We start from the raw sequence: 54,128 nt of genomic DNA, 5'->3' as shown, positions 1-54,128 counted from the left end.
ATGCTGGCCTATATCCGGGGCGTGTCGCGGTGGCTGGCCGGGATCGCACCCGCGGTCGCCGACACCACGCTCGCCGCCGTCGAGCCGGGCGACCTGATCGTGGCCGGCCTGCTGTCGTTCGATGACGCGGCCGCCCTCGCCGAGGCACGCGGCTGCCGAGTGCTGAACGCGCTGTTCGCGCCGCTGCTGCCCACGGCTCACGGGCCGAGCACCCTGGCCGCCGTCCGTCCGCGGTCCACCACCCGCCTCAACACCTGGGCCGGCTCCCTTGCGCTGACCGTCACCGCCGGCATGGCCACCACCACCGGGCGGCACCTGCGCGACCGGCTCGGCCTGCGCCACACCTCGGCGCGCGGCTTCGTCGACCTCGTCCGGCGCACCCCGGCCCTGGCGGCGATGAGTCCGCTGGTCGTACCGCCGGCGCCGGACTGGCCTGAAACGGCGCTGTCGACCGGGTTCTGGGTGGAGACCGGGCCGGCCGGCGAGCCCGACCCGCGGCTGCGCGACTTCGTCGCCGCCGGTCCAGCGCCGATGTGCGTCGGCTTCGGCAGTGTCGGCGACACCGACGTCGACCTGGTCACGGCCGCCGCCCGGCGTGCCGGACAGCGGGTCGTCGTCGTCGCCCCGGAGGCTTCTGCCTCCGCGACGGCCGAGCCAGGGCTTGACCCGGCGGGCGCACTGGTGGTGCGCGCGGCGCCATTCAGGTGGCTGTTCCCGCGCTCGGCGGCGGTCATCCATCACGGCGGCGCCGGCACCACGGCCGAGAGCCTGCTTGCCGGCCGGCCCACCGGCGTCGTGGCGACCGGCGCCGACCAGCCCTACTTCGGCCGCCGGGTGGCGGAGCTGGGTGCCGGTCCGCCACCGCTGCGCCGCCGTGACCTGACCGTCGACCGGCTGGCCAAGCTCATGTCGGCGCTGACGGGTCCCAACCGCTCGTTCCGTTCGTACGCCGGTGAGATCGCCGCCGAGCGGGGAGCAGCGATCGCCGCCGACCACGTCGTCGCCCACCTTCGCCGAACTACTGCGTTGGAGTAGGAAGTTGGTGCTTCGATGGTGCTCGGCCATCCCGTCCGGACGGTGCTGACCAGTACTTCTACATCCTGCGTGTCGCCGACGGCTTGACCGTCTCGGACAGTGGAGCGACTGTTCGAGCACCCAGCCGCCAGGCGGCCGGCACCGTGGCGAAGGGCCCGCTAGCCGTGCCTCTTGCTGTGGCAGCGTTGCCGGACCTCCCGCTGGCCGGGAGGCCCGGCGCGTGGCGCTTCTAGGCTGCCGTTCGATATGACGGATCTTGAAGGATGCTCGCGAACTCCGCGCTCGCCTTGTCCAAGTCGAGCCGCCGGTCGGCGAGCCGGGTGAGGAACGGTTCTATCCGGAAGCGCAGCAGGCGCTGGTATCGGATGGCGTAGGCCGCGACGTCGAGAATCCGCCACGGCAGTCGTTGACTTCCAGGTACCGCGCACCCTGATCACGGGTTACATACCAGACATCCCGGGTACTCAGGCGCCAGCCGACGCCGCACCGATGCCGGGCCAGCGGCCAATTGCCTCAGGCAGCCCACTCGGTGGGGCACCGCACCAAGGACACACAACGACAGAAGCGAGGCAGAAATGACATCGATGGTGCAGCAGATTAAGGCGTTCCTGGCGAGCCCTCGAGGACAGCGTCTGGTCACGCGGGGACGGCAGGAAATGGCCAAACCGCAGAACCAGCGTAAGCTCCGCGAACTAGTCAACAGGTTCAACCGGAAACGGTGATCAAAGCATAAGATCACCGTCATTCCCGAAAGACCCAGCATGACCACCATCTCCCGGGTGGTCTTCCCTTGATCGTGCGGGTCCGGGTGATCCGCACCGCTTGCGGCGGGCGGGGGAAACTCAGCCCGCCGGGGGCGGCGACGGTGACGGCTTTGGCGGTGCGGGTCTCTTTATGGCCGTGGCCGGTCTCGCGGGTCTGGTCCCCGATCGGGATCTGCGCCTATGGCAGGGCTTTGAGCTAGGCGAGAAGGGTCGGCTGGTTGCCCTTGACCGCGACCATCAGATGCCCGCCGGTGGCGGCGAGTAGTTCGGCGTGCCCGTTCTGGGCTTGGAGGGCGTCCGCGAAGATCAGGACGCCTTTAGCGATCCCAGTTCGGCGGCGACCAGGCGCAGCGGTGGGTGAACGCGGGGATTCGTTGGACTTCGCCGCGACCCGTACCTGGGCGAGCACGATGCCGGTGCTGGTGTCGTACGCCGACAACAGGTGGACCTGCCGGCCGTCAGCGGGCCTGGCTCCGCGTTCGACCTGCCGTCAACGGCGATGACGAGGCGCCACCGGCGTCCGGTCACCATGACCGGTGCTGCCGGGCCCGCAGCAACCGGGCGAGTATCTGAGACAGCACCTCGGCGTCGATACGGATCAACAGCTGGAACCGCTACCGCCGCGGCGATAAGCCACGCGCCGGGACGCCCCAGCGACCCTGCCGCAGGAGGCGCACCCCGCGGTACCGGTGCACGAACAGTTGCGTGACCCCTAGCGAAGGTCAAGTCGACCACCGAAAGGCATTTCGGCTGGTCAGGAGGCATCGCAAGCGCTCCAGATGTGCTCGGTGACCGGATAGCACCCGAGATCAGCCCTGGACACCCGTGGTCACCGCCGGGCAGCCCGGCCGCGTATGCACGAAAAACGCTCCGCATGTCCTCCGACCAGGGGCGGAACCGCCGTCGCAACACCCGACGGCAACCCCTTGGCACCCCATGGGACGCCCGGGCACTCGTGGGTATCCCCAGGTAGGTACGATATGGGCCGTAGGCCCTCGTAGCTCAGGGGATAGAGCATCGGTTTCCTAAACCGTGTGTCGCAGGTTCGATTCCTGCCGGGGGCACCATCCCAGAATCATGACTTGACTTCTGGCCGCGTATTCCAGGCTGCTGCTCCGTGCCATCAAAGCTAACGGCAAGGCGAGGCCGCGCAACTGCTGGCGGCGGATGGGCGTGCCTACCAGTTGGCAGACGGATCGGTTTGAGCGGATTCCTCGCGCGCCAAGTCAGCGATTGTCGCTGGTGTAGCGGAGTTCGCCACGCCGCGTTCTTCTCCGGTTGCCACCCATTGACGAGCCAACGAGTCGGGTATCGGTGGTCATTCGGTTCCGGGGAACATGGCCGTCCTCGCCCGGCTCATCGGACTCGAGCCGGCCTGACCGAGCCGCTTTCCATCAAAGAGACTCCGCCCGTCCTGTCTGGAGGCTTGCGGTTGGAATCGGCTGGCCGTGTGCGGCATCGCCGGGATCACGACGGCGGAATGCCACCACGGCGAGCGGGCCGGTGGGCCAGGTCGTCTTCGCTGTCGGTCTCGTACAGCCGCTCGTCGTGGACGCTGCCGCCCGGCTCGGGCTGCTCGTCGCTCGGGACGATGTCCTGGTAGTAGCCGAGCCGGTTGCCCAGGGGTCCTCGAAGTTGATGAATTTGACGACCGACGGCAGCGTGGTGACCGCCGAGGCGGGCACACCGAGCGCCGTCTCGACATGCCGCGCGGCTACCCGAACGTCATCGACGAGGAGCCGGACCCGGGTGGCAAGCGGTTGGAAGGCCTCGGTCATTCCGACGACCTGCCACCACAGCTCCACGCCGGCCAGCACCCGCCACTCCAGGAAATCGTGGTGCGGCGCGAAGTCCGGGCCTCTGCCGAACAACGCCGTGTAGAACCGCCTGCCCGCCTCGATGTCACCCACCGGGATCTGCAGCGTCAGGCCGCGGGGGAGTACCTCTCCACTCATGCGAGCAGTCCATCAAAACCGGCCACTGTGGCGCTACGTACGCTGACGGTTGTGTCCTTTGACCGTCAGGCCTGGCTTACCGGTGCCCTCGTCCGGCTCCGGCCCCTGACCGCCGGCGACCTGCCCGGCCTGCGGTCGGCCGCTTCCGACCCGCTCATCTGGGCGCAGCACCCCGACCGGCGGCGCCACACACCGCAGGCGTTCCGGCGCTTCTTCGACGAGGCCCTCGGTTCCGGCGGCGCGCTGACCGTCGAGGACGTGGCGACCGGCGAGGTCGTCGGCACGTCCCGGTTTCACGGGTACGACCCGGCGGCCGGCGAGATCGAGATCGGCTGGACGTTCCTGGCGCGGAAGTACTGGGGTGGGGCCTTCAACGGCGAGCTGAAGCACCTCATGCTGCGCCACGCGTTTCGACAGGTCGGCTCGGTAGTCTTCCTGATCGCGCCGGAGAACGTCCGCTCGCGGCGCGCCGCGGAGAAGATCGGTGCGGTCCCGGACGGTCGCCGCCTGGACGGCGGCGGCCGAGATTGCGTGCTGTATCGGGTAACGCGTCCCGCCGACTACCGGTAGAGCCATCTCCAGGAGATGGTGGACTCGTTGCCGGCGACGTCGATGGTCCGGACCGCGACCTTGAAGGGACTGTTCTTCGGGGTCGGCATCGTCGCCGTGTTCACCCCGGCGGGAACGGTCTTGACCACGGCGTCGTCGATCAGCAGCTCGTAGCGGCTCAGCCCCGAGCCCGCCTCGTACGGCGTGCTCCACGCCATCTCCCAGGTGGGGCTCGTGACGGTGCTCAGGGAGGTGGGCTGCAGGATCGTCGCCCGGTAGGGCTGGACGTTGTCGAAGCCGGTTTCGAGCGTGGCCGCCTCGCCGGCGTTGCCCGCCGCGTCCAGGGCCTGCACGTTGATGGTCATCGGCTCGAGCGACCACCAGCCCTCTGCGGTCGGCAGGGTCATCGTCACCGACATCTGGTCGGCGGGGGTGCTGGCCACCCACTGCGGCCCGGAGGCGCTGCGTACCGTGACCCGGTAGCCGACGACCTCGTCCGCCGCGGCGCTCGGGGCCGGCGTCCACGACACCGGGAAGGTCGGGCTGGAGGTCATCCAGCCGGTGCCCGACACCGGCGCGGTCACGTCTGCGGGTGAGGCGGGCGCGATCGTGTCGGTCGCGGTCGCGGTGACCACCACCGTGGCGGTCGGGCCGTCGGCGGAGGCCAGTCGCATGCTGAGCCCGGTGTCGGGCACCTGCCAGGTGTTGCCGGTCATCAGGGCCGGCTGGGTCGAGGCGCCGTACATGGTCTGGCCCGGGGTCAGGTCGAGCAGCACGGAGTAGCGCGGGTCCGTGGCGCTCGGCCGGTTGGCCAGGAGCCCGCCGAGCCAGCCGGGGCGGGTCCACCCGCTGGGCGTGTCGGGGCGGTATTCCAGGTAGATGTCGGTGCCGGTCGACCGGTCGAAGCGCAGGCCGCGTACGCCGCTGTCCTCGTTGATGGAGGTCAGCTGGTACGTGCCGGGGCCGGTGACCAGCGGCGTGTCGACGGCGGTGAACGCACCGAGCAGCGTCGAGTGGTACGCGTTCTCCGGCGCGGCGGCTCGGTCGCCCGAGCTCATGATCTCCAGGTTGTTGCCGTACTCGGAGGTGGTGCAGGCGGGCGTGCAGACCTGGTTGCCGGCGTGCGCGATTCCGAGGTTGTGTCCCAGCTCGTGCCCGACCGTCCACCAGGCGCCGCCGAAGTCGGGTGCCTCGCCGTAGGGCAGGTCGCTGGCCAGCACGATCTTGTTGCCGGGCAGGTACGACGTGCCGGACCAGCTGCATCCCTTGCTCTGGCTCGGCACGAACACCCAGTGGTCGGTGAGGGCGGTCGGGCCGCGGCCGAGCGCCGTCATCGCCGGGTTGGCGTAGGCCGCGATGTTGCAGGCCTTGCCCGGATCGGGGATGACTACCGGGTCGAGCATGGTGACGGTTCCCGGTGTGACGGTCCCGCGGCTCAGCGGACCCCACTCGTCGAGGGCCTTGCGGATCATCGCGGCGAGGCTGTCCGTGGTGCGCTGGAACGCGGTGGCGCCCGCCCAGGTGACCGGCACGACGGTGACGTCGTGCACGACGGCGCCCTGTGTGCCGGCGGAGGGGCCGGGCTTCCCGACGACCTGGACCGCGGTGATCGCGCCCGGGTGCCTGGTCAGCTTCGCCACGGCCTCGGCGCCGGTCGAGGCACCCCGGACCGCGACCTTGACGCGGGTGCCCGACTCGAGGTCGTCAAGGTCCGGTTCCCGTACGGTGACGGGCCGGCCGTCGAACTCGAGGGTGATCTCCTGGTCGCCCGCGCCGGGCTCGTCGACGACGGTGCGGTGGACCGTGGCCGGGATCGTGGGTGCGTCCGCGGCGCGGGCCGGCCCGGCGCCGGCGGTGGTCAGCGCGGTGACCGCGAGGGCGAGGGGCACGGCGAGCCGAAAACGCGAAAAGAGCATGCCCCATAAGCTCCCATAACGACCCGAGGGCTGGACCGAAAGCGGGATTCTGGCGGCTGACTAGCCGATCGCGCGGTAGTAGTCGATCTTTCCCCGCAGGTGGGTGCGCTGCGCCTGCAGCATGGCGATCTGCTCCCGTACGGATTGGTCGTGCTGCTCGAGCAGGGCGATGCGGTCGGTGATCGTGTCGTCGTCGCGGCACAGCTCGGCGAACTGGAGCATCCGCTGGATCGGCATCCCGGTCTCCCGCAGGCAGCGCAGGATCCCCAGCCAGCCGAGGTCGCCGTCGCTGTACTGGCGGCGGCCGCCGGGGGTGCGGTCGACGCCGTCGAGCAGCCCGATCCGCTCGTAGTAGCGCAGGGTGTCCAGGCTGAGGCCGGTCCGCTGCGCGACCTCACCGGGCGTGTAGAGGGACATGCCGTCGATTCTGCCAGCGGTGTCCACAGAGAACCCTTGACCTGGAGTGCGCTCCAGGTAACAGGATCTGCGGCATGGCAGAGATTGTGCTCGGAGCAATGCTGTTCGGTACCCGGATCGGCGAGGCGGAGTCCTTCGCGCTGCTCGACCGCTTCGTGGAGCGGGGCGGACGGTGGATCGACACCGCCAACAACTACGCGTTCTGGCTGCACCCGTCCGGCGCCGGCGGGCAGAGCGAGCAGACGATCGGCCGCTGGCTGGCGGCCCGGCCGGGGATGCGGGACCGGATCCTGCTCAGCACCAAGGTGGGCGGGCAGCCCACCGACCCGGGCCGGGGGCTGGCCTCGGCCGAGGGGCTGTCGGCCGCGACGGTACGCGCGGCGATGGGTGCGAGCCTGGGCCGGCTCGGCGTCGACCACGTGGACATGTACTGGGCGCACATCGAGGACCGCCGGGTGCCGCTGGCCGAGACCGTGCACGCCTTCGGCGACCTGGTCGCCGGCGGCCAGGCCCGGCGGCTCGGTGCGTCGAACACTCCCGCGTGGCGGGTGGAGCGTGCCCGGGGCATCGCCGCCGGGCGGGGCGTGGCCGGGTGGACGGCGCTGCAGCTACGGCACTCGTACCTGCTGCCGCGGCCGGGGGCGCCGCTGGAGTCGTCGGCGCATCGGCAGGTGTTCCCGGAGACGCTGGACTACGTGCGCAGCGACCCGGGTCTGGACCTGTGGGCGTACACGACGCTGTTGAACGGCGGTTACGGCCGCGCGGACCGGCCGCTGGAGCGGGCCTACGACCACCCGGGTACGGCGAGCCGGACGGCCGCCCTCTCCGAGGTTTCGCGGGAACTCGGCGCCACCGGCAATCAGGTGGTGCTGTCCTGGCTGCTCGACGGCGACCCGGGGGTGTTCCCGATCGTCGGCGCGAGCACCCTCGAGCGGCTCGACGAGGTGATGGACGCCCGCGACCTCAAGCTGGACGCGGAGTCGAGGGCCCGCCTGGACGCCGCGAGCTAGCGGTGCTTACACGGAGTCCTTCTGGGCCCGTAGTTCGGCGAGCAGGCTGTCGCGGTCAGTGAGGACCTCGCTGAGGATCCGGCGGCCGGCGGCGAGCAGGTCCGCCACGGCGGGGGTGCTCAGGGTGTACATGACCAGGGCGCCGTCGCGGAAGGAGACGACGATGCCGGCCCGCCGCAGGACGGCGAGTTGCTGTGACATGTTGGCGGGTTCGATGTCGATGCGAGCCAGCAGGTCGCGTACCGGAAGCGGGCCGGTCTGCAGCAGCTCGAGCACGCGGATCCGAACGGGATGCCCGAGTACCCGGAACATCTCGGCCTTGGCCTGATAAAGCGGCACCGACACCGGCGGCCCCCACCCTGGTCTGCAATGGCCTGGGGCGTGGCCCAGGTGCTGGCTATGTCGTGCGTGGCCCAACACTACCCAGCCGCCGAGGAGCGTCACCTCTACCGGATTGCCCGCCCTCCGATATGCCGACATTCGTAGGTAGCCAGATAGCGAGTTGCGAACAATTGCAACTTGAATCCCGAGCGCTTCGATTATCTGGCCCGGAAGCCGGCCCGGATCGGACAGCGCGTCCGTTCCGGTTAGGCGCCCGCCGCGCATCCTCGGGTCCTGGTCGTCAGGAGCCGAGAGGGACGCAAAATGACAGAGATGGACGTGGCGCTCAAGGACGCGTTGCAGGTGGAGGGGGCGATCGCCGCGGCGATCGGCGACTACACGAGCGGCATGGCGCTGGGTACCGCCGGCGGTGACCATACGTTCGACCCGGTGGTCGCCGCGGCGGCCAACACGGAGGTGCTCAAGGCCAAGATGCGCACCATGGAGATGCTGGGCCTGCAGGAGAAGATCGAGGACATTCTCGTGACGCTGGGTTCGCAGTATCACCTCATCCGGCCGGTCACCGGCCGCTCCGGCAAGGGTCTGTTCATCTATCTGGCATTGCACCGCGACCGTGCCAATCTCGCGATGGCACGGCACCGGCTCAAGGCCATCGAACAGAATCTCGAGCTGTGACCGGCGGCGGGTCCCGATAGGACGGTCGTGCTCGACAGCCGTTGCGGCGGGCGGGTTCCGGGCCGGAACGGTCCGGAACCGCTGCGCGGCGGCGTCCGGCGACGCCGCCCGGACCCGACCGGGCCGGCGTCGACGGGGGCGTCCTTGCCGATCGCCGATCGTCGATGGGAGGATTCCGGATCAGAAGCGGTCTGCCGGGCCGGGCCCGCGGCTCAGCGGACCACGAACGGTGGAGGCCGCGGGACGATGGCCGCAACCCGGGCGGGGTGACGTACGTTTTCTGAACCGTCCGCTACCCATCACAGCCGGGGCGAGGGCAATACATGAATGTGATCGATCTCGACCGGCCGGTCGCCGCGGACGTGCCGGAGCAGCGGCCGCGGCACGCCTTCAGCCTGGCCACGCTCGTCATCGGCGTCGTCGTCGGTGTGGCGATCGGCGGTCTCGTCACCTATGGATGGAACCTTCGCCGGCAGGACACCGCGCGCGACGGCGAGGTCTCCGTTCTCGTCTTCGCCGACGCCACCAAGATCATCGATGATGGCACCATCGTCCTGCACGGCCGGATCGCGAGCGTCACCCTCACCCGGCGGGTCACCCTGGTCAATGTCGGCCCGGCGCCGATCAATATCCACAATCTGACCGCCGCCCGGCCGGGCGTCACCGTGCGCGGCGTCGACAAGCAGCGCATGATCGCACCCGGTGCGACCATGCAGGCCGATGCCGATGTGCAGGTCGACTGCCAACGGGGGCTCCCGCTCGGCCGGATCCCCGTCACCCTCGCCGTGCAGACGGATGACGAGCGCTACCGCGTCGCCCGCCCCAAGGAGGTCTTCGACGGCACGCCATGGAGCGAGCAGGCCGAGGCCGCCTGCAGCGGCGGCGAATGACGGCCTCGCGCGACCCGGCGTGGAGAACAGGGACTAGCCGAGCCCGAACGCATGACGGCAGTGCGGGAGCAGCGCGCGCAACACCGTGCTCTCCTCCTTGCGCCACACCAGGGCGAGCAGCGCGGGGATCTCGATCTTCTCGACCGGCACCGCGCGTAGGCCCTCGTGGCCGGCGGCCATCGAGGCGCTGAGAATCGCCACGCCGAGGCCGCGCGCGGCCAGGTCGGCGACCGCCGCCGGCGCGGTCGCCTCAAGCGCGACGGCCGGCCTCATCCCGGCGGCCGCGCAGGCCTGGTCGAGCACGCTGCGGATCCCGGTCCCGACCGGCAGGCAGATCAACGGGTACGCGGACAGCCGCCGCAGCGCCACGCTCTGCTGCTCGGCCAGGGGATGATCCGGGGGCACCGCCGCGACCAGCCCCTCGCTGAGGATCGTCAGGGACCGGAGCCCTTCCGGCGGCCCGCCCGCCGACCCGACCAGGGCGATGTCGCAGACGCCCGCCCGGACGCTCTCGATCAGCACGTCGGAGTTGTCCTCGGCGAGCGCGATCTCGATGCGCGGATACCGGCGGTGGAACGCGGCGAGCGCGTCGAACAGCGGCGTCACGGTGCAGCCGGTGATCATGCCGAGCCGCAGCCGGCCGCGGACCAGGCCGTTCACGTCGTCGCAGGCGTGGCGGATGGCCTGCGCGGCGGCGAGCGCGGCGCGGGCGTGCGGCAGCGCCGCGGCGCCGGCGGGGGTGAGGCGGACCATTCGGGCGGAGCGGTCGAACAGGTCGGCGCCCAGTTCCCGTTCGAACTGGCGGATCTGTGCGCTGACCCCCGACTGGGTGATGTGCACACGGTCCGCCGCTCTGGTGAAATTGGCCTCCTCGGCCACCGCCACGAAGTATTCGAGCTGCCGCAGATCCATGAGCGCAGATCATAGCTACGACAACAACTATCTGTTGGACTTGTCACTCGCGAGGGTTAAGGCTGGGACCATGACCGATCGAGAGAAGGCCACCAGCCCCGAGGACCTGACCCGCCTCTTCGTCGAGCGCGCCAACGCCGGGGACGCCGAGGGCATCGCGCTGCTCTACGAGCCGGAGGCCGTGATGGCCTACCCGCCCGGCCGCCAGACCGTCGGCCGCGACGCCATCCGCCGGCTGTGGGAGCAGGCGCTGCCGAACATGCCGAAGTTCGAGCCCGAGGAGCCGCTGCCCACCCTGATCACCGGCGATCTCGCGCTCACGTCGACCCCGCCGAAGGACGGCTCCGGCGCTCGCGCTCAGGTGGTCCGCCGCCAGGAGGACGGCAGCTGGCTCCGGGTGCTCGACCAGCCCGAGTTCACCCCGCCGCGGTAAAACGGGAGCCGCGGCAAACGGGAGGCCTGCGGTAAACGGAAGGCCCGCGGTAAACGGGAGCCCGCGGTAAAAAGGGAGTTTGCGCGCTGATAAGTCGCCAGGTCGCCGGAGATCGCGCGTCGTCGAGTCGTACGCCTCGGTGCGAGCAGCTGATCACCCGGTTCGCCGCCGTACTTACCGCAGAACCTGCGGTTTTCGCGCGACCGGTGAGCCCGCCTGGCGACTCGGTGGTCAGCCTACACTGATCACGCTCGCTGCCCCGGCGGCGCCGATGGTCGTATTCGGGGCGGAGTTCATTTCGTGCTACCGTGGGTTCTAGTTCTGAATCCGTTGACGTCTCCGCGCCAGATGGGTAACCGCTCCCGTCCGGCGCGTTTTGTTTTTACCGGCCTCAAGCCATTTCTCCCGACGGGCCAGATCATGATCATTCAGAAGAGCGTCATCATCGCCAAGCTTCGCGAACGCGGCAAGGGCGTCCGGGCCGACTGGGTCGACCGGGAGCTCCCCGACGAGGTCGACACGTTCCTCTACAGCGGACTGCTGGCCACGCTTAACCTTGATCTGAAGGAACTCGAAGCCCCGTCCTCGTAGCTGACCACCACACAGATCATCGGACCGGTGAATGAAGTCTACCGACCAGCACGACCCCTCCCTGTTCCTCGCCCCGGCCGACGCGGTCGTGCCGGAGCCCGAGGCGGAGGCGGCCGACAGCAGCGCCGAGGCGATGACGCGCCTGCGTGACCCGTTCGCCGTCGCGACCGAGCCGCCCCGGAAAGCAAACGGCCGCGGCTGACCCGCCGCCCGGAACGAACGGCCGCGGCTGACCCGCCGCCCGGAACGAACGGCCGCGGCTGACGACATGCGCGGCGGGTCGGCGTCCACGCCGGTCTTACGGCACCAGCACCATCCGGCAGTCCGTGCGGTGCCAGGCCGAGGCGACGTGCTCCAGGCGTACCGTCTCGTAGTCGACCGTCAGCCGCCCGGCCGCCGCGTGCGCGGCGACCAGGGCGAGTGCCTCGGACCGTTGCGCGGCGGTGAGCTCGTTGTTCGTGTAACCGAGCACCCGCAGCGAGCCGCTGCGCAGCGTCGCCGAGTCCATCGGCGCGGTCGTGCCCGCCGCGTCGCCGAGGTTTACCAGCCGGCCGCCGGGCCGCAGCGTCCGCAGCGCGGCCGCCGCCGGGACCCCGAAGAGCGGATCCAGGACGAGATCCACCGGCCCGTCCGCGGCGGCCCGCAGCCGCGCGGCCAGCCAGGCGACCTCCGCCTCCTCCGGCAGCGCCACGACCACTGTCGCGCCCGCCCGCGCCGCGCGCCGCAGGGCCCGCTCGGACCGGGCCGCCGCCACGACCTGACCGGCGCCGGCGAGCCGGGCGAGCCGCACCGCGGCCTGGCCGACGACCCCGCCGGCGCCGAGCACCAGCACCCGCTCGCCCGGCTGGAGCTCGCCGCGCCAGGTCAGGGCCATCTGCGCGGCGACCGCCGAGAGCCCGAGCGCCGCAACCAGCCGATGGTCGGCGCCCGTCGGAAGCTCCACGGTGTCCGCGGCCCGCACGGCGGCGTGCTCGGCCATGCTGCCGTCGCCCGGGCGCATGCCCGCGCCGGTCGCGAACCACACCGCCGTCCCGTCCTCGCGCACCCCGACACCCTGGACACCCGGCACGTACGGGGTGGCCGGCGCGCCGAAGTACGAGGTGCCGGACGCGCACAGCCGGTCGAGCGGGGTGATCGACGCGGCGGTGACGCGTACCAGAATCTCGTCGTCCTCCGGAACGGGCACCGCGCGCTCGCCGACCGCCGGCGCCGCGCCGCACTCGTTCAGCAGTGCGGCGCGCATCAGGTGGCGATGTCGGGGTAGGGCAGCGAGAAGTGCGCGAGGCGCGCGCCGAACGCCTTCTGATACTCCAGCGGCCCGTGGTCGCGCTCGAACATCGCGATGAACAGGGTCAGCGTGAGGAACGGGTGCGCGCCGAGGGAGAAGAGCGCGACGTGGTCGTGTGTCGCGAGGGCCTCACGCTCGTCGTCGGTGAAGCGCAGCCAGGTGCTGGCCTCGCCGCTGTGGCAGTTGAGCACGGTGTTGGCGCGCTCGGACTCCCACCACAGCACGGTCCCTCGGGGCTCCGAGCGATAGCGCTCGACCAGCTCGGGGTCGCGGTCGACCGTGTACAGGAACTTGTCCAGCAGGTACCTGCTCATGGGGTCACCCCGTTCGGGTACCAGGTGAAGTAGGCCTCCATGGTGTGGAACAGGTCGAGGCTGTCCACATGGTCGGCTTTGCGGCCCGCGCCCGCGACGCCCATCATCAGCATGAAGTCCATGAAGCCGTGGGTGGCGTTGCCGGGGGAGTGCAGGCTGTCGAGGGTCACCTCGGCCAGGCAGCGTTCGATGTCGCCGGTGGCGATCCACTCGACGGCCCTGCGGTCGAACTCGGGGTCCGGGCCGTGCGGGCCGAACTGGCGTGGCCCGCCGAGCTCGAGCGAGAGGTGCCCGGTGCCGATGATCGCGACGCGCAGGTGGCTGGGCCAGGACTCGACGATCTCGCGGATGGCCTGACCGAGCTGGACGAAGCGCTTCGGCCGCGGCAGCGGCGGCGCGAAGATGTTGGTGTAGATCGGCACGATCGGCAGGTCGGCCTCGGGCCGCAGCGTGATGATCGGGCAGGTGATGCTGTGGTCGATCCGCAGCTCGTTGCTGAAGGCCAGGTCGAAGCCGGCGTCGAGGCCGGCGCGCAGCAGGTGCGCGGACAGGTCCTCCTGCCCCTTCAGCAGCATTCTCGGCAGGCCGAACTCGCGCTCCTCGTTGTAGAAGTTCGCGTCGTAGAACGGCGCCTTGCCGACGAGGAACTGCGGCATGTTGTCCAGCCACAGCTGGTGGAAGTGGTCGGAGCCGACCATGACGAGCACGTCCGGGCGGGCCGCGGTCAGCGTCTGCCGGAACGCGGTGATCTTGCGGACCCACTCGTCGGCGAAGGGCGGACGATCCTCGCCGGTCGCGGTGCTGGCTCGGTAGTAGAAGGGGTGGTGGGTGGAGGCGACAATCGCGACGACGGTGGCCATGGCGGCTCCTTCCTAGTCCTCGTAGACGGCGTTGCGATCGACGGCCAGGTAGACGTCCATGCCGATCGGGTTGCGGCGCTCCTCGGCGAGGTGGCCGAGCAGCCCGGCGGCCCGGGCCAGCAGCGCGAATCCGCGCAGCAGCTCGACGGGCAGGCCCAGGTCGGCCAGCGCCGCGCCGCAGACGCCGGCGCCGTTGAGCGGCAGCGTGCGGCCGAGCACCCGCGGGTGCACCCGGCCGACGGCCTCGAACAGGCGCAGGTGCGGGCCGCGCAGGCCCTCCTCCTCGGCGATGCGGATCAGCGCCGGGGTGCGGGGATCCTGCCGCTTGTGCACGGGATGCCCGAGCCCCGGTATCAGCCGCTTCCCGGCGTACGCCGCGGTCAGGGCATCGAGGGCGAGCGCGTCGAACCCGGCGTCGTCGGCCGGGACCGGGCCGCCCGCCAGGGTGGTGGCCAGGAACCGTGCGCAGTCCTCGGTCACGCCGAGGAAGCGCGAGCCGCCGCCGAGCAGGCCCGCGGCGAGCGCGCCCTGCAGCGACTCGGGCGCGCTCAGGTAGGTGAGCCGGGCCGCGATCGCGGTAGGCGTGAAGCCGTGGTCGGCGAGCGCCACCAGCACGGTCTCGAAGACGCGGACCTCGCCCGGCGTCGGCCGTCGGCCGGCCACCAGCCAGTACGCCAGCTCGCCGAAGCCGACCCGGCCCATCAGGTCCGCGGCCAGATCCTGGCCGAGCAGCCGGATCTGCTCCTCGTCGGACGTGCCGATCGCGGTCGGGAAGCTCAGTCCTTCATCAGCCACTCGCGGATCTCCTCACCGTGCTGGTCGAGTTCGGGCGGCGGCAACTCGTAGCTCGCCGGCGTGCCCGAGAAGGTGATCGGGTTGCGGACCCCGGGGATCCCGTCCACGGTGACCACCGGATTCAGGCCCAGTTCCTCGGCGAACGCGACCCCGCCGTCGATCGTGTTGATCGGCGCGCAGGGCACGCCGGCCGCGAGCAGGTCGCGGAACCACTCGTCCTTGGTGCGCCGGGCCAGGCGTTCCACGAGGATCGGGCGCAGCTGCGCGCGGTTGGCCGTCCGGTCCTGGTTGCGCGCGAAGCGCGGGTCGTCCGGCAGGCCGGGCAGGTCGAGCACCTGGCAGAGCTTGCGGAACTGCCCGTCGTTGCCGGCGATGACGATCAGCTCGCCGTCGGCGGCCGGCAGCGGCTCGTACGGGAACAGGCTGGGGTGCGCGTTGCCCATCCGGTAGCCGACGGTGCCGCCGGCGACGTAACCGCTGGATTGGTTGACCAGCCCGGACAGCGCGGACGAGAGCAGGTTGACCTCGACGTGCTGTCCGTTGCCGGTGGCGTTGCGGTGGTGCAGGGCGGCCAGGATGCCGATGTCGGCGTGCATCCCCGCCATCACGTCGAAGACCGAGATCCCCGCCCGGTACGGCGAGGAACCGGGGTCACCGGTCAGGCTCATGAGGCCGGAGATCGCCTGGATCATGAGGTCGTAGCCGGGGTATCCGGCGCCCGCGCCGGTGCCGAAGCCGCTGATCGACGCGTAGACGATCCTGGAGTTCGCCGCGGCGACCGTGTCGTAGTCGAGGCCGAAGCGCCTCAGCCCGCCGGGCCGGAAGTTCTCGATCATCACGTCGGCCCGGCCGGCCAGCCGCCGGGCCACCTCGAGGTCCTCGGGCTTCCTGAGGTCGAGCGCGATCGAGCGCTTGTTGCGGTTGATGCCCAGGTAGTAGGTCGAGACACCGTCGCGTACCGGGGGCATCCAGGTGCGGGTGTCGTCGCCGGACGGGCCCTCGACCTTGATCACCTGGGCGCCGAGGTCGGCGAGCAGCATCGTCGCGTACGGCCCGGCGAGGATCCGGGAGAAGTCCGCGACGAGCAGTCCGCTGAGTGGTCCCATGTGCCGCCTTCCGAGGAGTGACCGTCAGACGGACGGACGTCCGCACCTTCGCCAGTCTCGACCCAGGGTTATTGGCTGTCAACCGCACTGCCGCGACCCCGTTCTTGACACGAATGGTGAGTCGCAACACACTAGCGCCGAGACGGTGACCGCCTGACGGACGTCTGTCCGCCCGGCTTCGAGGGGAGTTGACGGCGAGATGAGCGACAGCGTGCTGTTCCGCAACGGCATCGTGCTGACCATGGACGACCGGCACACCGTGCTGCCGGATGCCGACGTGCTCGTCGTCGGCGAACGCATCGCCGAGATCGGCGTCGGTCTCGCCGCGCCCGAGGGCGCCACCGTGATCGACGCGTCCGGCGGCATCCTGATGCCCGGCATGATCGACACCCACCGGCACATGTGGCAGACCGCGATGCGCGGCTACGGCGCGGACTGGACGCTCACCCAGTACTTCGTCTGGTACTACCTGGAGTCCGGCAGGCTGTTCCGCCCGGAGGACGTGCACGCCGGTAACCTGCTCGCCGCGATCGAGGCCGTCGACGCCGGGGTCACCACCACCGTCGACTGGTCACACGGCCTGCAGACGCCGCAGCACGCCGACGCGGCGGTCGACGCGCTGCAGGCGGTGCCGGGCCGGTTCGTGCTCGCGTACGGCAACATCCAGCAGGGGCCGTGGGAGTGGTCGGCCAGCCCCGGGTTCCGCGACTTCGTCAGCCGCCGGATCACCCCCGGCGACGACATGCTCGGCTTCCAGATGGCGTTCGACGTCACCGGGGACCCCGCCTTCCCCGAGCGGGCGGCCTTCGAGGTGGCCCGCGAGCTGGGCGTGGGGGTCACCACGCACGCGGGCGTCTGGGGCGCGACCAACGACGACGGCATCCGGCTCATGCACGAGAACGGCTTCATGACCCCGCGGACCGTGTACGTGCACGCGGCGACGCTGAACCACGATTCCTACCATCGGATCGCCGCGACCGGCGGCTCGGTGTCGGTCTCCACCGAGAGCGAGCAGAGCGCCGGCCAGGGCTACCCGCCCACCTGGATCCTGCGCGACCACGACATCGGCGTCTCGCTGTCGATGGACACCAGCGTGTGGTGGAGCGGCGACCTGTTCTCCGCGATGCGCACCACGCTCGGCGCCGACCGCTCGCGCGAGCACATGGAGGCGCACGGCCGCGCCGAGACCGTCACCCACGTGCACCTGCGCGCGGAACAGGTCGTCGACTGGGCCACCCGCGGCGGCAGCAGGGCGCTCGGCCTGGACGGCGTCGTCGGCAGCCTGGAGCCAGGGAAGAAGGCCGACGTGGTGCTGATCAAGAACGACGACTCGCCGGCGATGTTCCCGATCCTCAACCCGTACGGCCACGTCGCGTTCCAGGCGCAGCGCGGCGACGTCCACACCGTGCTGGTCAACGGCCGGATCGTGAAGCGGGACCACAAGCTCGTCGGCGTGGACCTGGCCGCCGCCCGCGAGCAGGTCGGACGGACCATCGACCACCTGCGCGGCGAGATGGGCGAGGAGGCCTGGGCCCGCGGCATGAATCCCGACATTCCGGAGACGAAGGTGCGGGACAACCCCTACACATACACCGAGTGGGACGCCGGCTCGGCGCAATGGAAGCATTAGCCGCATCCACGGCTACGGGAGGGGGCTCGATGGCGCGGGAGACCGGCCCGGACTTCATCGAGGCCCTCGCCCGCGGGCTGGACGTGCTGCGCAGCTTCCGGCCGGGCCGCAGGGTGTCGACGCTGAGCGAGATCGCCGCCGACACCGGGCTGGCCCGGCCCACCGTGCGCCGGATCCTGCTCACCCTGACCGAGCTGGGCTACGTGCGGTCCGTCGACCGCGGCTACACGCTGACCCCGCGGGTGCTCGAGCTCGGCATGGCCTACGTCAACTCCCTGGACATGTGGGACGTCGCCCGCCCGCACATGGAACGCCTGGTGGCGCAGACCGGCGAGTCCACGTCGATGGCCCAGCTCGACGGCTCCGACATCGTGTACGTCGCGCGGGTCGCCGTACCGAAGATCGTCACGCTGGCCGTCTCGATCGGCACCCGATTCCCCGCGCACGCGACCTCGATGGGCAAGGTGCTGCTCGCCGCGCTCGACTCCGCGGAGCTGGAGACGGTTCTGGCCGAGCCGGGCCGATCGGGCGTCGAAGCCCGGTGGCAGCCCGATCGTGACGCCCTGCTCCGGTCGCTGCGCGAGGTCCGCGCGCGGGGCTGGGCCCTCGCGGATCAGGACCTCGCGCTCGGCGTCCGGTCCATCGCCGCGGGCGTGCGAAACGGCGACGGCAGGGTCGTCGCCGCGCTCAATGTCACCGTGCACGCGGCGGAGACGTCTGTCGATAAGTTGACAGGCGTGTACCTGCCGTTGTTGCTGCATGCGGCCGCCGACATAAGCCACGACTGGGCTTTGCTCGATACGGCGCCGATAGTGGTCCGCGGCTGAGAGCTTCATTCACGGCATTCATAAGTCTCCTACTGGCCGGAACCGGGTTCTTACGGGCAGGATCGGCGCATGACGACCTCCGGCCGCCTGCCCTACCCGATCGCCCTGACGGGGGACGGCGTCCAGCTGCGCGAGTGGCGGGACGAGAATCTCGAGGATCTGGTTGAGCTCCTCGACGAGCCGGACATCGCACGATGGACGCCGATGCCGTCCCCGTTCGACCGCGAGGCGGGCGTCGCCTACCTGAAGCGGGCGCGGCAGAGCCGCGCCAGCGGCCAGCGCATCCAGCTCGCGATCGTCGCCGGCGGCGGGCCAGTCGGCGAGGTGCTGCTCTTCGGCCTCGACGCCGGCCTCCGGGAGGCCGAGCTCGGCTACCTCGTGGGCGCGGCGCATCGCCGGCACGGGCACGCCTCGGCGGCACTCTCCCTGCTCTCCGGGTACGCCCGCGGCGAGCTCAACCTCAGCCGGCTGCTGCTGCGCATCGACCCGGCCAACACGGCGAGCTGCGGCGTGGCCCGCCGCTGCGGCTACCGGCTCACCGGGGAGCCGCCCATCCTGCAGGAGGGCCCGTACGGCCCGAGCAGCCTGGACACCTGGGAACTCGTCACCGCGGGCGGCGGGACCCGTCTCGAGCGGCTGAGAAATGTCGCAGCCCGGCGCTACGGTCGTCGGGGTTGAGAGGTGGTGGTTCCCATGGACGTGGACCGCAGGCAGGTGATGGCATACCGGGTCGCCGCGCTCGGGCTGGCCGAGCGCCGCGCCGACCGCCCCGGTGATCTGGCCGTGCTCGACCTGGGCGTGCAGGAATACACGCCCGGTTCCGCGCAGGTGGCGCTCGCCGCCCGCACCGACGCCGAGCTGAGCGACGACCGGCTGCTGACGGTCTGGGCCGCCCGGGGCGCGCCGCACCTGCACCGCCGCCGCGACCTCGGTGCCCTGGTGACCGCGCTGTGGCCGGTCAGCGACGCGGATGCGTCGGCCCGGATCCACAGCGCCCAGATCCCCGAGGGCGGCAAGCTGGGCCGCAACGCGTTCGAGGCGACCGCGATCGCGTTCCGCGAGGTCGTCACGTCCTCGATGCCGCGCGGCGAGGCCAGCACCCGGGTCAGCGCCCTGGTGCCGCGCGAGCTGACCTACGACTGCCGGGCCTGCGGTGCCCGGCACATCTCCGGCAGCGTGTGGCAGCACTCCGGCCTGGCCGGCGGCGTCGAGGTCGAGTCCCGCGGCAAGGACGCGACGCTCGGCCCGATCGAGGACGCGCCGCCGCTGCCCGAGCGCAACGCGGGCATCCAGGATCTGATCGCCACCTACCTGCGGCTGCTCGGCCCGGCCACCCCGGCGGACGTGGCGAAATACCTGGGCAGCACCACCGCCGAGATCAAGAAGGTCTGGCCGGAGGGGCTTGCCGAGGTCAGGGTCGACGGGCGCGCGGCCTGGCTGCCCGCGCCGGCGGTCCCCGCGCTCGCCGCCGCCTCGCCCGCGCCGGGCGTGCGGCTGCTTCCCGCGATGGACGCACTGCTGCAGGCCCGCGACCGGGACCTGCTGGTGCCGGACCGGGCCCGGCGCAAGGAGATCTGGAAGCTGCTCGGCAACCCGGGCGCGCTGCTGATCGACGGGGAGATCGCCGGGGTGTGGCGGGCCCGGCTCGCCGGCCGCAAGCGCGTCGATCTCACCGTCACGCCGTTCGGCTCGATCACCGCCGGTGCCCGCAGGGCGGTCGAGGAAGAGTCCGCAGTGGTGGCCCGGGCCCGCGGTGTCGCCGCCGCGACGGTCGCCTACGGCTGATCCCACCCGCGGCGGAAAACCCATGCACGTTCGTTATGGGAGTCACCAGGCGGGCGGCAGGGGTTCCGGGCCGGGATAGGGGTCGCCGGGCCGAAGTGGCCGGCAGCGATAGGTGAGCGCGGCCAGGATGACCGCCCCCCATACCGCGGCGATGGCGGCGGCGCCCCACCAGCCGAGGACCCCCAGGGCCAGGACCGCCGCCCAGACCACGCAGGCGGCCAGCACGAGGGAGGTCGGCACGCGCCGGCGGGTGGGCAGCCGGTCCCGCATCCGCGCGCAGAATTCCGGGTCGTCGCGGCGAAGCTGGCGTTCCATCTGCGCGAGTCTGCGGTTGTCTTCCTTGCTGAGCATGTCGCCACCTCCGGCGGGCCCGGACAGAAGGGCACATCGGCCGGGAGCCACGAGCCGTTCTGTCGCCCCGGTCGATGCCCATTGTTACCCGTCGGTCACTGAATTCATACTCTTAGGGGTGATTGTGTTCACGGGTGTTCAATGCTCGTCTCCGCGGCGCGGAAGACCCAGCCGCGCATCAGCAGGAAGCGGACCCCGGTGGCGACCAGATTGGCGATCACCAGGACGCCCAGTTCCACGCTGGTCGGTGGGTCGCCCGCCAGGTGCAGCAGGGCGAGCGAGCCGCTGGTCAGGCCCAGCCCGACGGCGAAGACGACAAGCCCCTGCGCCTGATGACGCCAGGCGCCGTCGCTGCCGCGTACCCGGAAGGTCAGCCGCCGGTTGGCTGCCGTGTTCGCCACCGCGGTGACCAGCAGCGCGACCAGGTTGGCACTCTGCGGGCCGAAACCGCCGCGCAGCAGGGCATAGAGCAGCAGGTACGCGAGCGTGCTCGCCGCGCCGACCGCCGCGAAGCGCAGCAGTTGCCCGGTCAGCCCGGTCGGCACGCCCGCCACCGGCAGCGGATTGCGGCCCAGCTGCCGGCGCAGGGCGGCCAGCGGCAGCCGGCCGGCGCCGAGCGCCCGGGTGAGCCGGGCGATGCCGCGCAGGTCTGCGAGCGCGGTGGCCACGATGTCGACCCGGCTGTCCGGGTCGTCGATCCAGTCCACCGGCACCTCGTGGATGCGCAGCCCGGCCCGCTCGGCCAGCACCAGCATCTCGGTGTCGAAGAACCAGCCGGTGTCCTCGATCATCGGCAGCAGCCGCTCGGCCACGCCGGCCCGGATCGCCTTGAAGCCGCACTGCGCGTCGGAGAAGCGCGCCGACAGGGTGCCCCGCAGGATCAGGTTGTAGGCGCGGGAGATGAACTCGCGCTTGGCGCCGCGGACCACCCGGGAACCGCGGGCCAGCCGGGAGCCGATCGCCAGGTCCGAGTGGCCCGAGATCAGCGGCGCGACCAGCGGGAGCAGGGCGCCGAGGTCGGTCGAGAGGTCGACGTCCAGATAGGCCAGTACGGCCGCGTCGGAGTGCGTCCACACGTGCTTGAGCGCCCGGCCCCGGCCCTTCTCCGCCAGGTGCACCGCCACCACGCCGGGCAGCTCACCGGCGAGCCGGCGGGCCACGTCCTGGGTGGAGTCGGTGCTCGCGTTGTCCGCGATGGTGATCCGGAACCGGTACGGGAACTCGCTCCGCAGGTACCCGTGCAGCCGGCGGACGCAGGGCTCGAGGTCGATCTCCTCGTTGTACACCGGCACGACCACGTCGAGCACCGGAGCAACGATCCGCACCTGCTCGGGGGCGGGCGTGGGCAGCATGGAAAGGCTCATGTCGAAAAGATCGCCCGCGCTGCTATGCCCGGAATATGGCGACCCTGTGCCGGTCCTGTGAGTCCCGTTTCCGGTCCGTGGCACGCCGCCGGGGCGGCCCCCCCCTGGGGGGGAACCGCCCTGGCGGGGTCGTGCCGGTGTGTCATCGAGTGGCGGTCAGGTCGTAGATCGTCACGCCGTCCACGGTCTGCGCGGTGAAGGTCGCCGTCACCCATTCGGAGATCTGCGAGCTGTAGTTGCTGCCGCCCGAGCCGGCGCGTCCGCCCCCGAACCCGGCCCCGAACCCGCCTCCGCCTCCGCCGATGAAGTAGTGGATCTTCCCGTCGGTCACGTACCGCTGGAACTGCTCCAGCGTCGGCGACGGGTCGCTGCCGTTGAATCCGCCGATCGCCATGACCGAGTCGCCGGTGGCCAGCTGGTATCCCGACGCGTTCTGCGAGCCGACCGCCGCGGCCACCCAGGTGTAGCTCCCGGCGTTCGCGTCCAACAGGGACTTCATCTCGTCGCTGACGGTGGCGGCGTTGAGCAGCCCGCCCATGCCGCCGCCACGCATCCCGCCACCCGGAGCGGTCCCGCCCGGAGCGGTCCCGCCCGGCTGTGCGCCGCCGCCGGGAAAGGCGCCGGGGCCGCCGGGGCCGCCGAATCCGCCGCCCTGCCCGGCCGGGCCGGCCGACGGGATCGAGCCGGTGTGCGGCTCGGACGCCGTCTGCACCGCGTTGGCGGCGGGGCCGGCGAGCACCGCCGCCAGCGCCAGCCCCGCGGTCGCCACCGCGACCCGGGCCGGCAGCCGCAGCGCGGCCAGCACACCCAGCGCCGCCACGACGCCGCCGGCCGGGACCACCCAGCGCAGCCACGGCAGGAAGCCGGCGCTGCGCGCCAGCAGGTGGTACGACCACCAGGCGCTCACCGCGATCGTCGCCGCCAGGGTCAGCGCGGCGAACACGTTGCGCCGGTGGCGCCACAGCAGCGCCGAGCCCATGCCGGCCACCGCGCCGATCGCCGGCGCCAGGGCCACCGTGTAGTAGGCGTGGAAGATGCCCTGCATGAGGCTGAAGACCAGACCCGTGCCGACGAGCCAGGTGCCCCACAGGATCAGACCCGCCCGCAGCCGGTCGGTGCGCGCGGCCCGCAGCGTCAGGACCAGGCCGGCCACCAGCACGATGAGCGCCGCCGGCAGCAGCCAGGAGACCTGGCCGCCCTGCGAGCCGTCGAACATGCGCAGCAGGCCGGTCTCGCCCCAGCCGCCACCGCCGTTGCCGCCGCCACCACCGCCGACGCTGCCGGTCTCGTCGCCGCTGAGCCGGCCCAGGCCGTTGTAGCCCAGCGTCAGCTCGAGCAGGCTGTTGTTCTGCGAGCCGCCGATGTACGGCCGCCTCGAGGCGGGCACGAGCTCGACGATCGCGATGTACCAGCCGGCCGAGACGACGACCGCGAGGCCCGCCAGCAGCAGCTGCCAGATCCGGCGGCCCAGCCGCGGCGGGCCGGCGAACAGGTAGGCCAGCGCGTACGCCGGCACGACCAGCAGCGCCTGCAGCATCTTGGTGAGGAAGCCGAGGCCGACCAGGGTCCCGGCGAGCAGCAGCCACCTCGTCGAGCCGTTCTCGATGGCCCGCACGGTCGCGTACGCGCCGGTGACCAGCAGCAGCACCAGCAGCGCGTCCGGATTGTTGAACCGGAACATCAGCACCGCGACCGGGGTCAGCGCGAACACCGCGCCCGCGATCAGCCCGGCCGCCGGGCCGTACCAGCGGCGGACCGTGGCGAAGAGCAGCCCGGCCGTCGCGACGCCCATCAGGGCCTGCGGCACGAGGATGCTCCACGCGTTCACGCCGAAGACCCGGGCCGACAGCGCCATCACCCACAGCGAGGCGGGCGTCTTGTCGACGGTGATCGAGTTCGCCGCGTCGGACGAGCCGTAGAAGAACGCCTTCCAGCTCTCGGAGCCGGCCTGCACGGCCGCCGAGTAGAACGTGTTCCCCCAGCCGGAGGCGCCCAGCCCCCAGACGTAGAGGACGCCGGTGAGCAGCAGCAGGGCGAGCAGCGAGGGCCGTACCCACGGCGCGTCCTGGACGCGGCCGCGGAGGAATCCGGACCAGCGGGACCGGGTGTGGTCCGGCGGCGCGGTCGGTGGTGGCTCGACCGGAGACACCATCGGCGGTACGGGCAACGTCGAGGTCATCGTGGATCCTTAGGGCAGGCGGAAGCGCTGTCCCCGTTACTGTCTTCCGCCCGCCTGTCGGACCCTTATGCCGATACTGTGCGCCTGCTATGAACCGGTTTCAGCCGGCGCGGCGCTTCGCCGAGGCCGTCGCGAGCCGGTCCAGCACCCCGACGGTCGGCTCCCAGCCCATGCAGGCGTCGGTGACGCTCTGCCCGTACGCGAGCTCGCCGCCCAGGTCCTGCCGGCCGGGGATGAGGAAGCTCTCCAGCATCACGCCCTTGATGCCCTGCTGGCCGGCCTCGAGCTGGCCGGCGACGTCGTCGGCGACGATCGGCTGGCGCAGGTGGTCCTTCAGGCTGTTGCCGTGCGAGCAGTCCACGATGACCCGCTCGGGCAGGCCGGCGGCCTTCAGCAGCGCGAGCGCGGCGTTGACGTCGGCGGCGCTGTAGTTCGGGCCCTTGCCTCCGCGCAGCACGAGGTGGCAGTCCTGGTTGCCGGTGGTGTGCATGATCGCCGGGGTGCCGGAGACGTCGATGCCGGGGAAGACGTGCGGCGCGGCGGCGGCGTTGATCGCGTCGATGGCGGTGGAGATGCTGCCGTCGGGGCGGTTCTTCATGCCGATCGGCATGGACAGCCCGGAGGCGAGCTGGCGGTGCACCTGCGATTCGACGGTGCGGGCGCCGATCGCGCCCCAGGCCACGGTGTCCGCGATGTACTGCGGGGTGATCGGGTCGAGGAACTCGACGCCGACCGGCAGGCCCCGGCCCAGCACCTCGACCAGCAGCGACCGGGCCACCCGCAGCCCCTTGCCGACGTCGCCGGTGCCGTCCAGGCCCGGGTCGTTGATGAGTCCCTTCCAGCCCACCGTGGAGCGTGGCTTCTCGAAGTAGACCCGCATCACGATCAGCAGGTCGTCGGCGAGCCGGGCGGCCTGTGCGGCGAGCCGGTCCGCGTACTCGGCGGCGGCGACGGGGTCGTGCACCGAGCACGGTCCGACGACGACGAGCAGGCGCGGATCTCGGCCGTCGAGCACGGCCTCCACCTGCCGGCGGCTGTCCAGCACGGTCGCGGACAGCTCATGGGTCAGCGGCAGCTCGTGGTGGAGCAGCGCGGGGCTCATCAGCGGCACGATGGATTCGATGCGCTGGTCGCTGACCCGCTGCACCTCGGGGATGGTCACGGCTGTCTTCTCCTCCGCCGGTGCCCGGGGCCGGTGGCCCGGGTGTTGCCGGCTTTTTCGCAAAACGAAAGGCAGCGACGATTGTCGCTGCCTCGGCCGGCCCTACGGGGGTGTCTCAGGTCATGGGATCATGGCCGAGGCACCGGCGGGAGCCGGCCTCGTAAACCACTGATACCAGAAGGACACGCGCAGAGCTTAGCCCATCAGGGCAGGTGGGTGTCCGTCAGCCGGGGTATGTGCACGTGCAAGTTGCTGTGCTGCGATTAAGCGCATGAATAACGCGAGCGCGCCCTACCTCCTGGACGGTCTGGCCGAGCTTTCGCCGGCACAGCGACGGCAGACCGTGGCGACGGTCGTGCTCAGGGTCTGGGAGACGCCGGTCGTCCTACTGGATGAGATCTCGCCGACTCAGGCACTGACGGCGATCGCCGCGATAGCCGCGGGTCTGCCGGGCTCCGCCGGCCGCCCGTGGGTCGACGACCGGCTGCTGGCCGCGGCCTGCCCGAACGTGACAAGCGAGCTGGCCGGCCGCGCCCTGTGCGCCCTGGACGTGATCGTGGGCCGGGACAGCGCGTCGGTGCCGCTCGAGCTGCACGTGACGGACGGCGAGGCGGCGGGTGCGCTGCTGGACGAACTCCGGGACGTCCTGATGGACGGCCTGCGGCTGGGCCGCTGACCGCTACCGGCCGGCGCGCAAGGGCTCGGGGCGTTGCGGCACCGGCGCCGCCGGCAGCCGTACGGTGAACTCCGTGCGGCCCGGCGCGCTGCGCACCGACACCGTTCCGCCGTGCGCCGTCACCACCGCGTGCACGATCGACAGCCCCAGGCCGGTGCTGCCCGCCGCGCGGGAGCGCGAGCCGTCCCCGCGCGCGAACCGCTCGAAGATGTGCGGCTGCAGGTCGGCCGGGATGCCCGGACCCTCGTCCGTCACGGTCAGCAGCGCGGCGTTCTCGCCCTGGCCCACCCCGACGGTCACCCTGGTGCCCTCCGGCGTGTGGGTCCGCGCGTTGGTCAGCAGGTTGGCCAGCACCTGTTGCAGCCGCTGCCCGTCGCCGGTGATCGTCACCGGCTCCTCGGGCAGGTCGAGCCGCCAGTAGTGCCGCGGGCCGGCCGCGTGGGCGTCGCTGACCGCGTCCACCACCAGCATCGTCAGGTCGACCGGCTCGTGGGCCAGCGGCCGGCCGGCGTCCAGGCGGGCGAGCAGCAGCAGGTCCTCCACCAGCGTGGTCATCCGCTGCGCCTGCGACTCGACGCGGCACAGCACGTGGGCGATCTCCTCCGGTACGGGCCGGCGGCTGCGGCGGCTCAGCTCCGCGTAGCCGCGGATGGCCGCGAGCGGCGTGCGGAGTTCGTGGCTGGCGTCGGCGACGAACTGGCGTACCTGCGTCTCGCTGGCGTGCCGGGCCTCGAGCGCGTCGCCGACGTGGTCGAGCAGCCGGTTGAGCGCCGCGCCGACCTGGCCGACCTCCGTGCGGGGGTCGGTGTCCGCGACCGGCACCCGCTGGGCGAGCTCCACCTCGCCCCGGTCCAGCTCCAGCTCGGCGACCCGGGTCGCGGTCGCCGCCACCCGGCTGAGCGGCTTGAGGGTACGGCGAATGATCACCGCTCCCGCCCAGCCGGCGACCAGCAGCGTGACGAGGACGGTCCCGCCGGTGACCCCGGCGATGGTGAAGAGCGTGGTCTGGGTGTCCTTGAGGGGCAGGCCGGTGACCAGGGTGGTGCGGTTGCCGAGGACCGTGGCGACCGCGCGATAGTCGCCGAGGGTGCCGCCGAGGTCGACGTCGGCCGGCCGGCCGTCGGGGGTGACCGTCGCGAGCCGGTTCACGGCATCGGCGGGAAGGTCGACCCATTCGTTGCTGCCCTGCGGGTAGCCGGTCTCGGGGTCGCCCTGGCGGTACTGCACGATGCCGCCGCCCGCCACGTCGCCCGATCGGGTCAGCCCGAGGAAGATCGAGCCGGATTGCGCGCCCGGCGGCGGGGACAGGCCCGGTACCGGGTGTTCGGCGCCCGGCCCGCCACGCGGCGGGCCGCCGAGCGCCCGCCGGCCTGCCTCCTGCAACTGGACGTCGACGCGGGCATAGAGGGTCCTGCTCAGGTAGAACTCGGCGGTGCCGCCGACGACCAGGCCGAGCATCACCAGCAGGCCGGTCATGATCGCGACCAGCCGGGTACGCAGGGGCCAGCCCGCCGGACTCCAGCGGGCGGGGCGGGGCGGGGTCACGTCAGCCGGCCGGTTTGAGGACATAGCCGGCGCCGCGCATGGTGTGGATCATGGGAGTCCGGCCCGCGTCGATCTTCTTGCGCAGGTAGGAGATGTACAGCTCCACCACGTTCGCCTGGCCGCCGAAGTCGTAGTTCCACACCCGGTCCAGGATCTGGCTCTTGCTCAGCACCCGGCGCGGATTGCGCATCAGGTATCGCAGCAGCTCGAACTCCGTCGCGGTCAGGGTGACCTCGTCGCCGCCGCGGCGCACCTCGTGGCTGTCCTCGTCCAGGGTGAGGTCGCCGACGATGAGCTGGGACTCCGTGCGCATGCCGGAGTTGCCCGCCCGGCGCATCAGCCCGCGCAGCCGGGCCACGACCTCCTCCAGGCTGAACGGCTTGGTGACGTAGTCGTCGCCGCCGGCGGTGAGGCCGATGATCCGGTCCTCGACGGAGTCCTTGGCGGTCAGGAAGAGCACCGGCACGTCGGGCGACTCGCCCCGCAGCCGGCGCAGCACCTCGAGCCCGTCGAAGTCGGGCAGCATCATGTCGAGCACGACGGCGTCGGGGCGGAAGTCGCGGGCGGTCCGGACGGCGGTCTGCCCGTCGCCGGCGCTGCGCACGTCCCAGCCCTCGTATCGCAGGGCCATCGAGAGGACCTCGGCGAGGGTGACCTCGTCGTCGACCACGAGGACCCGGACCGGCCCACCGTCCGGGCGCCGGAGCTCCGCGCCCGGCTCTGCGTTCGCCATCGTCATGCCCCAACTGTCGCGGGCCACGCTTTGCGCCGCCTTTCCGTTTCCTGTGTAGCACCTGTGCGTCGCCCCCAACGTCGTTGTCCCCGCGGGCGGGACCGCCCACGGGCGTGTCGGAATCGGACTAAAAGCTAATAACGCCGCATAATGGCCCGCGGTGCAGACACGGGTGAGCGGAGGAACGGGTGCGACTACGCGGCGTCGTCGGTGTCGTCGCGATGCTCGCACTGGTCCTGCTGCCGACCTCGGCGGCCGCGGAGGCGCCGTACCCGCCCGGCATCAGCGTCGACACGGTCCGTACCGCGATGCTGGGCGGCGCGACCATCGCGGCCGGCGGCGCGCACACCTGCGCGATCACCAGCCTGGGCGGGCTCTACTGCTGGGGAGACGACTCGTCGGGGCAGCTCGGCGACGGCGCGCGGGCGCACGCCTTCGGCCAGGTGGTGCCCGCGCTCCCGGCCGCCGTACAGGTCGACGCGGGCGCGGCGCACACCTGCGCGATCGACCTGCGCGGGAGCGCGCACTGCTGGGGCGACGATTCCGCCGGGCAGCTGGGCGACGGCGGGCACGCCGACCGGGACACCCCGGTCCGGGTCGCCGCCCTGTCCGGCCGGAACCTGGTGGAGATCGCCACCGGCGCCCGGCACTCCTGCGCCGTCGACGACGAGGGCGTGGCCTGGTGCTGGGGCGACGGCTCGCACGGCCAGCTGGGCGCGCCGGGGGTGCGGGGCTCGGCCCTGCCGGTGCGGGTCAGCACCCGGACCGGGATGCGCGACCCGGTCGTCGGCATCTCCGCCGGGCGCGACACCACCTGCGCCACGACCGCGGCCGGCGCCGCATTCTGCTGGGGCTCCGACGCGTACGGGCAGCTTGGCGCCGCCGGGCGCGGCGACCGGGCCGAGCCGGCGGCGGTCGCGCGCGGCCCGATGCGCGGCAAGATCCGCGACGTGTCGGTCGGCGGGACGCAGACCTGCGCGGTCGACGCCGACGGGCGGGCGTACTGCTGGGGCAGCCGGGCGCTCGGGTCCCGGGCGGCGCGGCCGCAAGCCGGGCCGGTCGCCGTCGGCCTCGCCGGCGCGTTCGACGAGGTCGCGGCGGGCGGGGAGCACACCTGCGGGCTGGACCGCGCCGGGCGGGCGTTCTGCTGGGGCAAGGGCGCGGGCGGGCGGCTCGGCAACGGCGGCGGGGCCCTGCGTACGGCGCCGGTCGGCGTGCGGGCGGGCCTCGTGCTGCGCGACGTCGACGCCGGCGACCAGCACACCTGTGCCTTCGACACCCGCGGGTACGCGTACTGCTGGGGTGTCGGCGCCAACGGCCGGCTTGGCACGCCGAGATCGGCCGCTGTGGCCGTACCGGTGCAGGTCAAGGGTTTGCCGAGGCCACCGACGGCCGCGACGGGCGTGCGGGTGCGCGCGCTCGACGGCGGCCTGCGGGTCTCCTGGCGCCCGCCCGCGGACATGGGGTCCGGGGAGTTCCTGTACTTCTGGGCGACGACGGCCGACTACCGCTCGACGTGCACGCTGGCGGTCGCCACCGCGGACGGCTGCGAACTGGTCGGCCTCGAGAACGGCCGGCGCTACGACGTGGCGGTGCTGGTCCGCACCCGTGACGGCCTGACGGTCGGTGACCTGGTCACGGGCGTCCCGGCCGCGGTCGCGCCGCTGCCGTCCGGCGTCCGGCAGCCGGCCCGGAGGTCCGCCGCGGTGCTGCCCGGCGACGGCGCGGGGGTGCTGGTGACCGGCATGAGCCCGATCGCGCTCGTCGCGCTCGGCACCGTGCTGCTCGGCGGCGGCCTGGCGGCCCTGCTCGTCAGGAAGCCCTAGCCGGTCCGTTCCGGAGGCCTGCGGAATGCGGCGAATTGTCGGGAAGCTTGGGGAAACGGAACACTCGCCGTTCGACCGATGTTGTGCCAGCGTTGGTCAAGTCGCCGGCGTGAGCGTGGGGAGCGGGTTTGTGGATCTACTCGAGGAGTACCGCAGGGCCACCTTCATCTTCGAGTCCGGCGACGCGCTCGGCGCGGCCCGCCTCCTGGAGCCGATAGTCGAGGCGGAACCACACAACGCGGCGGTCCGGCAGCTGCTGGCCCGCGCCTACTTCAACTCGGCGCAGCTGACCAGGGCGGAGGGGCAGCTCCGGGTGCTGATCGAGCAGGACCCTTCCGATCACTACGCGCACCACGTGCTCGGCCGGACCCTCGAGCGGGCGGGCCGTTTCCGGGAGGCCCTGCCGCACCTGCGCCTGGCCGCCGCGATGAAACGGCACGACGACTACACCGACGCGGTGCGCCGGGCCGAGACGTGGCTGGGCAAGAACGAGGGCGCATAGGATCGCGAACGTGAAGCTCAAGCTGGATCTCCACGACATCTTCAACCGCGGCACCGAGATCGACAAGGCGCTGCGCGGCATCATCGACGAGGCCATCCAGAAGAAGGCGACCCTGGTCGAGATCATCCCCGGCAAGGGGTCGGGAGCACTGAAGAAGAAGGTGCTCCGCTTCCTGGACCAGAAGGAGATCAAGCAGCTCTACCACCGGGTGGAGAAGGACGGCGACAACTGGGGCCGGCTCTTCATCCACTTCCGGTTCGAGTCCGCACAGGGGCGCGGCCGTCGCGGGCGGTGACGCCCACCCTCCTTACAGCGTGTAGGTGTGCGCCACGGCCAGCATCTCCGAGCTGTGTGAGCCGGTGACACCCACGTCCGCCGGGCGGGGCCTGAAGCCCGGAAGGGTGGACAGGCCGTCGCTGGCGTCCATGACGCGGATCTTCAGCGGCCCGGTGCCGCGGACCGTCAGGGTGATCTCTACGCCCTCCGCCGGCGGCGCGTGGAAGACGAGGCCGAAGCCCCATGAGCCGCCCGCGGTCCGGTCCACCGGGACGTCGCGGCCGCCGGCGGTGGCCTTCGTGACCGCCGTCTCGGCGCCCACGTGCAGCGTGACCAGCCGGACCGGGCGCTGCGGTGCCAGCCGCAGCCGAACCGTGCGCAGGTCGCCGGCCGTCGAGTCGTCCACCTTCGTCAGCCGCGGCGCGGGCAGCGCCGCCGGCTGAGCCGGGCCGGCGAACAGCTTCTCGTCGCCGAACGCCGGCAGGGCGTCGGTCACCGCCACCGCCGGCCCGGACACGTACTGCGAGGTCCACTTCTGCGGCGAGGAGTCCGCGCTCAGCCAGCGCGCCTGGTTGGTGTCGGTGTCCAGGGCGTACATGAGATGGGCCGGCGCGGGGTGGGCCGCGTCGAAGCGGTCCACGACCAGGCCGGTGGCCGTGCAGCCGACCAGGGCCAGCGCCGCCGCCAGGGCCGGCAGGGCGCCCAGCCGGCGGGCCCGGGCGGCGACCAGCCCCCGCTGGCCGCCCGCCTCCGGGTGCAGCAGGTCGATCACCGGCAGGACGGCGAGTCCCAGCAGGGCCGCGATGAACGCGCCCGGGCCGGTGAGGCCGAGCGCCGGGAAGAACATGATCGCCGCCGGAAGCAGCACGACGATCGCGACCGCCGCGCCCAGCGTCACCGGCAGCAGCGACCACCAGCCGCGCAGGAACACGGCCGCGATGCCGGCGAGCGCGCCGGCGAGGGCCGGCAGGGCCGTCAGGTACGAGCCGCCGGGTGCGAACGCGGCCAGCGCCACCCCGAGCACCGCCAGCCAGCCGAGGCCGCCGACCGCCAGCGCCGCCGGGCCGAGCCTGCGGCGCAGCAGCGCGTACCAGGCGAAGACGACCATCGCGGTCAGGGCCAGGATCGCCAGCCGGTACCAGAACGGGCGGTACGGGTCGATGGGCTGCTCGGCGTAGCCCGGCCGGAGGGCGGTGAGCAGCGCCCAGAGCAGCACGGTCAGCAGCGGCGCCACGATGATCGGCACGAGGGCCAGGCCGAAGCCCGCCGCCAGCCGGCCGCCGGTGGCCAGGCCGCGGCGCCGCGCCAGCCAGCCGAGGGCGATCACGGCCAGCAGCGCCAGCGCGGCCAGCGGCCAGGTCAGCGAGCCGGGATAGACCGCCAGCCCGCCCGGCACCGGGAAGTAGGTGGCGTCGCCACCCGACTTCAGCCCGGCCAGGTCGCGGCCGCCCAGGTCCCGGGCCAGCGCCAGCGCGTTGTCGCCGAGGTGCTGCAGGCTGTCGGTGTCCATCGCGGCCGGCGTGTCCGTCGGCGCGTGATACACCGCCGAGCCGTCGATGTACGCGGTGTTCAGCCCCGTGAAGCCCGCCTCGAGGAACGGCGTGAAGTCGGTGTCGTTGGGCAGCCGGCGGTAGATCTCCACCGCGAACGAGGTGCCCACCGGCTTCGGCGCCCCCGCGAACGCGCCGATCAGGCCCGCGTTGTCCGCCGCCGTCTCGAACATGATCGCCGGGCCGGTGCTGCCGCGGGCCTCCAGGTTGAGCACCACGCCGCCGCCCCGAGCCAGCGGATGCTGGTCGACGAAGGCCTGCGCGCCGCACAGGCACGCCTCCTCGGCGTCGGTGAGGACGAAGACGACGTCGTTTCGCAGGCGCGGCCCGCCGGCCAGGGCCCGCGCCGACTCCAGCACGGCCGCGGTGCCGGCCGCGTCGTCGTTGCCGCCCGGCCCGGTCTGCGCCGAGTCGTAGTGCGCGACCAGGAAGATCCGCCCGGTCGACGCGGTGCCCGGCAGCAGCGCCACCACGTTGCGGACCTGCGCCAGGCCGGTGCCGCCCGCGCTCGACGACAACTCGCCGCCCTGAACCGACACGGTGTCCTGAGCCTGCGGGTCGAGGCCGGCCTCGCGCAGGGCGGCCATCACCTGGTCGCGGGCCGCCGAGTTGGCCACGCTGCCCGCCGGGTGCGGCGCCACGGCGAGCGCCCGGACCCGCTCGAACGCCCGGCCCGCGCTGAAGTCGGAGGACGGCGCCCCGGCCGGACGCGCCGCGGGCGGACGCACGGACTGCAGCGCCGGAACCGCCACCGCGGCGAGCGCCACGACCGCGGCCAGGGCGCCCCACCCTCGCCGGGCGGGGCGCACCAGGGCCCGCGACGCGGCCTCGATCCGGGGTACGTGCACAGAAATCCTCCCGACGACGGTGACGCCTGACATCTAAGCGCCTGCGACCCGCCGCGGGTACCCCCGTGATCGGTGCGCCGGTGGCATAGCTTTGTCCGGTGACCCTCCCCCTCGACCCCCCAGCCGTCTTCGCCGAGTTCATCGCCCGGGTCGCCTGCTACGACACCTCGCCCGAGTCCGGCCCCGTCGCCGTCATCGGCCTGCGTACCGCGTTGGGGGAGGCGACGTTCCAGGTCAGCGACCATGTCGTGCGGGCGATGTGCCGCGCGCTGGAGGCGTACCGGGATCCCGCCGACCGGGGGCTCTGCATCTCCTGCGGCAGCCGGAGCCTCGACGAGAACCTGCACTGCCGCGACTGCGGCCGGCTGCACGGCATCCTCGGCGAGGTGATCGCCGAGCACGCGCGCCGGGTCGCGGCCGACCCCTCGTACGGCCCGCAGGGGTGAGCCGGACCTCCGGTGACGGTGGCCGGTGTTGTGTACCCGCAGCGGGTGGTGGACTATCAGCGGGTCACGCCCGAAGGAGTCGAGCCATCAAGCGTCCCCACCGCGCCGGTGCTGCCGTCGCGCGCACCCTGACCTGCGGGGTGACGCGTTGATCGAGCGCGCCCTCGCAGGAGCCCAGCCCGCGCTGAAGGCCCCCGAGCGGCTCCGCATCCTGCTTGTCGAGGACGACGAGGGCGACGCCTTCCTGGTCCGCGAGCTGCTCGCCGAGGCCGGCGCGTCGTTCGACCTGCAGGTGGCGACCAGCCTGCGCGAGGCCCGGCCGATGATGCGCGGCGTGCAGTGCGTCCTGCTCGACCTGGGCCTGCCCGACGCCGAGGGCATCGACGGGCTGCGCCAGCTGCTCGCGGTGGCCGGCGGCGCCGCGGTGTGCGTGCTGACCGGGCGGTCCGACGAGCACCTCGGCGTCGCCGCCGTGGCCGAGGGCGCCCAGGACTACCTGGTCAAGGGCCAGGTCGACGGCGTCCTGCTGGTCCGGGCGCTGCGCTACGCGGTCGAGCGCAAGCGCGCGGACGAGAACGCCCGGCGGCTGCGCGAGGTGGAGCTGCGCCAGGCCGAGTCCGCCCGCCTCGAGCGCGGCCTGCTGCCGCAGCCGCTCATGCAGACCGACGAGGTCGCGGTGCACACGTTCTACCGCTCCGGGCGGGCGCTTGGCCTGCTCGGCGGCGACTTCTTCGACGTCGTGCAGGTCGGCGCAGACCGGCTGCACGTGATCGTGGGCGACGTCTGCGGGCACAGCGTCGACGAGGCGGCCCTGGGCGCCGAACTCCGGGTGGCCTGGCGGGCGCTGGTGCTCGGTGGCGTCCCGGAGGATCAGATCCTCGCCGCCCTCGAGCAGGTGCTGGTCAGCGAGCGCCGGGCCCGTGAGGTGTTCGTCACTGTCGCGTCGGCCGTCATCGACCTCACCGCCGACCGGGCCACCGTACGGCTGGCCGGCCACCCGCCCCCGGTGCTGCTCTCCAGCGACCGGGCCGAGCCGGTTGCCGCGCGTACGGGCATCGTCCTGGGCGTCAAGCCCACACCCACGCCCGCGACCGAGGTGGAGTTCCCCGGCCGCGACTGGTCGCTGCTGCTGTATACCGACGGGCTGATCGAGGGGCACACCGGCGTCGGCGACGAACGCCTCGACGTCGACGGGCTCTGCGGGCTGCTCGGCGACCCGGCCGCCAAGGAAGTGCCGCTCGCGGCCCTGCCGGCGTGGCTGGTCGGCCGGGCCGAGCAGGGCAACGGCGGCCCGCTCGCCGACGACGTGGCCATGCTGCTGATCTCCCGCGGAGGCGGCCGATGAGCCTGTTGGAATTGCGCACGTGGACCCTGCGCCGGCGGGTCGTCGCCCTCTGCCTCGCCGCCGGCCTGCTGCTCTCCATGCTCGGCGGCTTCGCCCTGATCGCGGCGGCGAGCAGCAACGACCACATGGACGTCATCCTCGACGTGACCGGCCCGATGCGAGTGGCGGGCGAGAGCCTCAATACCGCGGTCGTCGACCAGGAGACCGGCATCCGCGGCTTCGCGATCAGCGGCAACGAGGACAACCTCAGGCCGTACGCGGACGGGGTGGCCAGACAGAATCAACTCCTGGACGAGCTTGACCGGCTCAGTCAGCGCAGCGAACGCCAGGACGCCGGTATCGGCCCGGCGCTGCGGCAGGTGCGGCAGCGCGCCGATGCCTGGCGGCTCGCCGTCGCCGATCCGGTGATCAACGCCGTGCGGACGCAGGGCCCCGAGGCAGGGCAGGCGCTGGTCGAGGCGGCGAGCACGAGGGAGTTCGACGCGCTGCGGGCCTCGATCGCGGACCTGCAGGGCCAGATCCTGGTGATCCGGACCAGCGCGGCCGACGCCGCCAAGCGCAGCGGCACGGTCCTCGTCGCCCTCGAGGTCTTCGCCGCGGTGGTGGTGATCCTCGCCGGCGCCACGCTGCTGCTCCTGCTCGATCGGCTGGTCACCCGGCCGGTCACCGAGCTGGCCGAGCAGGTCCGCGAGGTCGCCCGGGGCGACTACGACCGGTCCATCACCAGCGAGGGCTCGCCCGAACTGCGCGGCCTGGCCGCCGACGTCGACGGGATGCGCACGCAGATCGCCGCCGAGCTGACCGAGGTACGCGAGGCGCGCCAGCAGATCGAGTGGGTGAACGAGCAGCTCAAGGCGCAGGCGGAGGAGCTGACCCGGTCCAACCGCGACCTCGAGCAGTTCGCCTACGTCGCGTCGCACGACCTGCAGGAGCCGTTGCGCAAGGTGGCCAGCTTCTGCCAGTTGCTGCAGCGCCGCTACGCGGGTCAGATGGACGAGCGCGCGGACCAGTACATCGGCTTCGCGGTGGACGGCGCGCAGCGGATGCAGCGCCTGATCAACGACCTGCTGGCGTTCTCCCGGATCGGGCGGCTCACCGCGGGCTTCACGGACGTCGACCTCGACGCGGTGCTGGCGCGGGTCAGGTCGCAGTTCGAGGACCGGGCCGGCGATGACGCGCAGTTCGTCTGGTCCGACCTGCCGACGGTGGAGGGCGAGGAGCCGCTGCTCACCACGCTCTTCGTCAACCTGATCGGCAACGCGCTGAAGTTCCGCCGGCCCGACGTCGCGCCGGTCATCACCGTCACCGCGGAACGCGACGAGCAGGAGTGGCGGATAAACGTCCGCGACAACGGCATCGGCATCGAGGCGGAGTTCGCCGACAAGGTCTTCGTGATCTTCCAGCGGCTGCACGCCCGGGACGCGTACGAGGGCACCGGCATCGGCCTCGCCATCGTCAAGAAGATCGTCGAATACCATGGTGGACGGATCTGGCTCGATCTTGACGTCGCCGAGGGCACCTCGATCTATTTCACCCTCCCGCTGCTGGCCGGCGTTCCGGTGCGGGAGCTCGTCGAGGATGCCAAGGGAGGAGCAACGTGACTGGTGTCATCCGGCAGGACGGTACGCCCATCGAGGTGCTGCTCGTCGAGGACGATCCCGGCGACGTGCTGATGACCCAGGAGGCGTTCGAGGAGCACAAGGTCCGCAACCGGCTCTCCGTCGTGTCCGACGGTGCCGAGGCCCTGTCCTACCTGCGCCGCGAGGCCCCCTACGAGAATGCCGTGCGCCCCGACCTGATCCTGCTCGACCTCAACCTGCCGCGCCGCGACGGCCGCGAGGTGCTCGAGGAGATCAAGAAGGACGATGAGCTGTGCCGCATCCCGGTGGTCGTACTGACCACCTCCGCGGCGGACGAGGACATCCTGCGCAGCTACCAGCTGCATGCGAACGCCTACGTGACCAAGCCTGTCGACTTCGAGCGGTTCATCGCGGTGATCCGCCAGATCGACGAGTTCTTCGTCAGCGTCGTGAAGCTGCCACCGCGTGCGTGACGACCTGGTCGACCAGGTCACCTCGCTGGTCCGCGAGGTGGCCCAGGAGGTGGTGCTGCCCAGGTGGCGGCATCTCAGCGCCGCCGAGATCCACCAGAAGTCGCCCGGTGACCTGGTCACCATCGCCGATCAGGAGGCCGAGCGGGCGCTGACCGCCGGACTGACCGCGCTGCTGCCCGGCTCGCAGGTCGTCGGCGAGGAGGCGGTGGCGGCCGACCCCGGCGTGCTGGGCCGGGTCGGTGACGGCGGCGCCATCTGGATCGTCGACCCGGTCGACGGCACCAACAACTTCGCCGCGGGCAAGACGCCGTTCGCGGTGATGGTCGCCCTGCTCCGCGACGGCGAGCCGGCCGCGGGCTGGATCCTCGATGTGGTCGCCGACCGGATGACCGTCGCCGAGGCCGGCAGCGGGGCGTACGCGGACGGCCTGCGGCTGAAGGCCCGCACCGACGATCCGCCCGCGAGCGCCCTGACCGGCGCGGTCTCCCGCAGCTACTTCCCGGACGACCTGCGTACGCGGATCGAGGCCGGCGTGCCCACGTTCGGCACGGTGACCCGCGGGCGGCACTGCGCCGGGCACGAGTATCAGGCGGTCGCCACCGACGAGCAGCAGTTCGCGACGTTCTGGCGGATCCTGCCGTGGGACCACGTGCCGGGCGCGCTGATCGTCGCCGAGGCGGGCGGCACGGTGCTGCACCTGGACGGCTCGCGCTACCGCCCGACGGACTCCGAGCGGGGCCTGCTGATCGCGGCGAACGCGGACATCTGGGCGACGGCGCACGCCGCGCTGTTCGCCTGAGCCGGGCCGGGAGGCACCCGCCTTGTCGACGTATCTCGAGGAGCTCTTCGGCCTGGGCGGCCTGACCGCGGTGGTGACGGGCGGCAGCTCCGGGATCGGCCGGGCGATGGCCGGCGCGCTCGGCCGGGCGGGCGCCCGGATCGTCCTGGTCGCCCGGCGGCCCGGGCCGCTGGCGGAGTCCGCCGGCGAGCTGGCCGCCGACGGGGTGCGGGTCGGCGCGGTCGCCGCGGACCTGGCCGACCGCGCCGCGCTCACCGCCGCGGCCGCCGCGATCGTCGCGGAGTACGGGCACCCGGACGTGCTCGTCAACGCGGCGGCGGTGAACCGGCGGCCGCCGATGGACGAGCTGACCGACGACGACTGGGACGTCACCCTCGCCGCCAACCTGACCGCGCCGTTTCTACTGGGTCAGCGGTTCGGGCCGGCGATGGCGGCGCGCGGCCACGGCCGGATCATCAACGTCGTCTCCCAGCAGGCCTTCCGCGCGTACGGGAACAGCGGCGCCTACGGCGTGGCCAAGGCGGGCCTGGTGGCGCTGACCAGGTCCCAGGCGGAGGCGTGGTCGGCGCGCGGCGTCTGCTGCAACGCGGTGGCGCCGGGAGTGGTGCACACCCCGCTGACCGAGCCGGTCTTCGCGGACCCGGTGAAGGCGGCCGAGCACGCCCGCCGCGCCATGATCGGCCGCAATGGAGTACCCGCCGATTTTGCCGGTTGTGCCGTTTATCTAGCGAGTTCTGCTAGCGCTGCTGTGACCGGCCAAACACTCTTCGTCGATGGTGGATATTCGGCGACTTGACCAAGCTGTCGATCCGCCCCTCGGCGAGGTAGAGTCACCGCGCTTACGACTTGGGAGGTAGACCGTGGCGGCGACTCTCCTGCGCCGGCTCCAGCCTGTCCTGGCACTGCTTGCGGCCGTGGCCGTACTGGTTGTCGGTGCGCCGGCGGCGCACGCGAAACCCGACGACGAGGGTGGGACGAAGACGCTGCGCGCGGCCCTCGAGTCGGCGGCCAAGGGCCACATCGAGGCCAAGAACAAGCTCGAGGCCTCCAAGAAGCGCCAGATCACGCTCGGCGTGACGCTCAAGCAGGCCAGGCAGCAGGCGACACAGCTGGAGAGCCGGGTGGGCGAGATCGCCAACCGGTCCTACCGCCAGGGCCGCTTCAACACGATGACGCTGCTGCTCAACAGCACCTCGCCGGACACGTTCATGGAGCGTGCGCTGCGCCTCGACCAGATGGCACAGGTCGACGGCAAGGCCCTGACCGGCTACCACGACGCGGTCACCACGGCCGAGCGCGCCACGGCCGCCCTCGATCTGGAGATCAAGGAGCAGGCCAACCAGGTCAAGGTCATGGCCAAGAAGAAGGAGCAGGCCGAGCGGGCGCTGGCCAGCGTCGGCGGCGGGGCGGTCGCCGGCGGCTTCGTCAGCGCGAACTCGCCGCTGGCCAAGGCCGCCCCGCGCAACTCCGACGGCTCCTGGCCCAAGGAGTCCTGCACGGTCAACGACCCGACCACCTCCGGTTGCATCACGCCGCGGCTGCTCAACTCCTACAACCAGGCCCGGGCGGCCAACTTCAAGCGTTACACGTCGTGCTTCAGCGAGCGCTCCTCCGGCGAGCATCCGAAGGGCCGGGCCTGCGACTTCGCCGCGGCGACCGGCGGCTTCGAGAACGTCAATGCCTCCGGCGGCGACCGGACCTACGGCAACAACCTGGCCGCCTACTTCGTCAAGAACGCGTCGCGACTCGGCGTGCTCTACGTGATCTGGTATAGGCAGATCTGGATGCCGAGCACCGGCTGGCGCTCCTACAGCGGCTCCGGCGGCCCGTCGGCCACGCACACCAACCACGTGCACCTTTCGGTCATCTGACAGCGGCGCGCCGGTAGCATCCGCGCGATGGAGACCTCCCCGTCGCGCGCCCTGCCGTCCGGACTCGCCACCGGGCTGGTGTTCTTCGCCAGCGGCGCGGTGCTGGTCCTGGAGATCGTCGCGCTGCGGCTGGTCGGGCCCTACGTCGGCGTGACGCTGCAGGTGAGCAGCTCCGTCATCGGGATATCGCTGGCCGCGATCGCGTACGGCGCGTGGCTCGGCGGCCGGCTGGCCGACCGGCTCGACCCGCGGGTGCTGCTCGCCCCGGCGCTGCTGCTCGCCGCGATCACCACCGCGGGCACCCTCCCGCTGGTGCGGTGGGGCGGCGAGATCCTGCGCGGCGGCGCCGCCCCGGCGGTGCTGCTGCTGGCCGCGATGGCGGTCTTCCTGCCGGCGTTCCTGCTCTCCACGATCACGCCGCTGACGGTGAAGCTGCAGCTCGGCGACCTGCGCCGGACCGGCGAGGTGGTCGGCCGGCTCTCCAGCTTCGGTACGCTCGGCGCGATCACCGCGACCCTCGGCACCGGCTTCATCCTGGTCGCGGCGATGCCGAGCAGCTGGATCGTGCTGACCCTGGCCGGGGCGCTGGCCGTCGCCGGCTTCGGGCTCGGCTGGTGGCTGCGCCGCACCACCCCGGGGCTGACCCCGCTGGGCCGGCCGCGGACCCGGGCCGTGGTGGTCACCATCGGGCTGTTCGGTGCCGGGCTGGGCGCGTCGGCGCCGACGCCGTGCGACGTCGAGACCGCCTATCACTGCGCGCGGGTCGACGCCGATCCCGGCCGGCCCGGCGGCCGGACGCTGATCCTCAACTCGGCCCGGCACTCGTACGTCGACCTGAACGACCCGACGCACCTCGAGTTCGCGTACGTGCAGTGGCTGGGCGCGCTTGTCGACCTCGCCAAGACCGGCGGTGCCCCGCTCGACGCCCTGCACCTGGGCGGCGGCGGATTCACCGTCCCGGAGTACGTCGCGGCGACCCGGCCCGGCAGCGACCAGCTCGTCCTCGAGCTCGACGGCGGCCTGGTCGAGCTCGACAGGCGGGAACTCGGCCTGCGTACCGGGCCGAGGCTGCGGGTGCGCGTCGGTGACGCGCGGGTGGGCGTCGCCGAGCAGCGGACCGGGGCGTACGACCTCGTGGTCGGTGACGCGTTCGGGCACCTGGTGGTCCCGTGGCACCTCGCCACCCGGGAGCTGGCCGCCGACATCTCGCGGGTGCTGCGCCCCGACGGCGTCTACGCGCAGAACGTCATCGACTACCCGCCGGACCGCTTCATCCGGGCCGAGACGGCCACGGTCGCGTCCGTCTTCCCGCACGTGGCCCTGATCGCGCCGCAGGACGCCCTGGCCGGAAGGACCGGATCGAACTTCGTGATCGTGGCGTCGCGGTCGCCGCTGCCGCTCGACGGGATCCGCCGGCACCTCGATCTCGTCGACGAGCCGGTACGGCTGCTCGCCGGCGCCCAGCTGGACGAGTTCGTCGACGGCGCCCGGGTGCTGACCGACGACTACGCACCGGTGGATCAACTGCTGGCCGGGTGATTCCGGACAAAGAGCGTTGCGCCGGTCAGACCGTCGGAACGGCCGGAGGTGATTTCCGGGACCCACCGTGAGAGGGCGGTGCGCGGGCAACAATCGGCTTATGGGGTGGCTGGCGACCGGCAGACGAGGTGGCCTTGTCGGTAATCGATACCGCCTGATCGAGCGGCTCGGCACCGGCGGGATGTCCGTCGTCTGGCGCGCCCACGACGAGGTGCTCGGCCGGGCCGTCGCCGTCAAGATGCTCACCCCGCAGCTCGCCGACGATTCCATGTTCCGTGACCGGCTGCGCCAGGAGGCGCTGGCCGCGGCCCAGCTGTGCCATCCGCACATCACCGGCATCTTCGACTTCGGCGAATCCCCGCTCGACGAGAACCTCACCGTCCCGTACGTGGTGATGGAGCTCAACGACGGCGAGTCGGTGTCCGCCCGGCTGGGCCGGCAGGGCTCGTTCCCGTGGCGGGACGCGGTGCTCATCGCGGCCGAGGTGGCGTCGGCGCTGGCGGCCGCGCACGCCCGGGGCGTCGTGCACCGCGACGTGACCCCGGCCAACGTCATGCTCACCGGCGCCGGGGCCAAGGTTGTCGACTTCGGCATCTCCGCCCTGATCGGGCAGCGGGACGCCGCGGCGGACGGCAGCCTGCTCGGCACGCCCGCGTACCTCGCGCCCGAGCGGCTCAGCGGCAGCCCGGTGTCGCCGGCGACCGACGTGTACTCCCTCGGCCTGTTGCTCTACCGCACCCTCACCGGGCGCTTCCCGTGGCCGGCCGGCAACACGACCGAGGCGCTGCGGGCGCACCTGTTCGCGGACCCCGAGCCGGTGCCGTCGCTGCCGGGGCTTCCCCCGGAGGTCGGCGACCTGTGCCTGCGCTGCCTGGCCAAGCAGCCCGGGGACCGGCCGACCGCGGCCGAGGCCGCCGGGACGCTGGCCGCCGTGGTGGGGCTGAAGCCGATCATCCCGCCGGCGGTGGCCCGCGATGCCGCGCCGGGCCCGCGCCCCTCGCCGCACCCGGTGCCGAGGCCGCCGTCGCGTCCGCCGCGGGTACCCGCCCTCCGGCTGCGGACCCGGTCGGGCCGCGCCCGGGCGGTGCGGGCCGGCGGCCCGCGGCCGCTCGGCGGCGGGCTGTTCCGCGGCGGCGCCCTGGTGCACGACCTGTTCACCGGCGGCCGGCTGGGCGACGCCGTCCTGGCCGGCCGGCATCGCCTCCAGGCCGGGGTGGCGACCGTCGTCCTGATCGCGTCCATCGGCCTGGTCTGGTCGTCGAACCGCGAACCGGTCGAGGTCGGCACCGCCCAGGCCGCGGCGGCGGGCGCCGGGCCGGGCGCGGTCGCACCGCACGGCAGCGGGTGCAAGGTCCGCTACCGCGTTCAGCGCGATTCGGGTACGGACTTCGGCGCGCAGGTCACGCTGATCAACACCGGGGAGCACGTGCTGTCGGGGTGGCGGCTGGAGTTCACCTTCACGGGCGGGCAGCGGCTCACCGGCTCGCCGAAGCGGCTCAGCCAGAGCGGCCGCAGGCTGATGCTGCAGGCCAGGGACGGGGCGCGGCTGCGGCCCGGCCGGTCGGAGACCATCGTGCTCAGCGGCAGCTACCGGGTCAGCAACCCGCTTCCACTGGCCTTCAAGCTCAACGGCCACAAGTGCCGGGCCGAGGTGCTGGGCGCGGTGCTGATCCCCACCGAGACGGACGTCACCCCGGCGCCCCCGCCCTCGACCAGGAGGCCGGCCGCCTCCACACCTGGCGCGCCGACGAAGAAGACGCCGGCTCGGAAGAAGGCGCCGGCGGTGCGGAAGGATCCGCCCAAGCCGGGCTTCTCCGTGACGATCTGACCACCTCCGCGGCCGTCGGTTCATCTAGGCTCGGCGACATGGCGAGGCTTGCGGTGGTCAGCGGGGGCGGCACGGGAATCGGCCGGGCGACGGCGGGGATGCTGGCGGGGGAGGGTTACGACGTCATCATCGTCGGGCGGCGCCCGCAGGTGCTGGCCGACGCCGTGAAGTGGATCGGCCCGCAGGCGACGGCGGTCCGCGCCGACCTGGCGGACCCGGGACAGGCCGCCGCCGTGGTCGAGGCCGTCGCCGGCCGCCCGGTGGACGTCCTGATCAACAACGCGGGCGCGTACGTGGGCGGCGACGACTCCACCCCGGCCGGCCTGGCGGCGCACTGGCGGGCGAACTTCGACTCGAACGTCATCACGGCGGTGCTGCTCACGAACGCGCTGCTGCCCCTGCTGCGCCGCCCGGGCGCTCGGATCATCCTGACCAGTTCGATCGCGGCCCAGCGGGGTGGCGGCGGCCCGTACTCGGCGGCGAAGGCGGCGCTGCACGGCTACGTGCTCGATCTGGCGACCCGGCTGAGCCCCGAGGGCATCACCGCCAACGTGATCTCGCCCGGCTACGTGACGGACAGCGAGTTCTTCGACGGCCGCATGACCGAGGAGGGCCACGCCCAGCGGGTCGCGGCGACCCTGGTGAAGCGGGCCGGCGTGCCGGACGACATCGCGGAGGCGGTCCGCTGGCTGGCCGGCCCCGGCGGCGGCTTCGTGACCGGCCAGATCATCAACGTGAACGGCGGCTCGGTCCTGGGCCGCTGACGGCCCGTCCCGGCCCGCTGTGTCGGTGCCGGCTGGTAGACATGCTGCGTGGTGGAGATGCAGCGGGAAACGGTGAGCGAGGCCGAGCGGTCCGGCGTGCGCGAGTGCGCCGAGGAGGTGCTGCGCCGGCTCGCCGGTGAGCACGCGGTGCTCCGCGAGGATCAGTGGCGGGCCATCGAGGCCCTGGTCGTCGACCGGCGGCGGGTGCTCTGCGTGCAGCGCACCGGCTGGGGCAAGTCGGCGGTCTACTTCGTCGCCACCGCGCTGCTGCGCGACGGCATCACCGCCGAGGCCGGCGATCCGCCGGCCGGGCCGACCGTGATCGTCTCGCCGCTGCTCGCCCTGATGCGCAACCAGGTCGAGGCGGCCGCCCGTGCGGGCATCCGGGCCCGCACGATCAACTCGGCCAACCTCGACGAGTGGAGCGAGATCACCGCCGAGATCCGCAACGGCGAGGTCGACGTCCTGCTGATCAGCCCCGAGCGGCTCAACAACCCCGACTTCCGCGACAACGTGCTGCCCGGCCTCGCCGCCAGCACCGGCCTGCTCGTGGTCGACGAGGCGCACTGCGTCTCCGACTGGGGCCACGACTTCCGCCCGGACTACCGGCGGCTGCGCACCTTCCTGGCCGGCCTGCCGGGCCGCACCCCGGTGCTGGCGACAACGGCCACCGCCAACGCCCGGGTCACCGCCGACGTCGCCGAGCAACTCGGCGACGCGCTGGTCCTGCGCGGCGCGCTCGAGCGCGATTCGCTGCGCCTGGCCGTGCTCGACCTGCCCAACCCCGCGCACCGGCTGGCCTGGCTCGCCGACCACCTCGACCGGTTCACCGGCTCCGGCATCGTCTACACGCTGACGGTCGCCGCCGCGACCGAGACGGCGGAGTTCCTGCGCTCGCGCGGCTTCCCCGTCGCGTCATACACCGGCCAGGTCGAGGACTCCGCCCGCCGCGCCGCGGAGCAGGACCTCCTCGACAACAAGATCAAGGCGCTGGTGGCCACCTCCGCGCTGGGCATGGGCTTCGACAAGCCCGACCTGGGTTTCGTCGTCCACCTCGGCGCGCCGCCGTCCCCGATCGCCTACTACCAGCAGGTGGGCCGCGCGGGCCGGGCCGTCGAGCACGCCGAGGTCGTGCTCCTGCCCGGCGCCGAGGACGCCGCGATCTGGCGCTACTTCGCCTCGCTGGCGTTCCCGCCGGAGGACCAGGTCCGCGCGGTGCTGGCCGCGCTGCCGCCGGACCGGCCGCTGTCCACCCAGGCGTTGGAGCCCATTGTGGACCTGCGCCGGGCCCGCCTCGAACTGATGCTGAAGGTGCTCGACGTGGACGGCGCGGTGCGCCGCACCCGCGGCGGCTGGATCGCCACCGGCGAGCCCTGGACCTACGACACGGCCCGGCTGCGCCGCGTCGCGCAGGCCCGCACGGCCGAACAGCAAACCATGATCGACTATGCGGAGACGGCCGGCTGCCGCATGGAGTTCCTGCGCCGCTGCCTCGACGACCCGGAGGCCCGGGCCTGCGGCCGCTGCGACACCTGCGCCGACCCGATGTTCGACGCGGAGGTGTCCCCGGCGTCGCTGACCGCGGCGCAGACGTTCCTGGGCCACGCCGGCGTCGACATCTCCCCGAAGAAGCTCTGGCCGACCGGCATGGCCGCGGTCGGCGTCGCGGTCAAGGGCAAGATCGGCCCGGCCGAGCAGATTCGCCCGGGCCGCGCGGTGGGCCGGCTGTCCGACCTCGGCTGGGGCGGCCGGCTCCGCGGCCTGGTCGGGCCCGACGCGCCGGACGGCCCGCTCCCGGACGACCTGGCGGCGGCGGTGGTCGAGGTGCTGAAGGCCTGGGCGCACGGCGACGACGGCTGGGAGCAGCGCCCGGCGGCGGTGGTGTCGGTCGGCTCGCACCGGCGCCCGGTGCTGGTGGCGAGCATCGCCGACCGCATCGCGACGGTCGGCAGGCTGCCGATGCTGGGCACGATGACCTCGACCCACGCGGGCGACACCGGCCCGCGCGGCAACAGCGCCCAGCGCGTCCTGGCCCTGCACGACGCCTTCGCGGTCCCGCCGGAGGTGGCGCAGGCCCTCGCCGGCCTCGACGGCCCGGTGCTGCTGGTCGACGATCTCTGCGACTCGGGCTGGACGATGGTCCTGGCCGGGCGGGCGCTGCGCCGGGCGGGCGCCCCGGCTGTCCTGCCGTTCGCCCTGGCCGTCGCCGGCTGACAACCTCGCCGCCGAGGCCGGGCGGAGGTCAGGACGGGCGGCCGAAGCCGTGGATCGGCTGGGTGTCGATGCGGGACACCCGGACGTTCTCGCCGTACTCCGGTGCGTGGATCATTCTGCCGGCCCCGATGTAGATGCCGACGTGGCTGATCGGGCCGTAGAAGAACACCAGGTCGCCCGGCCGCAGGTCGGACCTGCTCAGATGCGTGACGGCGTTGTACTGCCGCGCGGCGTTGTGCGGCAGACCCACCCCGGCCGCGTTCCAGGCCGCCAGCGCCAGCCCCGAGCAGTCGTAGGATCTCGGCCCCGCCGCGCCCCACCGGTAGGGCTTGCCGAGCTGGCCGAACGCGAATGCCACCACCCTGCCCGGGCGCCCCGTCACGAACTCCGGCATCGGGAAGTTCTCGTCGGCGCCGAAGCGGGACCCGCCGGCGTACGCGATCGCCCGCATCTGCTTGAGGGCCATGATCTCGCCCTCGACCGTCGCCTTGCCCACGCGCAGGCGCAGCTCCTGCCGGCGCTGCTGGTCGGCGAGGGCGTTGAGCATCTTGCGGGTCTGGAAGACCCTTGTCCTGGCCTCGCGCAGCTCGGTCACCGCCCGCTGCTCCTCGTTCGCGAGCTGGTGCAGCAAGAGGAGCTTGTCGATGAACACATGCGGCTCGTCGGCCGCGAAGAGCGCGACCGTCGGGCCGCTGCGGGTGCGCTGGTAGGTCCGCGACACCAGGGCGCCCATCAGTCGCTGCCGCTCGAGCAGGTCGCGGGTCATCGGGCCGAGCTGGCCGCCGAGGTGCTTCGTCTGCATTCTGGTGGCGTGCAGGTCCTCGCGGGCGTTGTTCTGCCGCTCCACCACGACCTCGAGTTGCCGGGCGGCGGCCTCGATTCGTTTGTCCAGTTCGGCGGGGGAGGTGCGGTCGGCTCCGTGCGCGGCTCCGGGTGTGAGGCCCGCGAGCAGCAGCACCGGCACGAGCGAGACAATGATCTTCCGGGCGGTCAGGGTAAACGACACAGAACCCTTAACGAGACAAAAGGAATAAAAGCCACGCGTGTGGCTGACCGGATTGAATACGGGTGGGGGGTATGCTTGCGGCCATGACCACCGACCACGAACATCCCGGCCCGCACGGCTACTCGGGCGACAAGGCCGCCCTGCTCGGCCGCCTGCGCCGCATCGAGGGCCAGATCCGGGGCCTGCAGCGGATGGTCGACGAGGACACCTACTGCATCGACGTCCTGACCCAGATCTCCGCCGCCAAGAGCGCCCTGCACGCCGTGGCCGTCGGCCTGCTCGAGGACCACCTGGCGCACTGCGTCGTCGACGCCGCACGCGCCGGTGACCCCACCGCCAAGGTTAAGGAAGCCTCGGACGCGATCGCCCGCCTGGTCCGTTCCTGAGCAACGCAGCATCCGCCGGGCCGGCGTCCGGCGGGAAAGTCGAAGGGAACGCCATGCTAGTCACCACCACCTACACCGTCACCGGGATGACCTGCACGCACTGCGTGCAGGCGGTCACCAGCGAGATCACCGAGCTGCCCGGCGTGAGCTCCGTCCGGGTCGACCTCGCCTCCGGCGCCGTCACCGTGACCAGCGAGGCCCCGCTCGCCGAGGACGCCGTGCGCGCCGCGGTCGACGAGGCCGGCTACGAGCTTGCCGATGCCTGACCCGCTCGGCCCGGCGCCCACCGAGCCGAAATCCGATCGCGCGGGCTTCCGGCTCGCCGCCTTCGGGGCGATCGTCGTCGTGGTCCTCTTCGCGGGCTACGGCATCGGCCGGCTCAACAACTCCGTCGAGCGGGCCGCGGCCACCCCCACGGCAACCACCGCAACCGGCGGCGGGCACGGCCACGACACCGCGGCCGTCGCGCCGCACGACGACACCGGTGCCGCGCCGCACGTGCACAACGCCGACGGCACGGTCACCCAGGTCAACGGAGCCGGCAACGCGGCCGAGAGCGTCGGCGGCCTCGCCGTCACCGCCGCGGGCCTCACCCTCGTGCCCGGTGCCACCGCGTTCCAGGCCGGGCGGCGGCAGCCGTTCACCTTCCGGATCCTCACGGCCGGGGTGCCCGTCACCACGTATGCGGTCATGCACGACAAGCCGCTGCACCTCGTCGTGGTGCGCCGGGACCTCACCGGCTACCAGCACCTGCACCCCACGATGGCGCCCGACGGCACCTGGAGCATCGACCTCAGCCTGGCGGCGCCCGGCAGCTACCGGGCGATCGCCGACTTCACCGCCATCGTCGGCGGCAAGCAGACGCCGGTCACGCTCGGCGTCGACCTCACGGTCGCCGGCGACTACCGCCCGGTCGCGCTCCCCGCGCCCGTCACCCGGGCGAGCGTCGACGGCTTCACCGTGTCGTACGCGGGACAGCCGCAGACCGGCGTCGCCCAGCCGCTGCTCCTGACGGTGTCCGGGCCGGGCGGCGGGCCCGCCGCGCTGGAGCCGTACCTGGGCGCCTTCGGGCACCTGGTCGTGTTCCGCGAGGGCGACGTCGGCTACGTCCACGTGCACCCGGAGCCGCGACTCGTCGACGGGGCCGTCAAGTTCTGGCTGGCCGCGCCGGGCCCCGGCCGCTACCGGATGTTCTTCGACTTTGCGGCGGGCGGGGTGCACACCGCGGCGTTCACCACCGTGGTCAGGTGAGCAGCTTCTCCAGCGCCGGCGTCACGCCCCACTGAGCGGTCAGCGCGTCGTATTCGGCGCGCTGGCCCTCGGCCGGGGCCGCGCCGGTCAGCCGGGCCCGCAGCAGCAGGTTGCGCGGCGTGTGCGCCGAGTCCACGAACTCCACGACCTCGACCCGGTAGCCGCGCAGCCGCAGCAGGGCCGAGCGCAGCGAGTCGGTGAGCACGTCCGCGAAGCGCTCCCGCAGGATCGCGTGGCGGGTGATCTCACCGTACGGCGCCGGGGTGGGGTTGCTCTTGAGCTGCTTGGCGATGTCGTGGTGGCAGCAGGGCGCCGCCAGCACCCACCGGGCGCCCCAGTTCACCGCCCGGGCCAGCGCCTGATCCGTCGCGGTGTCGCAGGCGTGCAGGGCGAGCACCAGGTCGGGCGCCTGGTCGACGACGGCGTCCTCGATCGTGCCGGCGACGAACGTGACCGCGTCGGCGCAGCCCAGCTGCTCGGCGACGGCGGTGTTCCGCACCCGCTGGTCCTCGCGCACGTCGACACCCACGACCCGGACCCGCACGCCGCGGTCGGTCAGGTAGCGGTACGCCGCGAACGTCAGGTAGGCGTTTCCGCAGCCCAGGTCGACCACCCTGAGGTCCGGCAGGTCGTCGGGCAGCGTCGCGGCCAGCGCGCGCAGGAAGGCGTCGACCTGCCGGCGCTTGGCGGCCGTCCCGCCGACCACCGTGAAGAGCGGGTCGCCGGGATCCAGCAGCCACTGCTTGGCCCGGTCGTGACCTTGGGTGACCGCGGGCTCGGCCGCCGCGGCCCGGTGCACCTGGGCGTCGCCCTTCTTGGTGATCCGCACCTGCACGGTGGTCCCGGCGGTCTCCACGTGCCAGTTCCCGAAGGGCTCCGCGAGCAGGGCGTCGATCGCCGCCTCGGCCTCGGCGCCGGGCGCGACATTGCGGGTGTAGGGCCGGGAGCCGTCATCGGTCACGATCTGCAACCGGTTTCCGCCCTTGAGGGCGACCGGCCGGAGCTCGGCCCGGTTGACCGACGGGGTGAGGCCGCGGCGCTTGCCGGCCGCGACCGCGCGGGTGAGCGCGGGGTCGAGCAGCAGGCCACGCACCTCGGCGAGGACGGCGTCCAGTGGTTGGGGCATCCCACCATTCTGCCCCGGCCGAACCTGACCAGGCGAAGGTGCCGCGATGACGCCAGCCCTCCCACGGAGCGGCTCTCCGTCTGGACGGCGCGGGTCGCGGCTTCTTCGTCTTCGAGGGCATCTCGCCGCCGGCGTTCCGCACCCGTTATCGCGAATTGCTCGACCAGGGGGTATTCACGCCGGACGATGAAGGGAATTCCGTCGCCGAGGTGGTCGAGGCCCATCGGCTGAACATCGCGGTGCTGCGCGAGCTGAAGGAGCGCTGGCAATGACCTTCACGCCGGAGGTGGTGGCGCAGATCGCCCGCCACATGAACGACGACCACGCCGACGACAACGTGCTGATCGTCCGCGGGCTGGGCGGCATCGCGGCCGCGAGCGCCGCCCGGATGTCAGGAATGGACGCCGACGGCATGGACTTCGACGCGACCGTGAACGGCATCGCCGTCCCGGTCCGCATCCCGTTCAGCGAGCACCTGACGGAGCGCCGCCAGGTCCGCCTGGAGACGGTCGGCATGTACCGGCGCGCGTGCGCGGCCCTGGGGCTGGAGCCGACGCACTGACCCGCCCGAATCACCGAGGGCGTCAGAGACCGCGACGAAATAACAGCAGAACGGGCGCACAGGGCGGGCGAGCCGCTCCGTACGCCCGTTCTGCGTAGGTCAGTCCTCGGAGCCGCCGGAGGCCTCGGCGGGCGCGGAATCGCCGCCCTCGCCGCCCTCTGCGGTGCCGCCCGCGGCACGGGTGCCGCGGCCACCCCGCCGGCGGCGCCGGCGGGGCCGGCCCGCCGCGTCGCCCTCGGCCGAGCCGTCGTCCGGGCCGTTGTCGGCGTCGTCGCCGGACGCGTCGGCGGACGAGTCGTCGGCGATCGCCGCCGAGTCGCCCGAGAACAGCGGGGTCGTCGTGGTGGCCTCGTCGGTCGTCGTCACCGGGTCGCCGGCGCGGCGGCGGCGCCGCTGCCGGCGCGGCCCGTCGCTCGCCTCGTCGGTCGCTGCGGGCGCGGCGGCCTCGGCCGGTGCGTCGTCACGGCGCGGGCCGCGGGACCGCTCGTTGCGGCCACGGCCACGGGCCGAGTCACGGCCGCCGTCGCGGCTGCCGCGACGGCGGGTGCCGCCCAGGTCCTCTTCGATCTCGGCCGACAGGCCGACCCGGGTGCGCACCGCGGTCGGCAGCGTGCCCGAGACGTCGGCCGGGATGTCCAGGTCGGAGTAGAGCGCCTCGGACGTGTGGTAGGTCTCCGGGGGCTGCGGCATGTTGAGGCTCATCGACTTGTCGATGAGCACCCAGCGCGGCATGTCCTCCCAGTCCACGAAGGTCACCGCGACGCCGGTCGCGCCCGCGCGACCGGTGCGGCCGATGCGGTGCGTGTAGGTGTCCGGGTCCTCCGGGCAGTCGTAGTTGATGACGTGGGTGACGCCGGAGACGTCGAGGCCGCGGGCGGCCACGTCGGTCGCCACCAGCACGTCGATCTTGCCGGAGCGGAACGCGCGCAGGGCCCGCTCGCGCGCGCCCTGGCCCAGGTCGCCGTGGACCGCGGCCACCGCGAACCCGCGGAAGTCGAGGTCCTCCGCGACCCGGTCCGCGGCCCGCTTCGTCCGCGTGAAGATCATGGTCAGGCCGCGCTCGCGGGCCTGCAGGATGCGGGCCACCATCTCCAGCTTGTTCAGCGGGTGGGTGCGGTAGACGACCTGCTTGGTCAGCGGCGACGGGCCGCTCTCCGAGGTGTGGCCGGCGTGGATGGTCACCGGGTGGTGCAGGAAGCGGCGGCTCAGCGCGACGATCGGGTCCGGCATGGTCGCCGAGAAGAGCATCGTCTGGCGCTGCTCGGGGAGCATGGCCAGGATCTTCTCGACGTCCTCGAGGAAGCCGAGGTCGAGCATCCGGTCGGCCTCGTCCAGCACCAGGGCCTTGATCGAGCCGAGCTTCAGGTGCTTCTGCTTGGCCAGGTCGAGCAGGCGGCCGGGGGTGCCGACCAGGATCTCGATGCCCTTCTTCAGGGTCTCGACCTGCGGCTCATACGCGACGCCGCCGTAGATCGGCAGCACCCTCACGCCCCGGGTGCTGCCCGCGGCGGCCAGGTCGCGGGCGACCTGCAGGCCGAGCTCGCGGGTCGGCACGACGACGAGGGCCTGCGGCTGGCCGTCGGCGCCCTCGCTGGGCGCGAGCACCCGCTCGAGCAGGGGCAGGCCGAAGCCCAGGGTCTTGCCGGTGCCGGTGGGGGCCTGGCCGATCAGGTCGGTGCCGCGCAGGGCGATGGGGAGGGCGTACTCCTGGATCGCGAACGCCCGGGTGATGCCGGCCGCGGCCAACGCCTCGACGGTCTCCGCGCGAACGCCCAGCTCGGCGAAGGTGGGGCTGTCCGCGCGGACGGGCGCGCGGGTGAGCACCGGCACCAGCGCCGGTTCTGTTTCGTTGTTCTCGATGTCGGTCATGAAGTTCTACGGGTGCCTCTCGTGGTGCGCCCGTCGAAGTCCTGGGGCGCGGTCTGGGTAGGGCGCGGGCCACACGCGAGATGCTCGCGGGCCGCACGCGCGTCGCCGCGGCGACTCGAAATGACGAGCCGACGTCGACGGCGACGAAACGAGTCTACCCGACCAGGAGATTCCGCACCTCAGGGCGAAGGTGACGGTGCTGTATAGAAACGGCAGGGCACCCCGGAGCGGAGTTCCCTGCCGTTTCGTCGCGCGGTGCTATCGGGTGGTGAAGCCGAACGGCCGTTCGGACTTCTCGGCGATCTCCACGTAGGCCACCTTGGCGATCGGGACGATCACCTTGCGGCCCTTCTCGTCGGTCAGAGTGAGAACGCTGTCCTTGGCCATCGCCTCGGTCACGGCCTGCTCGACCTCGGCCGGCGTCTGTGCGCTCTCCAGCACCAGCTCGCGCGGGGCGTACTGCACGCCGATCTTGACCTCCACGGGGTCCTCCCTCTCAGATGTCGTCCGCCCTGAAGGCTAGCCGATTTCCCCCGGCGCGCCGGGCGTTGACTCACCCTGCAGCGGGAAGCTGGCGATGCCCCGCCAGATCAGGGCGGCGACCAGCGACTCCGCCTCCGGCTTCGGCGTCTGGCGCCCGTTGGCGAGCCAGAACTGCGCCGCCTGGCCGGCCGCGCCGACCAGCCCGGACGCGAGCAGCTCCGCGTTCGCCCGGCTGAGCCCGGTATCGGAGACGACCGTGTCGGTGATCGCCGCGATGGAGCCCTGCTCGACCCGTTCGACGCGCTCGCGGACCTGCGGGTCGTTGCGCAGGTCGGACTCGAAGACGAGCCGGAACGCCTCGCTCTCGTGGTCCATGAAGTCGAAGTACGCCCGGACGGCGCCCTTGACCCGCTCCTTGTTGTCTGGAGTAGCCGCCATCGCGCCGCGCACCTTGGCGATTATCGCGTCGCAGTGGGTGTCCAGCAGGGCCAGATAAAGGTCCAGCTTTCCGGGAAAGTGCTGGTAGAGCACGGGTTTGGAGACGCCGGCCCGTTCGGCGATCTCATCCATGGCAGCGGCGTGATAGCCCTGTGCCACGAAGATCTGCTGCGCGGCGGCAAGCAGTTGCTTACGGCGTGCCGAGCGCGGCAGCCGGGTGGGGCGCCCCGCCGTCTGTGCGCCGCCGGACGCAGCGGTCATGTGAACCTCCGAGACTTCGATCCCCCGCGCCATGGCGAAGATTGCCCGGTTCGCCGTTTACCGGTTTCCGGGCGGGCAATTGTCGCGACGCTGCAACTTATCGCCACTGCAACCACACGGTAGCCTCAGCGGGGGCAAGCGAGGAGCGCGCGGTGGACGAAACAGGGCATTCCGGGGACGCCGGTGCAGGGGAAGGCGGCACCGGTGCTGAATCGCGTGACCGTACCCTGTTGAACGGCTGGGCGACACGGGAGAGTCCGTGGTCCAACGCCGGCTCGGCGCTTGACCCCGAGACGGACGTGCCGGCCTGGCGCCGGCCCGCCTCCGACCTCCGGTCGTTCACCTCGGACCGGACCCTTCCGGCGGACACCCCTTCGGGGGACATCCGGCCCCTTTCGCCGTCGCCGTTCTCGTCGGCCGGCCCGGCCTCCGCGCTGCCCTCGGTGGCCGAGGGTTCCCCGCTCGACAACGCCGCGGCGCCGCGCTGGTCCGACAGCCGGGCGCGCTACCAGGACCTGATGGCCCACCTGTCGCCCAACGGCAGCGAGCCCCGGCAGAACGAGCCGCCCCGCGCCGCCGAGGCGCCCCGCGCCGCGCCCGCGCGGCCGGATCCGCTCTCGCCGGAGCTGCTGCGGCCGGACGCCCAGGACACCACCGAGCTGCGTGCGGTCGGCGGGATCCTGCCGGCCAGCGCCCCGCCTTACCCGTACGAGGGGGATCTCGACGACGCGCGCCGTGAGGCGCCGCGCCCGTCGGTCGGCCGGCAGCGTGCGGCCGTCCC

At 72.5% G+C, this 54,128-nt stretch carries 55 protein-coding genes, 1 tRNA gene and 1 pseudogene (1 of these 57 running past the window's edge); 34 read left to right on the top strand and 23 right to left on the bottom strand.

Annotated elements, in window-relative coordinates; all coding sequences use genetic code 11:
• A protein-coding gene (locus tag AB0F10_RS06830) for a glycosyltransferase (RefSeq protein ID WP_360620847.1) crosses the window boundary here: on the top strand, nt 1-1,035 show its 3' portion. Its footprint begins 222 nt before the window's first position; the window shows 1,035 of its 1,257 coding nt (coding positions 223-1,257); the start codon falls outside the window, past its left edge; the stop codon is at nt 1,033-1,035.
• A 960-nt stretch (nt 1,036-1,995) separates the two neighbouring features.
• Here AB0F10_RS06830 and AB0F10_RS06825 read toward each other — a convergent pair.
• Nucleotides 1,996-2,238: a transposase gene (locus AB0F10_RS06825; protein ID WP_360620846.1), complete on the bottom strand. Its 243-nt coding sequence runs from the start codon at nt 2,236-2,238 to the stop codon at nt 1,996-1,998.
• A gap of 552 nt (nt 2,239-2,790) precedes the next feature.
• Between AB0F10_RS06825 and AB0F10_RS06820 the strand changes: the two genes are divergently transcribed.
• Nucleotides 2,791-2,866, top strand: a tRNA-Arg gene (locus AB0F10_RS06820).
• A 327-nt stretch (nt 2,867-3,193) separates the two neighbouring features.
• Here AB0F10_RS06820 and AB0F10_RS06815 read toward each other — a convergent pair.
• Nucleotides 3,194-3,754, bottom strand: a complete 561-nt coding sequence (locus AB0F10_RS06815) for a hypothetical protein (RefSeq protein WP_360620845.1) — start codon at nt 3,752-3,754, stop codon at nt 3,194-3,196.
• Nucleotides 3,755-3,805: 51 nt separating this feature from the next.
• On the opposite strand from AB0F10_RS06815, the gene AB0F10_RS06810 reads away from it, so the two are divergent.
• Nucleotides 3,806-4,324, top strand: coding sequence for a GNAT family N-acetyltransferase (locus AB0F10_RS06810; RefSeq protein ID WP_360620844.1), 519 nt, complete (start codon nt 3,806-3,808; stop codon nt 4,322-4,324).
• Here the strand turns inward: AB0F10_RS06810 and AB0F10_RS06805 are convergent.
• Nucleotides 4,315-6,219 carry a reprolysin-like metallopeptidase gene (locus tag AB0F10_RS06805; protein ID WP_360620843.1) on the bottom strand — a complete coding sequence of 635 codons (1,905 nt, stop codon included), beginning with the start codon at nt 6,217-6,219 and terminating at the stop codon, nt 4,315-4,317. The two genes, AB0F10_RS06810 and AB0F10_RS06805, sit on opposite strands and share 10 nt — an antisense overlap.
• Before the next feature lie 60 nt (nt 6,220-6,279).
• Nucleotides 6,280-6,636: a MerR family transcriptional regulator gene (locus AB0F10_RS06800; protein WP_360620842.1), complete on the bottom strand. Its 357-nt coding sequence runs from the start codon at nt 6,634-6,636 to the stop codon at nt 6,280-6,282.
• A gap of 74 nt (nt 6,637-6,710) precedes the next feature.
• Here AB0F10_RS06800 and AB0F10_RS06795 point away from each other — a divergent pair, with 74 nt between their 5' ends.
• The gene (locus tag AB0F10_RS06795) at nt 6,711-7,646 is read left to right on the top strand and encodes an aldo/keto reductase (RefSeq protein ID WP_360620841.1); all 936 of its coding nucleotides are present in this window, start codon (nt 6,711-6,713) and stop codon (nt 7,644-7,646) included.
• A gap of 6 nt (nt 7,647-7,652) precedes the next feature.
• On the opposite strand, the gene AB0F10_RS06790 is transcribed toward AB0F10_RS06795, so the two are convergent.
• Complete coding sequence (locus AB0F10_RS06790) at nt 7,653-7,991, bottom strand: metalloregulator ArsR/SmtB family transcription factor (RefSeq protein WP_360620840.1); 339 nt, start codon at nt 7,989-7,991, stop codon at nt 7,653-7,655.
• 300 nt (nt 7,992-8,291) lie between these two features.
• Here AB0F10_RS06790 and AB0F10_RS06785 point away from each other — a divergent pair, with 300 nt between their 5' ends.
• A complete protein-coding gene (locus tag AB0F10_RS06785; RefSeq protein ID WP_360620839.1) occupies nt 8,292-8,663 on the top strand; it encodes a hypothetical protein in 372 nt (123 codons plus the stop codon).
• Between the two features lie 323 nt (nt 8,664-8,986).
• A complete protein-coding gene (locus AB0F10_RS06780; protein ID WP_360620838.1) occupies nt 8,987-9,553 on the top strand; it encodes a hypothetical protein in 567 nt (188 codons plus the stop codon).
• 33 nt (nt 9,554-9,586) lie between these two features.
• On the opposite strand, the gene AB0F10_RS06775 is transcribed toward AB0F10_RS06780, so the two are convergent.
• A complete protein-coding gene (locus AB0F10_RS06775) occupies nt 9,587-10,465 on the bottom strand; it encodes a LysR family transcriptional regulator (protein ID WP_360620837.1) in 879 nt (292 codons plus the stop codon).
• 70 nt (nt 10,466-10,535) lie between these two features.
• Between AB0F10_RS06775 and AB0F10_RS06770 the strand changes: the two genes are divergently transcribed.
• The 3 genes from AB0F10_RS06770 (at nt 10,536) to AB0F10_RS06760 (ending at nt 11,691) form a co-directional block, all read left to right on the top strand.
• Entirely contained in the window at nt 10,536-10,898 is a 363-nt protein-coding gene (locus tag AB0F10_RS06770) for a nuclear transport factor 2 family protein (protein WP_360620836.1), read from the top strand.
• Between the two features lie 420 nt (nt 10,899-11,318).
• Nucleotides 11,319-11,489 (top strand): hypothetical protein, encoded by a 171-nt coding sequence (locus AB0F10_RS06765; RefSeq protein ID WP_360620835.1) that lies wholly within the window; start codon nt 11,319-11,321, stop codon nt 11,487-11,489.
• Nucleotides 11,490-11,520: 31 nt separating this feature from the next.
• Nucleotides 11,521-11,691, top strand: coding sequence for a hypothetical protein (locus AB0F10_RS06760; protein WP_360620834.1), 171 nt, complete (start codon nt 11,521-11,523; stop codon nt 11,689-11,691).
• 96 nt (nt 11,692-11,787) lie between these two features.
• Here AB0F10_RS06760 and AB0F10_RS06755 read toward each other — a convergent pair whose 3' ends face one another.
• Genes AB0F10_RS06755 through AB0F10_RS06735 form a run of 5 tightly spaced genes read right to left on the bottom strand, consistent with a single transcriptional unit; the run spans nt 11,788 to nt 15,852 of the window.
• On the bottom strand, nt 11,788-12,732 hold the full coding sequence (locus tag AB0F10_RS06755; RefSeq protein ID WP_360620833.1) for a zinc-binding alcohol dehydrogenase family protein: 945 nt from the start codon (nt 12,730-12,732) through the stop codon (nt 11,788-11,790).
• Nucleotides 12,732-13,091 (bottom strand): hypothetical protein, encoded by a 360-nt coding sequence (locus tag AB0F10_RS06750; protein ID WP_360620832.1) that lies wholly within the window; start codon nt 13,089-13,091, stop codon nt 12,732-12,734. Before AB0F10_RS06750 ends, AB0F10_RS06755 begins: the two co-directional genes overlap by 1 nt.
• Entirely contained in the window at nt 13,088-13,951 is an 864-nt protein-coding gene (locus AB0F10_RS06745; protein ID WP_360620831.1) for an extradiol ring-cleavage dioxygenase, read from the bottom strand. Before AB0F10_RS06745 ends, AB0F10_RS06750 begins: the two co-directional genes overlap by 4 nt.
• Before the next feature lie 12 nt (nt 13,952-13,963).
• Nucleotides 13,964-14,746 (bottom strand): citryl-CoA lyase, encoded by a 783-nt coding sequence (locus AB0F10_RS06740; protein ID WP_360620830.1) that lies wholly within the window; start codon nt 14,744-14,746, stop codon nt 13,964-13,966.
• A complete protein-coding gene (locus tag AB0F10_RS06735; protein WP_360620829.1) occupies nt 14,728-15,852 on the bottom strand; it encodes a CoA transferase in 1,125 nt (374 codons plus the stop codon). Before AB0F10_RS06735 ends, AB0F10_RS06740 begins: the two co-directional genes overlap by 19 nt.
• 199 nt (nt 15,853-16,051) lie before the next feature.
• Between AB0F10_RS06735 and AB0F10_RS06730 the strand changes: the two genes are divergently transcribed.
• The 4 genes from AB0F10_RS06730 (at nt 16,052) to AB0F10_RS06715 (ending at nt 20,094) form a co-directional block, all read left to right on the top strand.
• Entirely contained in the window at nt 16,052-17,482 is a 1,431-nt protein-coding gene (locus AB0F10_RS06730; RefSeq protein ID WP_360620828.1) for an amidohydrolase family protein, read from the top strand.
• A gap of 29 nt (nt 17,483-17,511) precedes the next feature.
• On the top strand, nt 17,512-18,309 hold the full coding sequence (locus AB0F10_RS06725) for an IclR family transcriptional regulator C-terminal domain-containing protein (RefSeq protein WP_360620827.1): 798 nt from the start codon (nt 17,512-17,514) through the stop codon (nt 18,307-18,309).
• 69 nt (nt 18,310-18,378) lie between these two features.
• The gene (locus AB0F10_RS06720) at nt 18,379-18,987 is read left to right on the top strand and encodes a GNAT family N-acetyltransferase (protein WP_360620826.1); all 609 of its coding nucleotides are present in this window, start codon (nt 18,379-18,381) and stop codon (nt 18,985-18,987) included.
• A 15-nt stretch (nt 18,988-19,002) separates the two neighbouring features.
• Nucleotides 19,003-20,094 (top strand): DNA glycosylase AlkZ-like family protein, encoded by a 1,092-nt coding sequence (locus AB0F10_RS06715; RefSeq protein ID WP_360620825.1) that lies wholly within the window; start codon nt 19,003-19,005, stop codon nt 20,092-20,094.
• Nucleotides 20,095-20,136: 42 nt separating this feature from the next.
• Here AB0F10_RS06715 and AB0F10_RS06710 read toward each other — a convergent pair whose 3' ends face one another.
• The 4 genes from AB0F10_RS06710 to AB0F10_RS06695 form a co-directional block, all read right to left on the bottom strand.
• Nucleotides 20,137-20,445, bottom strand: a complete 309-nt coding sequence (locus AB0F10_RS06710; protein ID WP_360620824.1) for a DUF3040 domain-containing protein — start codon at nt 20,443-20,445, stop codon at nt 20,137-20,139.
• Between the two features lie 128 nt (nt 20,446-20,573).
• Complete coding sequence (locus AB0F10_RS06705) at nt 20,574-21,797, bottom strand: bifunctional glycosyltransferase family 2/GtrA family protein (protein WP_360620882.1); 1,224 nt, start codon at nt 21,795-21,797, stop codon at nt 20,574-20,576.
• 154 nt (nt 21,798-21,951) lie between these two features.
• Nucleotides 21,952-23,988, bottom strand: a complete 2,037-nt coding sequence (locus AB0F10_RS06700; protein ID WP_360620823.1) for a glycosyltransferase family 39 protein — start codon at nt 23,986-23,988, stop codon at nt 21,952-21,954.
• Between the two features lie 100 nt (nt 23,989-24,088).
• The gene (locus AB0F10_RS06695) at nt 24,089-25,150 is read right to left on the bottom strand and encodes a 3-deoxy-7-phosphoheptulonate synthase (protein WP_360620822.1); all 1,062 of its coding nucleotides are present in this window, start codon (nt 25,148-25,150) and stop codon (nt 24,089-24,091) included.
• A 271-nt stretch (nt 25,151-25,421) separates the two neighbouring features.
• Between AB0F10_RS06695 and AB0F10_RS06690 the strand changes: the two genes are divergently transcribed.
• Entirely contained in the window at nt 25,422-25,826 is a 405-nt protein-coding gene (locus AB0F10_RS06690; protein WP_360620821.1) for a hypothetical protein, read from the top strand.
• A 3-nt stretch (nt 25,827-25,829) separates the two neighbouring features.
• Here the strand turns inward: AB0F10_RS06690 and AB0F10_RS06685 are convergent, their stop codons facing one another.
• Both AB0F10_RS06685 and AB0F10_RS06680 read right to left on the bottom strand, forming a co-directional pair.
• Entirely contained in the window at nt 25,830-27,395 is a 1,566-nt protein-coding gene (locus AB0F10_RS06685; protein ID WP_360620820.1) for a HAMP domain-containing sensor histidine kinase, read from the bottom strand.
• A complete protein-coding gene (locus tag AB0F10_RS06680) occupies nt 27,373-28,110 on the bottom strand; it encodes a response regulator transcription factor (RefSeq protein ID WP_360620819.1) in 738 nt (245 codons plus the stop codon). The genes AB0F10_RS06685 and AB0F10_RS06680 overlap by 23 nt, the downstream gene beginning before the upstream one ends.
• 182 nt (nt 28,111-28,292) lie before the next feature.
• On the opposite strand from AB0F10_RS06680, the gene AB0F10_RS06675 reads away from it, so the two are divergent.
• From AB0F10_RS06675 to AB0F10_RS06665, 3 genes are all read left to right on the top strand, one after another.
• Entirely contained in the window at nt 28,293-29,930 is a 1,638-nt protein-coding gene (locus AB0F10_RS06675) for a hypothetical protein (RefSeq protein WP_360620818.1), read from the top strand.
• Between the two features lie 130 nt (nt 29,931-30,060).
• On the top strand, nt 30,061-30,432 hold the full coding sequence (locus tag AB0F10_RS06670) for a tetratricopeptide repeat protein (protein WP_360620817.1): 372 nt from the start codon (nt 30,061-30,063) through the stop codon (nt 30,430-30,432).
• A 10-nt stretch (nt 30,433-30,442) separates the two neighbouring features.
• On the top strand, nt 30,443-30,727 hold the full coding sequence (locus tag AB0F10_RS06665; RefSeq protein ID WP_360620816.1) for a Smr/MutS family protein: 285 nt from the start codon (nt 30,443-30,445) through the stop codon (nt 30,725-30,727).
• Nucleotides 30,728-30,739: 12 nt separating this feature from the next.
• On the opposite strand, the gene AB0F10_RS06660 is transcribed toward AB0F10_RS06665, so the two are convergent.
• Nucleotides 30,740-33,139: a M28 family peptidase gene (locus AB0F10_RS06660; protein WP_360620815.1), complete on the bottom strand. Its 2,400-nt coding sequence runs from the start codon at nt 33,137-33,139 to the stop codon at nt 30,740-30,742.
• Nucleotides 33,140-33,204: 65 nt separating this feature from the next.
• Here AB0F10_RS06660 and AB0F10_RS06655 point away from each other — a divergent pair, with 65 nt between their 5' ends.
• The 11 genes from AB0F10_RS06655 (at nt 33,205) to AB0F10_RS06605 (ending at nt 45,965) form a co-directional block, all read left to right on the top strand.
• Complete coding sequence (locus AB0F10_RS06655) at nt 33,205-33,552, top strand: hypothetical protein (RefSeq protein ID WP_360620814.1); 348 nt, start codon at nt 33,205-33,207, stop codon at nt 33,550-33,552.
• Between the two features lie 148 nt (nt 33,553-33,700).
• A complete protein-coding gene (locus tag AB0F10_RS06650) occupies nt 33,701-34,897 on the top strand; it encodes a fused response regulator/phosphatase (protein WP_360620813.1) in 1,197 nt (398 codons plus the stop codon).
• Entirely contained in the window at nt 34,894-36,498 is a 1,605-nt protein-coding gene (locus AB0F10_RS06645) for an ATP-binding protein (protein WP_360620812.1), read from the top strand. The genes AB0F10_RS06650 and AB0F10_RS06645 overlap by 4 nt, the downstream gene beginning before the upstream one ends.
• Complete coding sequence (locus AB0F10_RS06640; RefSeq protein WP_360620811.1) at nt 36,495-36,950, top strand: response regulator; 456 nt, start codon at nt 36,495-36,497, stop codon at nt 36,948-36,950. Before AB0F10_RS06645 ends, AB0F10_RS06640 begins: the two co-directional genes overlap by 4 nt.
• Nucleotides 36,943-37,749: an inositol monophosphatase family protein gene (locus AB0F10_RS06635; RefSeq protein ID WP_360620810.1), complete on the top strand. Its 807-nt coding sequence runs from the start codon at nt 36,943-36,945 to the stop codon at nt 37,747-37,749. The genes AB0F10_RS06640 and AB0F10_RS06635 overlap by 8 nt, the downstream gene beginning before the upstream one ends.
• Nucleotides 37,750-37,771: 22 nt before the next feature.
• Entirely contained in the window at nt 37,772-38,545 is a 774-nt protein-coding gene (locus AB0F10_RS06630) for an SDR family oxidoreductase (RefSeq protein WP_360620809.1), read from the top strand.
• Between the two features lie 64 nt (nt 38,546-38,609).
• Entirely contained in the window at nt 38,610-39,620 is a 1,011-nt protein-coding gene (locus AB0F10_RS06625) for a hypothetical protein (RefSeq protein WP_360620808.1), read from the top strand.
• Between the two features lie 27 nt (nt 39,621-39,647).
• A complete protein-coding gene (locus tag AB0F10_RS06620) occupies nt 39,648-41,159 on the top strand; it encodes a fused MFS/spermidine synthase (protein ID WP_360620807.1) in 1,512 nt (503 codons plus the stop codon).
• Between the two features lie 100 nt (nt 41,160-41,259).
• Complete coding sequence (locus AB0F10_RS06615; protein WP_360620806.1) at nt 41,260-42,987, top strand: serine/threonine-protein kinase; 1,728 nt, start codon at nt 41,260-41,262, stop codon at nt 42,985-42,987.
• Between the two features lie 38 nt (nt 42,988-43,025).
• Nucleotides 43,026-43,751 (top strand): SDR family oxidoreductase, encoded by a 726-nt coding sequence (locus tag AB0F10_RS06610; RefSeq protein ID WP_360620805.1) that lies wholly within the window; start codon nt 43,026-43,028, stop codon nt 43,749-43,751.
• A 57-nt stretch (nt 43,752-43,808) separates the two neighbouring features.
• On the top strand, nt 43,809-45,965 hold the full coding sequence (locus AB0F10_RS06605) for a DEAD/DEAH box helicase (protein WP_360620881.1): 2,157 nt from the start codon (nt 43,809-43,811) through the stop codon (nt 45,963-45,965).
• A 28-nt stretch (nt 45,966-45,993) separates the two neighbouring features.
• Here AB0F10_RS06605 and AB0F10_RS06600 read toward each other — a convergent pair whose 3' ends face one another.
• Entirely contained in the window at nt 45,994-46,971 is a 978-nt protein-coding gene (locus AB0F10_RS06600) for a C40 family peptidase (protein WP_360620804.1), read from the bottom strand.
• 83 nt (nt 46,972-47,054) lie between these two features.
• Between AB0F10_RS06600 and AB0F10_RS06595 the strand changes: the two genes are divergently transcribed.
• Genes AB0F10_RS06595 through AB0F10_RS06585 form a run of 3 tightly spaced genes read left to right on the top strand, consistent with a single transcriptional unit; the run spans nt 47,055 to nt 48,608 of the window.
• Entirely contained in the window at nt 47,055-47,357 is a 303-nt protein-coding gene (locus AB0F10_RS06595) for a metal-sensitive transcriptional regulator (RefSeq protein WP_360620803.1), read from the top strand.
• 53 nt (nt 47,358-47,410) lie between these two features.
• A complete protein-coding gene (locus AB0F10_RS06590; protein WP_360620802.1) occupies nt 47,411-47,623 on the top strand; it encodes a cation transporter in 213 nt (70 codons plus the stop codon).
• Nucleotides 47,616-48,608, top strand: a complete 993-nt coding sequence (locus AB0F10_RS06585) for a hypothetical protein (RefSeq protein ID WP_360620801.1) — start codon at nt 47,616-47,618, stop codon at nt 48,606-48,608. Before AB0F10_RS06590 ends, AB0F10_RS06585 begins: the two co-directional genes overlap by 8 nt.
• On the opposite strand, the gene AB0F10_RS06580 is transcribed toward AB0F10_RS06585, so the two are convergent.
• Nucleotides 48,601-49,734: an SAM-dependent methyltransferase gene (locus tag AB0F10_RS06580; RefSeq protein ID WP_360620800.1), complete on the bottom strand. Its 1,134-nt coding sequence runs from the start codon at nt 49,732-49,734 to the stop codon at nt 48,601-48,603. The genes AB0F10_RS06585 and AB0F10_RS06580 overlap by 8 nt on opposite strands.
• Nucleotides 49,735-49,814: 80 nt before the next feature.
• Between AB0F10_RS06580 and AB0F10_RS06575 the strand changes: the two genes are divergently transcribed.
• Entirely contained in the window at nt 49,815-50,006 is a 192-nt protein-coding gene (locus tag AB0F10_RS06575) for a biliverdin-producing heme oxygenase (RefSeq protein ID WP_360620880.1), read from the top strand.
• The gene (locus AB0F10_RS06570) at nt 50,003-50,296 is read left to right on the top strand and encodes a DUF2470 domain-containing protein (protein WP_360620799.1); all 294 of its coding nucleotides are present in this window, start codon (nt 50,003-50,005) and stop codon (nt 50,294-50,296) included. Before AB0F10_RS06575 ends, AB0F10_RS06570 begins: the two co-directional genes overlap by 4 nt.
• A 99-nt stretch (nt 50,297-50,395) precedes the next feature.
• Here the strand turns inward: AB0F10_RS06570 and AB0F10_RS06565 are convergent, their stop codons facing one another.
• The 3 genes from AB0F10_RS06565 to AB0F10_RS06555 all read right to left on the bottom strand — a co-directional run bounded on the left by AB0F10_RS06565 (nt 50,396) and on the right by AB0F10_RS06555 (nt 53,347).
• Entirely contained in the window at nt 50,396-52,165 is a 1,770-nt protein-coding gene (locus AB0F10_RS06565; protein WP_360620798.1) for a DEAD/DEAH box helicase, read from the bottom strand.
• 258 nt (nt 52,166-52,423) lie between these two features.
• The gene (locus AB0F10_RS06560) at nt 52,424-52,648 is read right to left on the bottom strand and encodes a DUF3107 domain-containing protein (RefSeq protein ID WP_184997738.1); all 225 of its coding nucleotides are present in this window, start codon (nt 52,646-52,648) and stop codon (nt 52,424-52,426) included.
• Nucleotides 52,649-52,684: 36 nt separating this feature from the next.
• A complete protein-coding gene (locus AB0F10_RS06555) occupies nt 52,685-53,347 on the bottom strand; it encodes a TetR/AcrR family transcriptional regulator (RefSeq protein WP_360620797.1) in 663 nt (220 codons plus the stop codon).
• 230 nt (nt 53,348-53,577) lie between these two features.
• Between AB0F10_RS06555 and AB0F10_RS06550 the strand changes: the two are divergent.
• Nucleotides 53,578-54,128 (top strand): annotated as a pseudogene (locus tag AB0F10_RS06550) (hypothetical protein); the annotation flags it as partial.

This window comes from Actinoplanes sp. NPDC026623, from assembly GCF_040638275.1.
Lineage (GTDB): Bacteria > Actinomycetota > Actinomycetes > Mycobacteriales > Micromonosporaceae > Actinoplanes.
The sequence above is the reverse complement of the archived record's forward strand: the minus strand, read 5'-3'. Positions and strand labels throughout refer to the sequence as shown.

What these genes read in the sequence shown, in the direction of transcription:
- AB0F10_RS06815 (WP_360620845.1), bottom strand. Translation starts at nt 3,754, where the DNA reads ATGAGTGGAGAGGTACTCCCCCGCGGCCTGACGCTGCAGATCCCGGTG.
- AB0F10_RS06805 (WP_360620843.1), bottom strand. Translation starts at nt 6,219, where the DNA reads ATGCTCTTTTCGCGTTTTCGGCTCGCCGTGCCCCTCGCCCTCGCGGTC.
- AB0F10_RS06800 (WP_360620842.1), bottom strand. Translation starts at nt 6,636, where the DNA reads ATGTCCCTCTACACGCCCGGTGAGGTCGCGCAGCGGACCGGCCTCAGC.
- AB0F10_RS06795 (WP_360620841.1), top strand. Translation starts at nt 6,711, where the DNA reads ATGGCAGAGATTGTGCTCGGAGCAATGCTGTTCGGTACCCGGATCGGC.
- AB0F10_RS06785 (WP_360620839.1), top strand. Translation starts at nt 8,292, where the DNA reads ATGACAGAGATGGACGTGGCGCTCAAGGACGCGTTGCAGGTGGAGGGG.
- AB0F10_RS06780 (WP_360620838.1), top strand. Translation starts at nt 8,987, where the DNA reads ATGAATGTGATCGATCTCGACCGGCCGGTCGCCGCGGACGTGCCGGAG.
- AB0F10_RS06775 (WP_360620837.1), bottom strand. Translation starts at nt 10,465, where the DNA reads ATGGATCTGCGGCAGCTCGAATACTTCGTGGCGGTGGCCGAGGAGGCC.
- AB0F10_RS06770 (WP_360620836.1), top strand. Translation starts at nt 10,536, where the DNA reads ATGACCGATCGAGAGAAGGCCACCAGCCCCGAGGACCTGACCCGCCTC.
- AB0F10_RS06765 (WP_360620835.1), top strand. Translation starts at nt 11,319, where the DNA reads ATGATCATTCAGAAGAGCGTCATCATCGCCAAGCTTCGCGAACGCGGC.
- AB0F10_RS06760 (WP_360620834.1), top strand. Translation starts at nt 11,521, where the DNA reads ATGAAGTCTACCGACCAGCACGACCCCTCCCTGTTCCTCGCCCCGGCC.
- AB0F10_RS06755 (WP_360620833.1), bottom strand. Translation starts at nt 12,732, where the DNA reads ATGCGCGCCGCACTGCTGAACGAGTGCGGCGCGGCGCCGGCGGTCGGC.
- AB0F10_RS06750 (WP_360620832.1), bottom strand. Translation starts at nt 13,091, where the DNA reads ATGAGCAGGTACCTGCTGGACAAGTTCCTGTACACGGTCGACCGCGAC.
- AB0F10_RS06745 (WP_360620831.1), bottom strand. Translation starts at nt 13,951, where the DNA reads ATGGCCACCGTCGTCGCGATTGTCGCCTCCACCCACCACCCCTTCTAC.
- AB0F10_RS06735 (WP_360620829.1), bottom strand. Translation starts at nt 15,852, where the DNA reads ATGGGACCACTCAGCGGACTGCTCGTCGCGGACTTCTCCCGGATCCTC.
- AB0F10_RS06730 (WP_360620828.1), top strand. Translation starts at nt 16,052, where the DNA reads ATGAGCGACAGCGTGCTGTTCCGCAACGGCATCGTGCTGACCATGGAC.
- AB0F10_RS06725 (WP_360620827.1), top strand. Translation starts at nt 17,512, where the DNA reads ATGGCGCGGGAGACCGGCCCGGACTTCATCGAGGCCCTCGCCCGCGGG.
- AB0F10_RS06720 (WP_360620826.1), top strand. Translation starts at nt 18,379, where the DNA reads ATGACGACCTCCGGCCGCCTGCCCTACCCGATCGCCCTGACGGGGGAC.
- AB0F10_RS06715 (WP_360620825.1), top strand. Translation starts at nt 19,003, where the DNA reads ATGGACGTGGACCGCAGGCAGGTGATGGCATACCGGGTCGCCGCGCTC.
- AB0F10_RS06710 (WP_360620824.1), bottom strand. Translation starts at nt 20,445, where the DNA reads ATGCTCAGCAAGGAAGACAACCGCAGACTCGCGCAGATGGAACGCCAG.
- AB0F10_RS06705 (WP_360620882.1), bottom strand. Translation starts at nt 21,797, where the DNA reads ATGCTGCCCACGCCCGCCCCCGAGCAGGTGCGGATCGTTGCTCCGGTG.
- AB0F10_RS06700 (WP_360620823.1), bottom strand. Translation starts at nt 23,988, where the DNA reads ATGACCTCGACGTTGCCCGTACCGCCGATGGTGTCTCCGGTCGAGCCA.
- AB0F10_RS06690 (WP_360620821.1), top strand. Translation starts at nt 25,422, where the DNA reads ATGAATAACGCGAGCGCGCCCTACCTCCTGGACGGTCTGGCCGAGCTT.
- AB0F10_RS06685 (WP_360620820.1), bottom strand. Translation starts at nt 27,395, where the DNA reads ATGTCCTCAAACCGGCCGGCTGACGTGACCCCGCCCCGCCCCGCCCGC.
- AB0F10_RS06680 (WP_360620819.1), bottom strand. Translation starts at nt 28,110, where the DNA reads ATGACGATGGCGAACGCAGAGCCGGGCGCGGAGCTCCGGCGCCCGGAC.
- AB0F10_RS06660 (WP_360620815.1), bottom strand. Translation starts at nt 33,139, where the DNA reads ATGTCAGGCGTCACCGTCGTCGGGAGGATTTCTGTGCACGTACCCCGG.
- AB0F10_RS06645 (WP_360620812.1), top strand. Translation starts at nt 34,894, where the DNA reads ATGAGCCTGTTGGAATTGCGCACGTGGACCCTGCGCCGGCGGGTCGTC.
- AB0F10_RS06620 (WP_360620807.1), top strand. Translation starts at nt 39,648, where the DNA reads ATGGAGACCTCCCCGTCGCGCGCCCTGCCGTCCGGACTCGCCACCGGG.
- AB0F10_RS06615 (WP_360620806.1), top strand. Translation starts at nt 41,260, where the DNA reads ATGGGGTGGCTGGCGACCGGCAGACGAGGTGGCCTTGTCGGTAATCGA.
- AB0F10_RS06610 (WP_360620805.1), top strand. Translation starts at nt 43,026, where the DNA reads ATGGCGAGGCTTGCGGTGGTCAGCGGGGGCGGCACGGGAATCGGCCGG.
- AB0F10_RS06605 (WP_360620881.1), top strand. Translation starts at nt 43,809, where the DNA reads ATGCAGCGGGAAACGGTGAGCGAGGCCGAGCGGTCCGGCGTGCGCGAG.
- AB0F10_RS06595 (WP_360620803.1), top strand. Translation starts at nt 47,055, where the DNA reads ATGACCACCGACCACGAACATCCCGGCCCGCACGGCTACTCGGGCGAC.
- AB0F10_RS06590 (WP_360620802.1), top strand. Translation starts at nt 47,411, where the DNA reads ATGCTAGTCACCACCACCTACACCGTCACCGGGATGACCTGCACGCAC.
- AB0F10_RS06585 (WP_360620801.1), top strand. Translation starts at nt 47,616, where the DNA reads ATGCCTGACCCGCTCGGCCCGGCGCCCACCGAGCCGAAATCCGATCGC.
- AB0F10_RS06580 (WP_360620800.1), bottom strand. Translation starts at nt 49,734, where the DNA reads ATGCCCCAACCACTGGACGCCGTCCTCGCCGAGGTGCGTGGCCTGCTG.
- AB0F10_RS06570 (WP_360620799.1), top strand. Translation starts at nt 50,003, where the DNA reads ATGACCTTCACGCCGGAGGTGGTGGCGCAGATCGCCCGCCACATGAAC.
- AB0F10_RS06565 (WP_360620798.1), bottom strand. Translation starts at nt 52,165, where the DNA reads ATGACCGACATCGAGAACAACGAAACAGAACCGGCGCTGGTGCCGGTG.
- AB0F10_RS06555 (WP_360620797.1), bottom strand. Translation starts at nt 53,347, where the DNA reads ATGACCGCTGCGTCCGGCGGCGCACAGACGGCGGGGCGCCCCACCCGG.